This is a genomic window from Pseudomonas resinovorans NBRC 106553, from assembly GCF_000412695.1.
GTDB lineage: Bacteria > Pseudomonadota > Gammaproteobacteria > Pseudomonadales > Pseudomonadaceae > Metapseudomonas > Metapseudomonas resinovorans_A.
In genome coordinates this window covers 1,586,487-1,642,674 of record NC_021499.1, presented here as the reverse complement: position 1 = coordinate 1,642,674, position 56,188 = coordinate 1,586,487, and the positions used below count along the sequence as shown (strand labels likewise).

The 56,188-nt window shown below is 66.2% G+C and carries 52 protein-coding genes and 2 pseudogenes (1 of these 54 running past the window's edge); 28 read left to right on the top strand and 26 right to left on the bottom strand.

Translation table 11 applies throughout. The features are described from left to right. Window positions 1-195: pseudogene (locus tag PCA10_RS07590) on the bottom strand (DNA adenine methylase); it reaches 609 nt to the left of the window's first position. A gap of 181 nt (window positions 196-376) precedes the next feature. Between PCA10_RS07590 and PCA10_RS07585 the strand changes: the two are divergent. Together PCA10_RS07585 and PCA10_RS07580 are read left to right on the top strand one after the other, a co-directional pair. Continuing rightward, window positions 377-631: a hypothetical protein gene (locus PCA10_RS07585; RefSeq protein WP_016491466.1), complete on the top strand. Its 255-nt coding sequence runs from the start codon at window positions 377-379 to the stop codon at window positions 629-631. Window positions 632-655: 24 nt separating this feature from the next. Then, window positions 656-997 (top strand): SOS response-associated peptidase, encoded by a 342-nt coding sequence (locus PCA10_RS07580; protein ID WP_016491465.1) that lies wholly within the window; start codon window positions 656-658, stop codon window positions 995-997. Here the strand turns inward: PCA10_RS07580 and PCA10_RS07575 are convergent. Beyond that, the gene (locus PCA10_RS07575; protein ID WP_016491464.1) at window positions 985-1,323 is read right to left on the bottom strand and encodes a DUF2388 domain-containing protein; all 339 of its coding nucleotides are present in this window, start codon (window positions 1,321-1,323) and stop codon (window positions 985-987) included. The genes PCA10_RS07580 and PCA10_RS07575 overlap by 13 nt on opposite strands. Window positions 1,324-1,630: 307 nt before the next feature. Between PCA10_RS07575 and PCA10_RS07570 the strand changes: the two genes are divergently transcribed. From PCA10_RS07570 to PCA10_RS07550, 5 genes are all read left to right on the top strand, one after another. Continuing rightward, window positions 1,631-1,945, top strand: coding sequence for a hypothetical protein (locus PCA10_RS07570; RefSeq protein WP_016491463.1), 315 nt, complete (start codon window positions 1,631-1,633; stop codon window positions 1,943-1,945). Window positions 1,946-2,358: 413 nt separating this feature from the next. Next, window positions 2,359-3,291: a SphA family protein gene (locus PCA10_RS07565; protein WP_041770566.1), complete on the top strand. Its 933-nt coding sequence runs from the start codon at window positions 2,359-2,361 to the stop codon at window positions 3,289-3,291. After that, on the top strand, window positions 3,288-4,613 hold the full coding sequence (locus PCA10_RS07560; protein WP_144276952.1) for an MFS transporter: 1,326 nt from the start codon (window positions 3,288-3,290) through the stop codon (window positions 4,611-4,613). The genes PCA10_RS07565 and PCA10_RS07560 overlap by 4 nt, the downstream gene beginning before the upstream one ends. A gap of 62 nt (window positions 4,614-4,675) precedes the next feature. Next, entirely contained in the window at window positions 4,676-5,470 is a 795-nt protein-coding gene (locus PCA10_RS07555) for an alpha/beta fold hydrolase (protein WP_016491460.1), read from the top strand. A gap of 23 nt (window positions 5,471-5,493) precedes the next feature. Then, window positions 5,494-6,663 carry an FAD-dependent oxidoreductase gene (locus PCA10_RS07550; protein ID WP_016491459.1) on the top strand — a complete coding sequence of 390 codons (1,170 nt, stop codon included), beginning with the start codon at window positions 5,494-5,496 and terminating at the stop codon, window positions 6,661-6,663. A gap of 203 nt (window positions 6,664-6,866) precedes the next feature. On the opposite strand, the gene PCA10_RS07545 is transcribed toward PCA10_RS07550, so the two are convergent. The 3 genes from PCA10_RS07545 to PCA10_RS07535 all read right to left on the bottom strand — a co-directional run bounded on the left by PCA10_RS07545 (window position 6,867) and on the right by PCA10_RS07535 (window position 9,629). Then, the gene (locus PCA10_RS07545; protein WP_016491458.1) at window positions 6,867-7,880 is read right to left on the bottom strand and encodes an AraC family transcriptional regulator; all 1,014 of its coding nucleotides are present in this window, start codon (window positions 7,878-7,880) and stop codon (window positions 6,867-6,869) included. Window positions 7,881-8,307: 427 nt separating this feature from the next. Beyond that, window positions 8,308-9,045, bottom strand: coding sequence for a substrate-binding periplasmic protein (locus tag PCA10_RS07540; RefSeq protein WP_051148024.1), 738 nt, complete (start codon window positions 9,043-9,045; stop codon window positions 8,308-8,310). 98 nt (window positions 9,046-9,143) lie between these two features. Further along, complete coding sequence (locus tag PCA10_RS07535; RefSeq protein ID WP_016491456.1) at window positions 9,144-9,629, bottom strand: GyrI-like domain-containing protein; 486 nt, start codon at window positions 9,627-9,629, stop codon at window positions 9,144-9,146. Window positions 9,630-9,831: 202 nt separating this feature from the next. On the opposite strand from PCA10_RS07535, the gene PCA10_RS07530 reads away from it, so the two are divergent. Together PCA10_RS07530 and PCA10_RS07525 are read left to right on the top strand one after the other, a co-directional pair. Then, a complete protein-coding gene (locus PCA10_RS07530; RefSeq protein ID WP_016491455.1) occupies window positions 9,832-11,139 on the top strand; it encodes an MFS family transporter in 1,308 nt (435 codons plus the stop codon). A gap of 87 nt (window positions 11,140-11,226) precedes the next feature. After that, complete coding sequence (locus PCA10_RS07525) at window positions 11,227-11,865, top strand: eCIS core domain-containing protein (RefSeq protein ID WP_016491454.1); 639 nt, start codon at window positions 11,227-11,229, stop codon at window positions 11,863-11,865. A 398-nt stretch (window positions 11,866-12,263) separates the two neighbouring features. Here the strand turns inward: PCA10_RS07525 and PCA10_RS07520 are convergent, their stop codons facing one another. The 5 genes from PCA10_RS07520 to glnH all read right to left on the bottom strand — a co-directional run bounded on the left by PCA10_RS07520 (window position 12,264) and on the right by glnH (window position 16,455). Then, window positions 12,264-13,160, bottom strand: coding sequence for a MurR/RpiR family transcriptional regulator (locus tag PCA10_RS07520; RefSeq protein ID WP_016491453.1), 897 nt, complete (start codon window positions 13,158-13,160; stop codon window positions 12,264-12,266). A gap of 94 nt (window positions 13,161-13,254) precedes the next feature. Further along, entirely contained in the window at window positions 13,255-14,289 is a 1,035-nt protein-coding gene (locus PCA10_RS07515) for a C45 family autoproteolytic acyltransferase/hydolase (protein WP_016491452.1), read from the bottom strand. Between the two features lie 14 nt (window positions 14,290-14,303). Then, window positions 14,304-15,026, bottom strand: a complete 723-nt coding sequence (glnQ, locus tag PCA10_RS07510) for a glutamine ABC transporter ATP-binding protein GlnQ (protein WP_016491451.1) — start codon at window positions 15,024-15,026, stop codon at window positions 14,304-14,306. Further along, a complete protein-coding gene (gene glnP / locus PCA10_RS07505) occupies window positions 15,023-15,679 on the bottom strand; it encodes a glutamine ABC transporter permease GlnP (protein WP_016491450.1) in 657 nt (218 codons plus the stop codon). Before glnP ends, glnQ begins: the two co-directional genes overlap by 4 nt. A gap of 32 nt (window positions 15,680-15,711) precedes the next feature. Beyond that, complete coding sequence (gene glnH, locus PCA10_RS07500; protein WP_016491449.1) at window positions 15,712-16,455, bottom strand: glutamine ABC transporter substrate-binding protein GlnH; 744 nt, start codon at window positions 16,453-16,455, stop codon at window positions 15,712-15,714. 388 nt (window positions 16,456-16,843) lie between these two features. On the opposite strand from glnH, the gene PCA10_RS07495 reads away from it, so the two are divergent. Both PCA10_RS07495 and PCA10_RS07490 read left to right on the top strand, forming a co-directional pair. Then, entirely contained in the window at window positions 16,844-18,172 is a 1,329-nt protein-coding gene (locus PCA10_RS07495; protein WP_016491448.1) for an aspartate aminotransferase family protein, read from the top strand. Window positions 18,173-18,182: 10 nt separating this feature from the next. After that, complete coding sequence (locus PCA10_RS07490) at window positions 18,183-18,746, top strand: carboxymuconolactone decarboxylase family protein (RefSeq protein ID WP_016491447.1); 564 nt, start codon at window positions 18,183-18,185, stop codon at window positions 18,744-18,746. A gap of 463 nt (window positions 18,747-19,209) precedes the next feature. Here PCA10_RS07490 and PCA10_RS07485 read toward each other — a convergent pair whose 3' ends face one another. Beyond that, window positions 19,210-20,613 carry a M20 family metallopeptidase gene (locus PCA10_RS07485; protein WP_016491446.1) on the bottom strand — a complete coding sequence of 468 codons (1,404 nt, stop codon included), beginning with the start codon at window positions 20,611-20,613 and terminating at the stop codon, window positions 19,210-19,212. 167 nt (window positions 20,614-20,780) lie between these two features. Here PCA10_RS07485 and PCA10_RS07480 point away from each other — a divergent pair, with 167 nt between their 5' ends. Further along, on the top strand, window positions 20,781-21,695 hold the full coding sequence (locus PCA10_RS07480) for a LysR family transcriptional regulator (protein WP_016491445.1): 915 nt from the start codon (window positions 20,781-20,783) through the stop codon (window positions 21,693-21,695). A 234-nt stretch (window positions 21,696-21,929) separates the two neighbouring features. Then, window positions 21,930-23,225, top strand: a complete 1,296-nt coding sequence (locus tag PCA10_RS07475) for an MFS transporter (protein WP_016491444.1) — start codon at window positions 21,930-21,932, stop codon at window positions 23,223-23,225. A gap of 99 nt (window positions 23,226-23,324) precedes the next feature. Here PCA10_RS07475 and PCA10_RS07470 read toward each other — a convergent pair whose 3' ends face one another. After that, a complete protein-coding gene (locus PCA10_RS07470; protein WP_016491443.1) occupies window positions 23,325-23,984 on the bottom strand; it encodes a glutathione S-transferase family protein in 660 nt (219 codons plus the stop codon). Between the two features lie 123 nt (window positions 23,985-24,107). Between PCA10_RS07470 and PCA10_RS07465 the strand changes: the two are divergent. Then, window positions 24,108-24,299: pseudogene (locus PCA10_RS07465) on the top strand (tyrosine-protein phosphatase); the annotation flags it as partial. A gap of 260 nt (window positions 24,300-24,559) precedes the next feature. Here PCA10_RS07465 and PCA10_RS07460 read toward each other — a convergent pair. Continuing rightward, window positions 24,560-25,231: a DUF3313 domain-containing protein gene (locus tag PCA10_RS07460; RefSeq protein WP_016491441.1), complete on the bottom strand. Its 672-nt coding sequence runs from the start codon at window positions 25,229-25,231 to the stop codon at window positions 24,560-24,562. Between the two features lie 273 nt (window positions 25,232-25,504). Beyond that, entirely contained in the window at window positions 25,505-26,521 is a 1,017-nt protein-coding gene (locus tag PCA10_RS07455; protein ID WP_016491440.1) for an AraC family transcriptional regulator, read from the bottom strand. Between the two features lie 113 nt (window positions 26,522-26,634). On the opposite strand from PCA10_RS07455, the gene PCA10_RS07450 reads away from it, so the two are divergent. Next, entirely contained in the window at window positions 26,635-28,089 is a 1,455-nt protein-coding gene (locus tag PCA10_RS07450; protein WP_016491439.1) for a flavin-containing monooxygenase, read from the top strand. A gap of 537 nt (window positions 28,090-28,626) precedes the next feature. On the opposite strand, the gene PCA10_RS07445 is transcribed toward PCA10_RS07450, so the two are convergent. Both PCA10_RS07445 and PCA10_RS31100 read right to left on the bottom strand, forming a co-directional pair. Beyond that, complete coding sequence (locus tag PCA10_RS07445; protein WP_016491438.1) at window positions 28,627-29,826, bottom strand: multidrug effflux MFS transporter; 1,200 nt, start codon at window positions 29,824-29,826, stop codon at window positions 28,627-28,629. Next, on the bottom strand, window positions 29,823-29,957 hold the full coding sequence (locus PCA10_RS31100) for a hypothetical protein (RefSeq protein ID WP_016491437.1): 135 nt from the start codon (window positions 29,955-29,957) through the stop codon (window positions 29,823-29,825). Before PCA10_RS31100 ends, PCA10_RS07445 begins: the two co-directional genes overlap by 4 nt. 144 nt (window positions 29,958-30,101) lie before the next feature. Here PCA10_RS31100 and PCA10_RS07440 point away from each other — a divergent pair, with 144 nt between their 5' ends. Further along, entirely contained in the window at window positions 30,102-31,199 is a 1,098-nt protein-coding gene (locus PCA10_RS07440; protein ID WP_016491436.1) for an efflux RND transporter periplasmic adaptor subunit, read from the top strand. A 1-nt stretch (window position 31,200) separates the two neighbouring features. Further along, window positions 31,201-34,275 carry an efflux RND transporter permease subunit gene (locus PCA10_RS07435; protein ID WP_016491435.1) on the top strand — a complete coding sequence of 1,025 codons (3,075 nt, stop codon included), beginning with the start codon at window positions 31,201-31,203 and terminating at the stop codon, window positions 34,273-34,275. Between the two features lie 480 nt (window positions 34,276-34,755). Here the strand turns inward: PCA10_RS07435 and PCA10_RS07430 are convergent, their stop codons facing one another. Continuing rightward, a complete protein-coding gene (locus tag PCA10_RS07430) occupies window positions 34,756-35,493 on the bottom strand; it encodes a DUF899 domain-containing protein (protein WP_016491434.1) in 738 nt (245 codons plus the stop codon). Between the two features lie 108 nt (window positions 35,494-35,601). Then, a complete protein-coding gene (locus tag PCA10_RS07425; protein WP_041770564.1) occupies window positions 35,602-36,615 on the bottom strand; it encodes an AraC family transcriptional regulator in 1,014 nt (337 codons plus the stop codon). A 706-nt stretch (window positions 36,616-37,321) separates the two neighbouring features. On the opposite strand from PCA10_RS07425, the gene antA reads away from it, so the two are divergent. The 10 genes from antA (at window position 37,322) to PCA10_RS31095 (ending at window position 47,461) form a co-directional block, all read left to right on the top strand. Continuing rightward, the gene (gene antA, locus PCA10_RS07420) at window positions 37,322-38,716 is read left to right on the top strand and encodes an anthranilate 1,2-dioxygenase large subunit (protein WP_016491432.1); all 1,395 of its coding nucleotides are present in this window, start codon (window positions 37,322-37,324) and stop codon (window positions 38,714-38,716) included. After that, the gene (gene antB, locus PCA10_RS07415; RefSeq protein WP_016491431.1) at window positions 38,713-39,204 is read left to right on the top strand and encodes an anthranilate 1,2-dioxygenase small subunit; all 492 of its coding nucleotides are present in this window, start codon (window positions 38,713-38,715) and stop codon (window positions 39,202-39,204) included. Before antA ends, antB begins: the two co-directional genes overlap by 4 nt. Window positions 39,205-39,222: 18 nt before the next feature. Beyond that, window positions 39,223-40,248: an anthranilate 1,2-dioxygenase electron transfer component AntC gene (gene antC / locus PCA10_RS07410; RefSeq protein WP_016491430.1), complete on the top strand. Its 1,026-nt coding sequence runs from the start codon at window positions 39,223-39,225 to the stop codon at window positions 40,246-40,248. 200 nt (window positions 40,249-40,448) lie between these two features. Then, window positions 40,449-41,612 carry an ABC transporter substrate-binding protein gene (locus PCA10_RS07405; RefSeq protein ID WP_016491429.1) on the top strand — a complete coding sequence of 388 codons (1,164 nt, stop codon included), beginning with the start codon at window positions 40,449-40,451 and terminating at the stop codon, window positions 41,610-41,612. Window positions 41,613-41,677: 65 nt separating this feature from the next. Then, a complete protein-coding gene (locus PCA10_RS07400; protein WP_016491428.1) occupies window positions 41,678-42,589 on the top strand; it encodes a branched-chain amino acid ABC transporter permease in 912 nt (303 codons plus the stop codon). A gap of 10 nt (window positions 42,590-42,599) precedes the next feature. After that, a complete protein-coding gene (locus PCA10_RS07395; RefSeq protein WP_016491427.1) occupies window positions 42,600-43,619 on the top strand; it encodes a branched-chain amino acid ABC transporter permease in 1,020 nt (339 codons plus the stop codon). Then, window positions 43,616-44,365 carry an ABC transporter ATP-binding protein gene (locus PCA10_RS07390; protein ID WP_016491426.1) on the top strand — a complete coding sequence of 250 codons (750 nt, stop codon included), beginning with the start codon at window positions 43,616-43,618 and terminating at the stop codon, window positions 44,363-44,365. The genes PCA10_RS07395 and PCA10_RS07390 overlap by 4 nt, the downstream gene beginning before the upstream one ends. Continuing rightward, window positions 44,358-45,047, top strand: a complete 690-nt coding sequence (locus tag PCA10_RS07385) for an ABC transporter ATP-binding protein (RefSeq protein WP_016491425.1) — start codon at window positions 44,358-44,360, stop codon at window positions 45,045-45,047. Before PCA10_RS07390 ends, PCA10_RS07385 begins: the two co-directional genes overlap by 8 nt. Before the next feature lie 127 nt (window positions 45,048-45,174). Continuing rightward, window positions 45,175-46,428, top strand: coding sequence for an OprD family porin (locus tag PCA10_RS07380; RefSeq protein ID WP_016491424.1), 1,254 nt, complete (start codon window positions 45,175-45,177; stop codon window positions 46,426-46,428). A gap of 169 nt (window positions 46,429-46,597) precedes the next feature. After that, window positions 46,598-47,461, top strand: a complete 864-nt coding sequence (locus PCA10_RS31095; protein WP_016491423.1) for a methyl-accepting chemotaxis protein — start codon at window positions 46,598-46,600, stop codon at window positions 47,459-47,461. Between the two features lie 118 nt (window positions 47,462-47,579). Here the strand turns inward: PCA10_RS31095 and PCA10_RS07370 are convergent, their stop codons facing one another. From PCA10_RS07370 to PCA10_RS07355, 4 genes are all read right to left on the bottom strand, one after another. Then, the gene (locus PCA10_RS07370) at window positions 47,580-48,449 is read right to left on the bottom strand and encodes an alpha/beta hydrolase (protein WP_016491422.1); all 870 of its coding nucleotides are present in this window, start codon (window positions 48,447-48,449) and stop codon (window positions 47,580-47,582) included. A 301-nt stretch (window positions 48,450-48,750) separates the two neighbouring features. Continuing rightward, complete coding sequence (gene catA / locus PCA10_RS07365) at window positions 48,751-49,680, bottom strand: catechol 1,2-dioxygenase (protein WP_016491421.1); 930 nt, start codon at window positions 49,678-49,680, stop codon at window positions 48,751-48,753. A 39-nt stretch (window positions 49,681-49,719) separates the two neighbouring features. Continuing rightward, window positions 49,720-50,010 (bottom strand): muconolactone Delta-isomerase, encoded by a 291-nt coding sequence (gene catC / locus PCA10_RS07360; RefSeq protein WP_016491420.1) that lies wholly within the window; start codon window positions 50,008-50,010, stop codon window positions 49,720-49,722. A 16-nt stretch (window positions 50,011-50,026) separates the two neighbouring features. Further along, window positions 50,027-51,148 carry a muconate cycloisomerase family protein gene (locus PCA10_RS07355; RefSeq protein ID WP_041770562.1) on the bottom strand — a complete coding sequence of 374 codons (1,122 nt, stop codon included), beginning with the start codon at window positions 51,146-51,148 and terminating at the stop codon, window positions 50,027-50,029. A 136-nt stretch (window positions 51,149-51,284) separates the two neighbouring features. On the opposite strand from PCA10_RS07355, the gene PCA10_RS07350 reads away from it, so the two are divergent. Further along, a complete protein-coding gene (locus PCA10_RS07350; RefSeq protein WP_041770162.1) occupies window positions 51,285-52,166 on the top strand; it encodes a LysR family transcriptional regulator in 882 nt (293 codons plus the stop codon). Between the two features lie 199 nt (window positions 52,167-52,365). Here the strand turns inward: PCA10_RS07350 and PCA10_RS07345 are convergent, their stop codons facing one another. The 4 genes from PCA10_RS07345 to PCA10_RS07330 form a co-directional block, all read right to left on the bottom strand. Further along, window positions 52,366-52,989, bottom strand: coding sequence for an NIPSNAP family protein (locus PCA10_RS07345; protein ID WP_016491416.1), 624 nt, complete (start codon window positions 52,987-52,989; stop codon window positions 52,366-52,368). 62 nt (window positions 52,990-53,051) lie between these two features. Further along, the gene (locus tag PCA10_RS07340; RefSeq protein WP_016491415.1) at window positions 53,052-54,329 is read right to left on the bottom strand and encodes an OprD family porin; all 1,278 of its coding nucleotides are present in this window, start codon (window positions 54,327-54,329) and stop codon (window positions 53,052-53,054) included. A 357-nt stretch (window positions 54,330-54,686) separates the two neighbouring features. After that, entirely contained in the window at window positions 54,687-55,187 is a 501-nt protein-coding gene (locus PCA10_RS07335) for a flavin reductase (RefSeq protein WP_016491414.1), read from the bottom strand. 18 nt (window positions 55,188-55,205) lie between these two features. After that, window positions 55,206-56,165, bottom strand: a complete 960-nt coding sequence (locus tag PCA10_RS07330) for a PDR/VanB family oxidoreductase (RefSeq protein WP_016491413.1) — start codon at window positions 56,163-56,165, stop codon at window positions 55,206-55,208. Window positions 56,166-56,188: the final 23 nt, after the last annotated feature.

Here is a 56,188-nt window from a genome sequence, read left to right as displayed (position 1 = left end):
CACCCGGTAGAGACACACCAGGTCACCGTTGATGTCGTTCAGCACCTCTGTGGGTGCCGGCATCGGGCGAAGAAAGAAGAGCGCAGCGCCGCCGGCAAACACCTCGACATAGCACTCAAGGGGCGGGAACAGCGGGATAAGGCGGTCGGCCAGGCGGCGCTTACCGCCCATCCAGGGAACGATTGGATTGGTCATTTTGTGCAAGCCTTTGCTGTATGAATATCCAGTTGTTAGACTCGCCGCGCTTCGTGCACGAGGCGGGAGCCTTGGCTGGGCTTGCAGGTACGGTCTGCGGTTCAGCGGCTGGCCGGGGTGGTGGAACACCTTGGCCAGTCGCTCTCATTTGTGATTCATCTTGAAAGATCAGGAGAGCATCATGCGTCGATATGTAAGCCTCCAGTCCCTGATCCTGGTGAAGAGTCGAGAGCACGACTTTGTACTCACACCCACCACCGCCGAGGACCTGGCCAGCTTCGGCCTCAGGTTCCTAGTGGCCGAACTGGGCACCGAAGGTGCCCGGCTTTTCCTGCGCAAGAAATTCTCGGAGTACCGGCCTGACTATCGAGGCATCGGTAGAGACGACGGCCCTGCACGCAAGGACGAGGAACAACACCCTGCCCAGCGGTACTAACCTCACAGGAAAGGAGGGATAACCATGTGCGGACGCTACGTCACCCCATCTGACCGGGCGATCGAGGACTTCTGGCACATCGGCGCCCGGAACTCCGGCCGGTGGATCCAGAGCTTCAACGTCGCCCCCACAACCCAGGTGCCTATGATCCGCCAGGACGCCCAGGGCGAGCTGGAACTGGCGGCCGCGCGCTGGGGACTGATCCCCTTCTGGTGGAAGCAGGACAAGCCGCCCACCCTCTCCTTCAATGCCCGCAGCGAAGAGGCGGCGCAGAAGCCCATGTGGCGCCAGAGCCTGCGCACCCACCGCTGCATCATGCCCGCCCACGGCCAAGCCGCAGGCGTCGACGCCGATCACTTCGCCTGAGCGCTCAGAATTGCCCCGGCCAGTTCCAGATCACTGCTCTCGCTCAGGCCGGGATTCTCGCTGCGGATCCGCTGCAGCTCCGCTTCGAGGTAGGGGCCGCGAATGGCGCCGTCGCTGGCGATGAAGGTGCTGGCGTCGTCCGACACCGGGCCAACGAGTTTGTGGTCGCCGCCACTGGTGAGGTAGGTGGAGGCGCTGGTGGCGCCGGTGGAGAGGAGACCGCGCAGCAGGTCGCCGTCGTCGTCGTGGTGGTCGTGCTTGGCCATGGCGGAGGTGAAGGGGATAGCGATGAGCGCGAGGGTTGCAGCGGTAGTGCGGAAACGCATGGTGACTCCTTTGGGTTTGCGTTTCCCTCAGATTGCGGCCGCTGAAACGAGTTCCGGACCTCCTCGCTAAATCGCCCTGCCCGCCTGGCGCGACCGCCGCGACATTGCCGCTGATCCGGGACTGTCTCTGCGGCGACAGCGCTTTGCCCTCCCTGTGCGCCACCCTGTACTAGACTGCACCACCACTGTGCGGGCCAGCAGCGCCTGCCTCGAGTCCGCTCGCCCCACGCACAGGCTTTTCAACCGATGCATCCAGTATTTCGCTGGCCAGGAGGGCCGTCATCCAACGTGGAGAGCGAGTGTACTCATGCCGTACTCATTCCGTCTGATCGCCGCGGTCGCGATGCTTGCGAGCGGCGTCCTGCCTGTTACCCATGCCGCTGATTCCGCCATCCAGGCCCATTGCCATGAGAAGTGGAGCGGCGATGCCATGCGGGCCTACTGCCTCGAAGAACAGCACCAGGCCGCCGAGATGGTGACGCACTACAGCGGGCCCATTCGCAGCCGCTGCGAGTCGGAATGGCGCAACGATTTCCACATGGTGCTGTTCTGCATCCGGGAGCAGCAGCCGCTGCCCCAGGTGGCCTCACCGGAGCACCAGGCCAATAGCGCGACCAACTGAGCGCCAGGCGTCCCATCCAGTGACGCGTTTCTCCCCGCACCTTCGGTGGCCCCTGCCCGCCCACTGATTTCCCTCCACCGCTTGTTCGCCCTGCCAGGGTGGCCCACAGCCCGCCCTGGCAGAACGGCGCCTGCCCGCTGACCACTGCACCGCCCGTCCAGCCCACTCCTGCCCCGCCACCCAAGCCGGGACTCAGCGGATAACGACGCTCGAGAAGCGGGATAGAGCCGCCACCCCCGCCCGCCGCACCATTTCCCCACAACGCAGAAACACAGGGTGCCGCAAGCACCCACGCGCTTTTCCCTTCCACTGCCCGAGCCCAAACGGATCACCCGATCCGCACAACAACAGGAGTGTCGCAGGTGAAGAAAACCCATCCGCCCCGCAGCGGGTCCATCAACTTCGGCGCCGGCATGAGCACGGCGTTGATCGGCTGCCTGGCGCTGAGCTCGCCAGCCCAGGCCACGGACCTGCCGGCGGTCAACCTCGGTTCCACCACCTTCTACGATGGCGCGCCATTGCCCGGCGGTCCGGGTTGGTACGGCTCGCTGTTCCTCAACCACTACGACGGCCGCAAGCTCACCGACAATGATGGCGAGCGCATCGCCCTGCCCAGGTCGGAAGTGACGGTGGACACCGCCACGCTGCAACTGATCTACCAGGGCATCGGCGGACCACTGGACAGTGACTGGGGCTTCAGCGCCCTGCTGCCGATCGTCACGCGACTGGACGTGGACGACGGCATGAACAACGCCGCGCTCGACGGCCAGGCGGGCGTCGCCGACCTCAACTTCGGCTTCTACCTGCAGTTCCGCCCGATCATGGGGGACCAGGGACCGCGCTTCGCCCATCGCCTGGAACTGGACCTGGTGGCCCCGGTGGGCCGCTACGACCGCGACACGGCGATCAACCCGGGGTCCAACTTCTGGTCGGTGAACCCCTACTGGGCCGGCACCTTCTGGGCCACCCCGAAGACCACCCTGTCCTGGCGCCTGCACTACCTGTGGAACGCCAAGAACACCGATCCCTCCCCCGCCACCTACGGGCCCGATGTCAGCGATGTCCAGGCCGGGCAGGCGGTGCATGCCAACTTCAACCTGCTCTACGCCTTCACGCCGAGGTTCCAGGCCGGCGTCAACGGCTACTGGCTGAACCAGATCACCGACTCACGCATCGATGGCCACGAAGTCTCCGGCCGTCGCGAGAAGGTCTTCGCCATCGGCCCGGGGGCGCTGTTCGCCTTTTCCCGCCAAGACAGCCTGATGGCCAACCTCTACTTCGAAAGCGAAAGCCGCAACCGCCCCGAAGGCAATCGTTTCAACCTGCGCTGGGTACACAAACTATGACCTCCGCCATTTTCGATTCGCGGGAGCCCGCCTCCCTCAAGTGTTCGTCGTTGTCCGCCGCCGACAGCGCCCGCCTCGGCCGCTGGAAGACCATCAGCCTGGCGATGGGCATCGCCGCCCAGCTGTTCCTCGCCGGGGACTGGTACGGCTTCGCCGCCGTCAGCCAGTTCGTCGCCGCGGACCTTGCGCTGTCGCCCTTCCAGGTCGGCATGGTGCAGGGCTCGTTCTCCATCACCTACGCCCTCGGGATGATCTTCTGGGGTGCGCTGGGCCAGCGGCTGTCGACCCGCGTCCTGTACTGCGCCGGCCTGGTGGGCGTAGGCCTGTCGATGCTGGTGCAGACCCAGGCGCAGAGCTACGAGGCGCTGGTGGCCACCCGCCTGGCGGTGGGCTTCTTCGATGCCGCGGTGTGGATCGGCGCAGCCCGGCTGATCATCGTCTGGTTCCCGCCGGCACAGCGGGGCCGCGCCCTCAGCGCCCTGCTCGCGGCCTTCAGCCTGGCCATCACCCTGGACTTCGCCCTGGGCATCCCCCTGGCCGAGGCCATCGGCTGGCGAGGCTTCTTCATGGTCCTGGCAATCAGCACCCTGGTGGTGGCCCTGCTCGGCCTGCTGCTGGTGAAGAACGAGCGCACGGCGGTGGGCCTGCCGCGCTTCAGCTGGGACGACGAAGTGCTGGGCGGCGGCGCCATGCCGAGCCTCTGGACCATCTTCCAGTCGCGCTGGTTCTACATCGCCGCGCTGGCCATCTTCGGCGACATGTTCGCCGTCTCGGCCACCGCCACCTGGGTGGTGCCGGCGCTGATCCAGACCCAGGGCATCGAGGCCCATACCGCCGCCACCGTCGGCACGCTGATGGGGCTGTCCCAGGTAGTGCTGCTGCTCATCGGCGGACACATCAGCGACCTGCTGCGCCGCCGGGTGCTGATGCTGAAGATCGGTGCCGCGCTGTCCCTGCTCTCCGGCCTCTCCCTGCTGCTCACGGTGAAGTACGGCCTGCCCCACGGCGGCCTCCTGCTGGTGGCGGCGTTCAGCGGCGTGGTGGTGTTCAGCGGCGGCGCGATCTTCGCCCTGATCAGCGAGAAGTACGGCGAACGCCTCGGTGGCAGCGCCATCGGCTACGCGGAAATGGTCGGTATCTCCTCCACCTTCGTCGCCCCGGCGCTGCTGGGCGCGGTGATCCAGTCGACCGGTTCCTTCGTGGCCGCCTTCGGCACCTTCGTCGCCGTGCAGCTGGTGATCCTCCTGGCGCTGCTGCTGTGCAGCGACGAACGCGCCGGCAGCCTGCAACCCCGCTTCACGCCCGAGCGCTCCGGCGCCTGAGCCGAATCATCGCCGGGCCCCTGGCCCGGCCCCAACCCGCAACGATGCATAAGGAGTACCCCATGCAATCCGTCGACCTGAACGGTGTGCTGATGACCTACAGCGAATACGGTGACCCGCAGGCGCCAACGCTGCTGCTGCTCAGCGGCTGGTGCCAGGACCAGCGCCTGTTCAAGACCCTGGCCCCGGAGCTGGCCCGCGACTTCCATGTGATCTGCCCCGACTGGCGCGGCCACGATCCCCAGCAGACCCTGAACGGGGACTTCGGCTCGAATGACCTCGCCGACGACCTGCTGGCCTTCATCGACGCCAAGCAGCTCACGGACGTGCGCCTGGTCTCCACCTCCCATGGCTGCTGGGTGAACATCGAGGTCTGCGAGCGCCTGGGCACAGGGCACCTGCCCAGGACCGTGGTGATCGACTGGCTGATGCAGCCGCACCCCGGCTTCTGGCAACAGCTGTCCGAGGGGCAGCACCCCACCGGCTACGCGGCCGGGCGCCAGAGTTTCTTCGACGAGTGGGCGGCCACCACCGACAACGCCGACGTGCTCAACCACCTGCAACGGGAGATGCCCTGGTTCGACGGCGCGATGTGGCGCCGCGCCTGCCGCGAGATCGAAGCCAACTACCGCCGCTGGGGCAGCCCCCTGGAGCGCATGGCCGCCATCGCCGACAAGCCGCAGGTGCGCCATATCTATTCCCAGCCGCTGTCCGAGGACTATCGCCGAATGCAGCTGAATTTTGCCGCCGACCACGGCTGGTTCGACCCGCACCACATCCCCGGCAACACCCACTTCCCGAGTCTGGAAAACCCCGTGGCCGTGGCCCGCGCCATCCGCGAGTTCTTCCAGAGCTGACTGACCGATACCAGGAGCACTCCATGTCCAACGCTTTCAAGGCGATCATCGCCGGCGGCGGTTTCGGCGGCCTGACGGCGGCAACCGCGCTGGCCCAACGCGGCTGGTCGGTGACCGTGTACGAACGCCAGCACGAACTGCGGGCCTCCGGGTCCGGCATCTATATCTGGGAGAACGGCCTGCGCATCCTCGATGCCATCGGTGCGCAGGTGGTTTCCCGGGATTCCTTCCACGGCCGCGCCATGGAACAACGGGACCGCAACAACCAGGTCATCGACCCGGGCGACTTCCCGCCTTCGGTGCGCCTGGTGACGGTGGCGCGCAAGGACCTGCTCAACGGCCTGCGCGACGCGGCGTTGCGCGCCGGGGTGGAGATCCGCACCGGCGCCGAGGTGATAGGCGCCGGTGCCGCCGGCGACCTGCACTTCGCCGGTGCCCGCAGCGCGCAGGCGGACCTGGCCATTGGCGCCGACGGCGTGTGGTCGGCCGTGCGCCGCGCCCTCGGCCTCGAACTCTTCCACCAGCAGACCGATGAAGGCGCCCTGCGCGCCATTATTCCCGGCACCCAGGAAGACCTCGGCTTCGATGGCCAGGGCAAGTACATCGAGCTCTGGAGCGGGTCGCGCCGGCTGCTGATCACCCCCCTCAACCGCCACGAGATCTACCTGGCCTTCACCTGCCAGAAGGACGACCTGGCGGGCAAGGCCAGCCCCCTGGACAAGGCCGCCTGGATTGCCTCCTTCCCCCACTGGGCGCACCTGATCGAGCGCGTCGATACCCTGCTGCCCTGGGCGCCCTACAGCATCGTCAAGGTGAAAGCCTGGTCCGCCGGACGCACCGCGCTGATCGGCGACGCCGCCCACGCCCAACCGCCGAACCTCGGCCAGGGTGGTGGCATGGCGATGCAGAGCGGGCTGGCCCTGGCCACCTTCCTCGAAGACCTGGAGGACCGCCGCGACATCCCCGAACGCCTGCAGGCCTGGGAAGCCCATGAGCGGGAGCTGGCCGAGCACTGCCAGCGCTGGTCATGCCTGTACGGCGAAGTGTCGGTGCTGCCGGACGATGCGCGCAGCCGCATCATCCACCACGGCATGGCCGATCCCTGGGTACGCAGCCAGATACTCCGCGCCGCCCAGAGCCAGCCCACCGGCACGCAACGTCCGGGGCAACCGGTGCGCCTGGCGGCCAACTGAACCTGGGCCAGGGTGCGACGAGGTACGTGGCGGGCTTCACGGGTCTGTCCGGTACGCACCTCGCCACCCGTCATGGCCTGGATGACAACCGGAAGTCGTGACCTTCCGACCGCCATCCGGGCCATGACCCCAGGGTCTTGTTTCCCCCCGATCGAACGGCGCCCCTTGGCGTTACCAAGGGACGCCGGCGCTGCGCTACCCCCTCAGTGCGCCCTGCCCCGCCGCGCCAGCTGCCGTTGCAGCGTCATGCTCGGCGACTCGTCGAAGAGCTTGCGGTACTCGCAGGAGAAGCGCCCCAGGTGGGTAAAGCCCCAGCCCATGGCGATAGCGGAGATGTTGCGGGCACTGCCGTCCTCCAGTAACTGCTGGCGCACCGCAGCCAGGCGGTGTTTCTTCAGGTAGGCCATGGGTGGCAGGCCGAGGTAGCGACTGAAGCTATCGAACAGCTTGGAGCGGGACACCCCCGAAGCCTCCTCGATATCCGCCAGGCCGATATCCTCGCGGGCATGGCGATGGATGAACTCCCTCGCCCGCACCAGGAAGTGCGGCAGCTTGAGTTCCTGGCTGCCAAACAGCTCGGCGCTGTAGTTGTTCGGCTGGGCCAGGATCAGGCCCTTCACCAGGGCATGTTCCAGATCGCGGGTGAAACCGGCCTGGCCATAGAGCTCGTGGCTGCGGTGCAAGTCTTCGGCGAGGTGGCGGACCATGCGCCACCAGGAACCGGAGGCGCCGTTGACGGCATCGATCACCGGCTCGAACAGAAGGGGCGCATCCATACGCCTCTGGATCAGGTCCTCCAGGCCCTGTTCCACGGCCTGCCGGGGAATCGCCACATGCAACTGGCGGCAGTCGCCACCGATGTTCAGTTCCTGGGCACCGTAGGGCGACAGGATCACCCCCCGGTCGCGATCGGAACTCAGCGCCCGCCCACCGGCCAGCACCTCCTGCTCGCCGGACTGGGGCAGGCTCAGGCTGTAGCAATCCAGCCCGTCTTCCGCCCCGACACCTACCGTCACATCGGTGCCGTATTCGACGAACCCCAGGGTGGTCGCCGTCGAGCGCAACACACTGCCGTTGTGCTGGAAACGGACCCGCTGCGGGGCCGTGGCCTTCAGCCAATGGGGCCCACACACATCCGCCATCCAGGCCTGGGCACCGGCCAGGTCGAAATGCTTCACACGGATATCGCTCACATGCGCTTCAGGCTTGCTCATCATCACAGGGCACCCATCAATTTCGCTCTTGTCATGCGCGCTCTGATGGCGCGTGGTGACTCCTGGCAGCAAGTGCCATGCCAGCGCACGCGCCAGCAGACGGACCAGGAAAGCGGGGATAGCGATGGCGGAGTTTGTGGCCATTCAGGTGGGTCCGAGGGCCGCCCCGCCTGCGTTGCACCTCGTCCCGCAGGATTGGCAGGCCCATGGCCGGCCGCCGGTCGCACCAAGGCGAGACGGCCGGGAGCCGGACGTTGGACACCAGTGGGCAGCGGCAACTGCCACTGAAGGAAACAGCCCATCGTCAATCCGGGACCGGCTGGATAAACCCGGCGGACGCGAGGGATAGACAGAAAGAGGGATTTCCCCCAGGAACCCCCGAAAGCCCCGGCTGGCGTTACAACGCGGCTTGCCGGTGTTACCCGAGGGCTCAGAGTTCGTACTTCGCCTTCAACGCCTCCACCGCCTGCCGCTCACGCTGGAGGAAGGCGTCGAAGCGGCGTATCAGCTCCGGGTGGCGAATGCTGGAGAGGTGGTAATAGCTGTCGGTCAGCGGCAGCAGGGAGGGCTCCACCACCAGGCCGCCTTCCCGGCCCTGGTGCCTCAGGTGAAAGCGCGCCACCTGCCGCGCCATGTTGGCGGCGTCGATGTAGCCGGACAGGGCCATGTGGATCAGCCCTTCGGGATTGGGCGCTTCCTTGATCACCACCTGCCCGGCGGCGATTTCCTCCTGGAACTTCCAGGGTGTGAAGCCACGGACGAAACCGAGCCGCTGGAAGCGCTCGCGCGGCTCGCCCCGGCGCTGCGGCAGCACCAGCATGGCGTCCTGGAACTGCAGCACCGGCTGCGAGTAGGTGATGCCGCTCGGCTTGTGCGCCACGTCCCAGCGCGGGCTGTCCGGGAAGACCAGGTCGAGCTGGCCGGCCCAGTAGGCATGGAACAGCCGTCGCACCGGCAGCGCCACGTAGGTGAAGCGCAGTTTCTCGTGGGCGGCGAACAGGTCCAGCAGGTCGCGGGCGTAGCCACGGTACTGGTTGTCCGGCGGCACGGCGGAGAAGATCGGGTAGTAGTCCACCTGCTCCACGCCGACGCGGTACTCCAACTGTTCGGCGGTGCGGCCGATCTGCGGCCAGAAAACCATGAGCAACAGCGCGACCAGGTACGGCACTCGGCAAGCGTATTGGGCCAACGGGATCGGCATCGATGGGCGGGGACCTTGCGGAAAGGCCCAAGTGTAGGCTCGCCAGCCCCCGGCAGTCTTCCCCATCAGTCGTTCAACGGCACCCAGACCTCGACCCAACCGGTGCCGGCCACGGGGTCGAAATCAGCGCTGTAGTACTCGAACTCCGGTGCATCCGCCGCCTGCAGTCCGGATTGCGGCAACCAGCGCTGGAAGATCGCGGCGAAGGTTTCATGGATGCTGTTAACAGGGCCCTGGTGACGAAACACCAGATAGCGCCGAGCCGGCAGCCGTTGGTGGGTGAAACCGCTGGGCAGCTCATCGGTGCGGCTGACCCGCACGCCGGCGAGGTACTCGAATCCGCCCTCCCCGTCCGGGCTGTGGCACAGACCGAAGGTCTCATGGCCCTGCTGCCCCGGCACCCGACCGATGTAAGGCACGAAGCGCTGCCAGAGGTCGACTATGCCCTGGGTCTTGCCGGCGCTGAAACGCTCGCCGAGCCCGGCGATCAACAGCTCGTCGCCCTGCTCGAAGCGTGGTTCGGATAATGGGTAGGTGCTGGTTGGTTGCATGGTCATAGTCTCCTTCGGTTCGATGCTGTCCAGGTTGCCACGGTTACCTGCCGCCGCTCTTGTGGCAAGGGCCAGGGGCAATCCCGGTGCAACGCCCAACCCTCTCGGGGAACCTTCGCGACCTATAATGTTTCAAAATATTTCCACCCTGTGCCGTCGGCGCGGGCCCGGAAACCGGTCGCAGTCCTGCAAGGGAGACGCCATGAACGCACCCGCCTCGATACCGCAGTATTCAGCCGAAGAACGCCGTACGCGCATCCTCGCCATCGTCGGCGCGTCATCAGGCAACCTGGTGGAGTGGTTCGACTTCTACGTCTACGCCTTCACCGCCATCTACTTCGCCCACGCCTTCTTCCCGTCCGACAACCCTACGGTGCAATTGCTCAATACCGCCGGGGTGTTCGCCGCCGGCTTCCTGATGCGCCCCATCGGCGGCTGGATGTTCGGCCGTATCGCCGACAAGAAGGGTCGCAAGACGGCAATGATGATCTCGGTGCTGATGATGTGCGGCGGCTCGCTGGCCATCGCGCTGATGCCCACCTATGAGCGCATCGGCGTGCTGGCCCCAATGCTGTTGCTGGCGGCGCGCCTGTTCCAGGGGCTTTCGGTGGGCGGCGAGTACGGCACCAGCGCCACCTACATGAGCGAGGTGGCGCTCAAGGGCCAGCGCGGCTTCTTCGCCTCCTTCCAGTACGTGACCCTGATCGGAGGCCAACTGCTGGCGGTGCTGGTGGTGGTGATCCTGCAGCAGTTGCTGAGCAACGAGCAGCTGCGCGACTGGGGCTGGCGCATTCCCTTCGTGGTGGGCGCGGCGACCGCGGTGATCGCCTTCTACATGCGTCGCTCGCTGAACGAAACGGCCAAGGCGGAGAACCTCAACCGCAAGGAGTCCGGCACCCTGGGCGAGCTGTTCCGCCACCACAAGCGCGCCTTCTTCACCGTGCTGGGCTTCACCGCCGGCGGCTCGCTGATTTTCTACACCTTCACCACCTACATGCAGAAATACCTGGTGAACACCGCCGGCATGGACACCCGGACGGCCAGCGGCGTGATGACCTTCGCGCTGCTCGTCTACATGTGCCTGCAGCCGCTGTTCGGCGCGCTGTCCGACCGCATCGGGCGCAAGACCTCGATGCTCTGGTTCGGCGCCCTGGGCATGCTCTGCACCTGGCCGATCCTCTCGGCGCTGAAGACCGTCACCAGCCCCTACGCCGCCTTCGGCCTGATCATCCTCGCGCTGGCCATCGTCAGCCTCTACACCTCCATCAGCGGGCTGATCAAATCGGAGATGTTCCCGGCACAGATCCGCGCCCTCGGCGTCGGCCTGTCCTATGCGGTGGGCAACGCCATCTTCGGCGGCTCGGCGGAGTACGTGGCCCTCGGGCTGAAGAGCCTCGGCGTCGAGGAGTACTTCTATATCTATGTGTCGGTCATGTGCGGCGTGGCCCTGGTGGTCTGCCTGCTGCTGCCCGACCTGCGCCAGGTCAGCTACCTCAACGACGAGGACTGAGCCGACGGCCGGGCGGGGATGGCGCAACCAATCCCCGCCGCCGCTGTCCATAATGGCGCGCTCCGTCAGTGCCTCCGGGAGGCCCACTTGCTCGCTGTATCCCCGCGTTCGCTGCTTGCCCAGACCTTGCTCGCCCTGTCCTTCGTCTCCACCGCCGCCCTCGCCTGCCCCGCCGGGCAAACCCAGGTGTGCATGGTGACCTGCTTCTGCGCGCCGGGCGGCGAAGGTGACATGGCGCCGCTGCTGGAGAACGTCAACCGCGTAGCCGCCGGCAGCCTGCAGCAGTGGATAGTGCAGTCGCGCAACAACCTCGCCAGCGGGCAGATACAGCCCATTCCGCTGCACATCCGCGCGCAGCTGGAGCCTTACTACGACCTGCGGGTGCTGGACACCGTGCGCTACAAGGTGGGCATCGATGGCGAGCTCAACGCGGCCAACACGCTGATGCAGAACCCCGATGTGGAAGCGGTGACCCTGGTGGACGTGATCGTCTTCCGCAACCCGCAGGACGCCCAGGACAACGTCGCCCTCTGGGCCCACGAACTCAAGCACGTGCAGCAGTACCTGGACTGGGGCGTGCAGGACTTCGCCCTGCGCTACACCCGCGACTTCAACGCCGTGGAAGCGCCGGCCTACAAGATCCAGGTCGAAGTGGCGCGGGCCCTCAGGCCCACGGTGGTGAGCAGTGCCGGCCAGCAACCTGCTGCGGGAACTCATCGCGACTGAAGTCGCTCCTACAGGACGCACCGGGCAGTAGGGGCGAATTCATTTGAACTAGGGAAACCACGTCCTTGGGACGTGGTCATGAGTCATCGGCTCTGCCTGTGACGATTGAGCTGCAAGGCCATCAGGATGACATTCGTAGGATGTGACGGGCGGCGTTCCGCTTGAGCGGAGCGATACCCATCAGCTTCCACAGGCAGCATGGGTATCGCAGGCTCAACCCATCCTACGTGGCTGAAGGACGCACCGCACCGTAGGAGCGAATTCATTCGCGATGCAGCAGTGCGTCACAGGTCCGTAGCCCGGATGAAATCCGGGAAAAATCCGACCGCCGCTCCCGGATTTCATCCGGGCTACGAGTTTCCCCCTAAAGGGCGGTGTATTCGTGCAATGGACAGGCGTCAGAGCGAGGCGTTGAGCTCGGTGATCAGCGCTTCGCGGTGCTTGAGCGCCGCCACCGAGGCTTCGCCCAGGCGGCTGGCCACGGCGCTGAGGATGCCCTCGGCGAGCAGCATGAAGGCGCACATGCTGTTGCTGAAGAACAGGCTCTGGTTGGGCACATAGAAGCTGTAGCGAGCGATCCGCGCCAGGGGCGAGCTGCCGGAGTCGGTCAGGGCGATGACCTTGATGCCGTGCTTGGCCGCCACTTCCGCCGTGGCCAGCACGCTCGGCGTGTAGGGGAAGCAGCTCGCCACCACCAGCACATCGCCTTCGTCCAGTTGCGCCAGGGCATCGGCCACACCCTGGCGCGCAGCGTCCAGGGGCGCCACATCCGGACGCAACATGCCGAGGGCATAGGCCATGAACAGGGCCAGGGAGTTGAACTGGCGCATGCCATGGATACGCACGCGGCGGGCGCTGGTGAGCAACTCGACGGTGGCATCGAAGTCGGCGCAATCCACCTGTTCGATCATGCTCGCCATGTTGGCGCTTTCCTGGCGCCCGAGACGGGTCAGTTGGCCGATGCTGTCGCCACTGCCGTTGGCCGGCGCCAGCAGGCGTGACGCCTGGTCGCTGTAGAAGCTGCGACCCTCGGTGAGTTCACGGCGGAACACGTCCTGGAACTTGCTGAAACCGCCATAGCCGAGCTTCTGCGCCAGGCGCGAGAAGGTCGACGGATTGACCCCCAACTGTTCGGCCAGCTCACTGATGGACGATACCGCTGCACGCTGCGGCGCCTCGATCAGGGCGGTGAGCACGCGGCGCGAACTGCTGCCAAGGGAAATGTCGGCCTCCCGGCGCTCGATGGCTTCGAGCAGCAGTTTCAAGCCAGCCAGGGTATCTGGGGGGTTCGCCATGACAGCATCCATCTGAAGGTTTCCCGGGACGCGCCCCGGTGGCAGGTGCCCATACTACCGAGCCTTGAACCCGGCCGCGACGGCCGGGTTCGCATCAACCGCTCACCCGTCCGCTGAACGTGGCCATGCGGGTGTCCGCCTCGGTGTATACCGCCCAGTCCACCCCGTCGGCGCCGATCAGGAACAGCGCGGTGGCCAGGGTGTTCTCGTCGTCCGGGTCATCGGCCGCGCAACGGTAGACCGGCAGCTCTCCGCCCGATGTGTCGCGAAGGATGGCCAGTGCAGCGGCGCCGTCCAGCGTCTCGCCGAGGCCGGCAAGCTTTTGATCCACGCAGGCCTGGCGCGCACCCGAACTGCCCGTAATGCGCTGGGCGATGTCGCCGAGTGCCGGATGTACCAGGTGGTTGGAGTGGCCGAAGGGGCGCGCCACCTCCACCACCGAAGCCCCTTGCGAGGTGCCCTCGAAGCTCACCAGGCGAGTGCTGCCGGTCTGCCCCAAGGCATGGTGGAAGGCGCCGCCACGACCCGCACTGGAGAGGATATCCACAGCCTCGTCGATGCTCTCCGCATCCAGGCTGGCGCGACCCAGCACCTGCCGGGGCAACCCGGCGGGGATGGCGGAGGGGCGGATATTGTTCACCGTCACCACCAGGCCCTTCCGGTTCACAGCGAAGGTGTGGCCGGGAATGGAACCGGGATAGGCGAAGGAGGTGAAGTCCAGGCCCTGCTCCGGTGTGACGCTGACCAGGGCGCAGTGCCCGCGCAGTTGCGGCAGGCCATCTTCGTTGTGGGCGATCAGGGTGCCGTTCGCCGTGGGGCCGAGCACCGTGGTGCAGCCATCGACGCTCTGTGACTGGACGAAATCGCCGCGGCAGTTCCACAGGAAGACTTCGTCCAGGGGCAGTTCCAACCCGGCGGCCAGGCCTTCGAGCTCCTGCCAGTACCGTGGGAAGCGCTGCTCCACGGCCGACCGCATGCGGCGTGCCGCCTCGCTGCCGGCCAGGCTCGCCAGGCGCCGCCAGAGGGCCAGCGGCCGCAGGTGCTCATGCACCGCGTCGCGACCGAACTGGCCCAGGCCCCGGCCGATCTCGTAGGCGCTGCCGCCGAGTTGGAGGTGAGTGAATGCCATGACTCTCTTCCTGTTCAGGAAACGTGCTGGAGGAACTCGCGCAGGCGCGGGCTCGGCGGGTTGCTGATGAGCGCGGCGGGGTCGCCGTCCTCGGCGATGCGGCCCTTGTCGATGAAGATCAGGCGGCTGGCCACCTTGCGCGCGAAGTCCACCTCGTGGGTGACGATGACCATGGTCATGCCCTCCTCCGCCAGGTTCTTCATCACCCCGAGCACCTCGTGGCGCAACTCCGGGTCCAGCGCCGAGGTGGGCTCGTCGAACAGCATCAGCTTGGGTTTCACCGCCAGGGCGCGGGCAATCGCCACGCGTTGCTGCTGCCCGCCGGACAGCTCCGAGGGGTAATGCCCGGCGCGCTCGGCCAGGCCGACCTTGGCCAGCAGCTCGCGGGCCAGACCCTCGGCGTCGGCCTTCTTCGCACCGCGTACGCGGATGGGGCCGAAGGCGACGTTCTCCAGGGCGGTCATCTGCGGGAACAGGTGGAACTGCTGGAAGACCATGCCGGCCTCCTGGCGGATCAACCGTTCCTCCACCTTGGGGTCGTTGACCTCGAAGCCATCGACGAACAGCTGCCCGCCGCTGATGACCTCCAGTTTGTTGATACAGCGCAGCAGCGTGGACTTGCCCGAACCGGACGGGCCGATGATGACCACCACTTCGCCGCTGCCGATCTTCAGGTCGATGTCATGCAGCACCTGGGTACTGCCGAAGTGCTTGGAGACGCCCTTGAACTCGATCATAGAATTTTCAGTCTCCCCTCGATGCGGCGCAGGGTGTAGCTCAGGGCCAGGGTGATGATGAGATAGATGACCGCCACCGCCGTCCAGACTTCCATCGCGCGGAAGTTGCCGGCGATCACTTCCTGGCCCTGGCGGGTCAGCTCGGCCACGCCGATGACGATGAATAGCGAGGTGTCCTTGATGCTGACGATCCACTGGTTGCCCAGGGCCGGGATCATCCGCCGGAAGGCCAGCGGCGCGATCACGTAGCGCAGGGTGTCGCGCCCGGACAGGCCAAGGGCCAGGCCCGCCTCGCGGAAGCCACGGTTGATCGACAGCACCGCGCCACGGGTGATCTCGGCGATGTAGGCACCGGAGTTGATCATGATGGTAACCACCGCCGCGCCGAAGGGGTCGATGCGCACCGGCACCATCAGTGGCAGGGCGAAGTAGATGAACATCACCTGCACCATGATCGGCGTGCCGCGGATCAGCTCGATGAATACCAGGGCCAGCCGGTTGCTGAAGAAACCGCCATAGGCGCGGGCGAAGCCCGCGACCAGGCCGATCACCACCCCGCCCAACAGGCCGAGGATGGAGATCCAGAGGGTGAGCTTGGCACCCTCCAGCAACACGGGCAGGGCACCCCAGATGGCATCCCATTGGAAAGTCATTGCACTGCTCCTACTTCAATGACGGGCCGGGCTCACTGCGGATCGGTGCCGAACCACTTGCGGTAGATCTGCGCATAGGTGCCGTTCTCGCGCAGGGTCTTCAGCGCCTTGTTGACCGGCTCGCGCAGCTCGCTGCCCTTGGGGAAGCCGATGCCGTACTGCTGGGCGAGCATCTGCTGGCCCACGGCTTTCACCTGACCTTCGCCGGCGGTGTTGATGTAGTAGAGGACGTTGGGGGTGTCGTGCATGGCGGCGTCGACACGGCCGGTGCGCAGTTCGAGGTAGGCGTTGTCGATGTTGGGGAACTGGCGCAGGTCACTGGCCTTGAGGTTGGCCTTGGCGTAGTCGGCGGACGAGGTGCCGCTCTTCACCGCCAGGGTCTTGCCGGCCACGTCCGCCTCGCCCTTGATGCTGTCGTTGTCGCTGCGGACCATCAGCATGAAGCCGCTGTCGTAGTAGCCGTCGGAGAAGTCGATGGCCTGCTTGCGCTCTTCCTTGATGGTGATGCCGGCCAGGGCCAGGTCGACGTTGCGGGTCTGCAGCGCGGGGATGATGCCGTTGAAGTCCATGGGCTTGAGCTGGTACTTCCAGCCCAGCTCCTTGGCGATGGCCGCCCAGAGATCGATGTCGAAGCCCACGTACTCGTTGCCCTGCTTGAACTCGAAGGGAACGAAGGCGGTGTCGGTGGCCACCAGCAGTTCCTTGTCGGTGGCGTTGGCGTGGGTGGTTGCGGCAATGGCGAGTGCAGCCAGGGCTGCTTTGAGCAGGTGCTTCATGTGCGTGCTTCCTCTCGGTCGTGGACGATCTGGCCCTTGCCGGCGTGGCGTCGGGCGATTCTGGCAGTCAAGTTTCAGCAAGGGCCCGAGGCAGGCGCCCGACTGGTTTGTTGTTGTTAGCTGCTAGGCCACAGCGTCGCTTGCTCGCTGCACAGCCACCGTGCTTTCGAGCAAGATAAACATGCATTTTTTGTTAATGCAATAGTTATTTGCACAACCATTTTGCACCAGAAAGACCCTATTAATCCCTTTTAAACCGCGAAAATAAAGGATCAAAGCCCTTCATTCAAAGCTCTACGGCTGCGCACGGTTATTTGCGGAAAGGCAAATAATTATTGCATGTGCAATTTTTGCAGATATTCTTTGCCGAAATGCACCGGAGGGCATCATGAGCCACGTATTCCACCGCAGCCTCACCCAGAGCTACCCCACCGCCGTCCGCGGCGACGGCCCCTATCTGATCGACAGCCAGGGCAAGCGCTACCTGGACGCCAGCGGCGGCGCGGCGGTGTCCTGCCTCGGCCACAGCGACGCCGGCGTGATCGAGGCGATCCGCGAGCAGGTCGGCACGCTCGCCTACGCCCACACCTCGTTCTTCACCAGCGAACCGATGGAAGCGCTGGCGGACTTCCTCATCGAACGTGCGCCGCAAGGGCTGGAGTCGGTGTACTTCGTCTCCGGCGGTTCCGAGGCGGTGGAAGCCGCGCTCAAGCTGGCGCGCCAGTACTTCGTGGAAATCGGCCAGCCCCAGCGCCGCCATGTGATCGCCCGCCGCCAGAGCTACCACGGCAACACCCTCGGCGCCCTGGCGGCCGGCGGCAACGCCTGGCGCCGCCAGCAGTTCCAGCCGCTGCTGATCGATGTCAGCCATGTGAGCCCCTGCTACGCCTACCGCGAGCAGCGCGCCGACGAAACCCCGGAAGCCCTCGGCATGCGCCTGGCGGCGGAGCTGGAGGCGGAAATCCTCAACCTCGGCGCCGAGAACGTCATGGCCTTCATCGCCGAACCGGTGGTGGGCGCCACCCTCGGCGCGGTGCCGGCGGTGCCCGGTTACTTCAAGCGCGTGCGCGAGGTCTGCGACCGCCATGGCGTGCTGCTGATCCTCGACGAAGTGATGTGCGGCATGGGCCGCACCGGCAGCCTGTTCGCTGCCGAGCAGGAAGGCATCAGTGCCGACCTCATCACCGTTGCCAAGGGCCTGGGCGCCGGCTACCAACCCATAGGCGCGACCCTGGTCAGTGGCCGCATCGTCGACGCCATCCGCCAGGGCTCGGGCTTCTTCCAGCACGGTCATACCTATATCGGCCACGCCACCGCCTGCGCGGCGGCCCTGGCGGTGCAGAAGACCATCGAAGAACGCCAGCTCCTGGCCCGCGTGAGCGAACTGGGCGCAGGCCTGCGGGCCCGCCTGCAGGAACGCTTCGGCGACCACCCCCATGTGGGCGACCTTCGTGGCCGTGGCCTGTTCCAGGGTGTGGAACTGGTGCGCGAACGCGCCAGCAAGGAACCCTTCGACCCGGCGCTGAAACTCCACGCCAAGCTGAAGAAAGCCGCCATGGCCCGGGGACTGATGTGCTACCCCATGGGCGGCACCCTCGATGGCCGCCGTGGCGACCACATCCTCCTGGCGCCACCCTTCATCCTCGAAGAGACGCACCTGGACGAGCTTGTGGATAAGCTCGACGCCGCCCTGCGCAGTGCCCTGGCCGAGGTCTGAGGTAGCCCTGATGAAAATCGAATCGAGATTGACCGCCCTGGATGAAACCCGGATGAGCGAGGCCCAGCGCACCGTGCTGCAGGCCATCCTCAGCGGCCCGCGCGGGAACCTGGATGGCCCCTTCCTGGCCTGGATCCACAGCCCGGAACTGGCCGACCACGCCCAGCGCCTCGGCGCCTTCTGCCGCTACGGCACGGGCCTGGAACTGCGCCTGACGGAACTGGCGATCCTGTTCACGGCAAGCTGGTGGCAATCCCAGGCGGAATGGCAGATCCACGAACCCATCGCCCGCCAGGCCGGCCTCGGCGACGCGGTGATCGACGCCTTGCGCCAGGGCCGCGAGCCGGCCTTCGAGCGCGACGACGAACGCCTCATCTACCGACTGGGCCACTCGCTCTATGGCACCCGTCGCGTGGACGACGCCCTCTACGCCGAAGCCGTCGCCGCCTTCGGCGAGCCAGCGGTGGTGGAACTGGTGGGGGTGCTGGGCTACTACGCCCTGGTGGCGATGACGCTGAATGTGTTCCAGGTGCGGCGCGGTACGGATACGCCGCTGCCTTTCGCCGAGCCTTGACGCGCGCGCATTGCACAGGTGCTTCGCGGATTGTCCCGGAGAAGGTGAGGGTTCATGCCGGGTGTGAAGTGCTGTTGTCCAGCTCATTGCCGAGCGGGCTGCGGGTTTCTGTTTCGCCTTCCCGGGCGACTCCCTTTTACAGTCGCCTAAAAGGAAGCAAAACGCTTGCCCCGACATCCGGGTTTGGCTTCGCCAAACTCCCCTCCTGAAGGGGCGGTTTGCGCGGCGTCGTCTTCTCAGCTTCGTTTCAGGCTGGCACGGGCATCAGGACTGTCTAGTGCTCGCAGGCGCGAGTCACCCCTCTACCTCGGGGAGAGGGGCGGGGGAGAGGGTAGTATCGGGCGGCAGGGAGTCAGACAGGGCAATCACACAAATTTGCCTATCCAGTGTAAACCGCTCCCGATCAAGCCCCATGAAAAAACCGCCTTCAAGGCGGTTTTTTCATGGACGCGGCAGGCCGGTTTCAGCCGTGCTCAGGGCGCCCTTCCCGCTCCCCCAGATCCCAGAACAGCCCGGCCATGACCTGTAGCCCCTCGCGCACCACCGGCGCCAGCATGTGCTCGTTGGCGGCGTGCTGGGAACAGCCCGGATAGGAATGGGGAATCCACAGGGTGGGCAGCCCCAGCACCTCGGCGAATACCTCGTTGGGCAGCGAGCCGCCCAGGTTCGGCAGCAGGGTCGCCGGCCGTCCCAGGGTACGTTGCATCGAGTCCAGGGCCCAGCGCACCCAGGGATCGTCCGGGTCAAGCCGCGAGGCGTGCATCACCTCGCCACCCGCCTCCATCACTTCCACGTAATCCAGGCCGCGCTGGCGCAGGTGCTCGCGAATGGCCGGCAGGAAGGTGCGATGGTCGCAGCCGGGGACGAAGCGAATCTGGCAGTGGGCCACGGCCTGTCCGGGAATGGCTCCCACCGGTGCCTCGGGATTGCCGGTCTTGAAGGCCAGCACCTCCAGCGTGTTCCAGCCGAACACCCGCTCCACCGGCGTCAGCCCGGGCTCGCCCCAGTCCGCATCCACCTCCGGTTCACCCGCGATGGATTCGGGCAGTTCCAGCTGCGCCAGGGTACGCCGTACCGCATCGGGAATGCCCCGTGGCTTGAGCGCCTCCACCTGCAACCGCCCCTTGTCGTCCACCAGGCTGGCCAGTGCGTGGGCGAGCAGAATGCCGGGGTTGCGCAACAGGCCACCCCAGTTGCCGGAATGGTGGGCGCCCTCGCGCAGCTTCACCCGCAGTTCGAAGTTGCAGCCACCCCGGCAACCGAGGAAGAGCGTGGGCTGGGCGGCGGCGAAGCGCGGCCCGTCCGAGGCCACGAACAGGTCGGCCGCCAGGGCGTCGCGCTGCGCCTCGCAGAATTCCCGCAGGCCCGGGGAGCCGGCCTCCTCGCCCATTTCCAGCAGCAGCTTGAGGTTGAAGCCAAGGCGGCTGCCGCGCACCCGGATCACCTCGTCCAGGGCCAGCAGGTTGATCAGGTGCTGCCCCTTGTTGTCGGCGGTGCCGCGGCCATACCAGCGCTCGCCCTCGCAGACCAGTTGCCAGGGCGACAACCCTTCCCGCCATTGCTGGTCATAGCCCCGGACCACATCGCCATGGCCATACATCAGCAGGGTCGGCAGGTCGGCGGACTCGAAGCGCTCGGCCACCAGGAAGGGGCAGGACTCCGCCACCGGGTTGGGGTGGACGCGGCAGTCGAAGCCCATGGCCGCCAGGCGGGGGGCGATGAAGGCCTGCAGGTAGGCGAACTGCTCGGGCTCGCGCTGCGGGTCCTGGCTTTCGGTGCGATAGGCCACGGCGCTTGCCAGCAATGCCTGGTAGCAACCCTCATCGAACGCCCGCGTTACCTGTTCCATCGCCGTCGCACGAGTCATCGTCCACGTCCTTCCTGTTGTTCTGATGTGGGCCAGGCCGGGGCCGTGGGGGCCGGAAAACCGGCGCTGGCGTGGTGTCGGCGAGGACTCTAGACTGGCCCTCGCCAGTGCCACAATCACAATGATTAGAACGAAGCATTGCCTGATCAGCAACGAATGGAGACCCCATGTCCCACGCCAGCATGCAGTCCATCGCCCTGCGCTATTTCCTCGAAGTGGTGCGCAGCGGCTCGGTCAACGAGGCCTCGCTGCAACTCAATGTCGCGGCCTCGGCGGTCAGCCGGCAGATCGCCAAGCTGGAATACGAGCTCGGCACCGCGCTGTTCGAGCGGCGCGCCCGGGGCATGCTGCCCACCGCCGCCGGCGAACTGCTGGCCGGCTACGCACGCAAGGCGCAGATGGAAGTGGGCCAGCTTGTGGAGGAGCTCGGGCAACTGCGGGGCCTGCAGCGCGGCCATGTGCACCTGGCCAGCTCCCAGGGCTTCGCCATCGACTTCCTGCCGGACGCCATCGCCGCCTTCCGCGAGCAGCACCGGGGCATCACCTTCAGCCTCGACGTGACCTCCCCCGACGAGGTTTCGCGACGGGTTCGCGAAGGCCGCGCCGACCTGGGCCTGACCTACAGCCTGGCCCCGCAAGCGGACGTCGCCATCGAATGCGCGGTGCCCGGCCCGGTCATGGCCATAGTCCCGGCCGGACACCCCCTGGCCCGTCGCGATGCCATCGCCCTGGCGGAACTGCAGCCCTACCCCATCGCCCTGCCGATGCCGGAAACCACTGCCCGCCAGTTGTTCGACATCTGCCGTGGGGTACAGGGCCTGGAATTCGTCATCGCCCTGGAATGCAACTACCTGGCAACCCTGTTCCGCTATGTGACCCAGCAGGGCTGCGTGAGCCTGTCCAACGCCATCAGCAACCGCCAGTACCTGGACAGCCAGCAGATCGTCGCCCTGCCCTTCACCGACGAAACCCTACAGGCGCGCCGCATCGAGCTGCAAAGCATGGCCGGACGCATCCTGCCCCAGGCGGTCACGGCGTTTCGCGACCACCTGGCCGAACGCCTCGCCCGCCAGGTCGGCTAGGCACTGCCCAGGCCTGTTCCCGGCGCGCGCAAGGCGGGCTTAGCGTTCTCAAAATCAGCACAGAAGCTTGCCTTTTTAATGATTTCAAGAACGCAGGAGCCGTGCCTAGAATCCGCCTCGATAGCCATCCCCGGGGACACCCCAACCACACCGCAATCGCGAACGCGCTATCGGAACGAGGCGCCAGCGCCTCCATGCAGCTGCCTAGAACAAACCCAACAAGGCGGATTCACCATGCAGAGCTCAGTTGATACGGCGACTCCTCACAGCGGCGCCAGCGCCAGGCCACAGTCCATCTGGCGCGCCACCAGCGCTGCGCTGATCGGCAACACCCTGGAGTGGTACGACATGGCGTTGTACGCCTACTTCGCCTACACCATCTCCAGACTGTTCTTCCCCACCGACGACGCCAGCCTCTCGCTGCTCATCACCTTCGGCACCTTCGGCGTCTCCTTCCTGATACGCCCCCTCGGCGCCATCGTGCTCGGCGCCTACGCCGACCGCGCCGGGCGCAAGAAGTCCCTGACCCTGTCCATCAGCCTGATGATGGCCGGCACCTTCATCATCGCCTGCCTGCCCACCTTCGAAACCATCGGCATCCTCGCCCCTATCGGCATCCTCACCGCGCGCCTGCTCCAGGGCTTCTCCGCCGGTGGCGAGTTCGGCAGCTCCACCGCCTACCTCATCGAGCACGCCAGCGAACGCCAGCGCGGCTTCATCGCCAGCCTGCAGTTCGCCAGCCAGGGCCTGGGCACCGTGCTCGCCTCGCTGTTCGGCCTGGTGCTCACCAGCACCCTCAGCGACGAAGACCTGCTCGCCTGGGGCTGGCGCATCCCCTTCATCTTCGGCCTGCTCATCGGCCCGGTGGGCTTCTACATCCGCAAGCACTGCGACGAGTCGCCGGCCTTCCAGCAGGCCGAGCCCAGTCGCCGCCCGGTGCGCGACCTGTTCAGCGGGCAGAAGCTGCTGGTGCTGATCGCCATGGGCACGCTGATCGTCTCCACCGCGTCGAACTTCCTGATCCAGTACATGCCCTCCTACGCCGCCAACGACCTGGGGATGCCCCAGGCCTCCGGCTTCATGGCGACCCTTATCGGCGGGCTGATCCTGACCTTCGTCACGCCCTTCGTGGGGATGCTCTCGGACCGTGTCGGCCGGGTGCGCATCATGATCGCCGCGGCGCTGGTCTACCTGTGCGTCGCCTACCCCGCCTTCGTCTGGCTCAACGCCGCGCCGACCCAGACTTCGCTGATCCTCATCGTCTGCCTGATGGCGCTGATCAAGGCGATCTACTTCGCCCCGCTGCCGGCGCTGATGGCCGAGACCTTCCCGGTGCAGACCCGCGCCATCGGCATGTCCCTGAGCTACAACATCGGCGTGACCCTGTTCGGCGGCTTCGCCCCCTTCATCGCCGCCTCGCTGATCACCCTCAGCGGCGACAAGACCGCCCCCAGCTACTACCTGATGTTCGCCGCGCTGCTCAGTCTCTGCGCGCTGCTCGGGGCAAGGTTCAAGCTGAACCTGCGCTGACGCGCACGACTATCCCCTCCATGGAGCGCCTTCGGGTGCTCTTTTATGTTCGCGAAGCCCATGCGGGCATGTCTGATGGGTATCGCCCGCTTGTCCTGCTCAATCCCGATCCGGCGCCCCCAGAGGGAACAGCGGTCGGTATCGGCGAGCCTCGTCCACCGCGCGAGCGTAGGACGGCCGCGCCAGCAGGCGTGCGCGATAGGCCTTGAGTCTCGGATACGTTTGCGCGATCGGATGGGTCCAGTCGGCATAAAACAGTGCCGGAGCCGCCGCGCAATCCGCCAGCGTGAAGGCCTCACCCGTGGCCCAGGGCCCACCGCCCAGGTTCGCCTCCAGCCAGACGTAGGCGCGTTCCAGCTTCTCCACGGCGTCGGCCAGGGCCTCCCGGCGCTTGCCGTCATCCCCGCTCATCGCCCCGCCCACGGCATGCTGCACCGGGCTCATCACATGCAGGTCGAAGAAGCGGTCGCGAAAGCGCACCTCGAGCGCTTCCCCGGGGTCGCCGGGCAACAGGCCCACCGGCCCGCCGTAGGCCAGTTGCAGGTACTCGATGATGATGCTGCTCTCGGCAACGCTGCGCGTCCCGTCCAGCAAAACAGGGAACTTCCCGATGGGCCATAGCCGCAGCCACTCTTCCCCGAACCGAGGCGTGTCCGGGCCGAGGCAACGGAACTCGAAGGGCATGTCGTTCTCGTAGAGGGCGATCAGGGCCTTCTGGGTGTAGGAGGAAAAGGGATGACCGTAGAGTATCAGGGACATGACACGCGCCTCTCGCTGACCGCATGCGGAACAGTTTCAGCCTAGCCCCGTCTCCCCTCCGGCAATGGCCGGGCATGCCGACACGGACGAATCACGCACGCCACGGACAGTTCGCGCAGCGATTCAGCCGCGCAATTGCTGCTGTCGCTGCGGGACAGCGAACTGTCCGGCACCTTCAGCGCCTACAACCTGTTCCTGCAGTCGGCCATCGACGCCGGCACCCTCGCCGGGGCCGACTCCACCGTCGGTGGCCAGGTGCATGCCGACGCCACCAGCTACCTGCTGCGTCAGGGCGCCCTGATCGACCGCACCGCCACCGGCGCCCATGTCCTCGGACCTGATGACAAACGGCTTGCACGAAGTTGCTGAATCCACCTGCTGGTATCCCGGCTGTTCCATGGTGTCGCCCTGCACTCACCGGAGTGCAGGGCAGGCGGGCGTGGAAACTATCAGCCGCTGATGACAACTCGCTGATAAACACCCGGCGGGGCGAGTCATGACAGCTCCTGCCGCAGGCTGGCGGCAACGCTCATCGTTTCCCATCGTCCCGCCAGGCGCTCAACGACGCGGCGCCGCTACTTCGCCGCGAGTTGCTGGAACGAGGAGACCATGTCCCTGGCCCAGCCATCGAGCACGGCACGGGCGTCGCTGGGCTGCATGACCTGGGAGGAATTCTCCAACTCGGCACCAGCGCCCTTGCGGACCACCTCGGCCAGGGTCGTGTTGCTGCCGCCATCGAGGAAGACCGCTTCGGTGGCGATGCTGGTGTCCTGATCACGGATACCGGTCGCCACGCTCACCCCCGCCGCCACCAGCGCGATGGGGATCACCTCGTAAGGCCGCAGGCCCTGGGTGCTGGAACTCACGGCGGTGATCGCCGGGCGCACCACCAGCACGCCCGGGCCGGGCCCGCTGGCCAGCGGCAGCACCTTGGCGAATTGGGTTTGCAGGGCCTGGTCGTAATACTGGGTGATGCCTTGCAGGGTGCTGGCCGGGATCTTCTCGGTGGGCTGCGGCTGCGGATAGAGCTGGCTGGGTTCGATGTAGACACTGGTGAAGCGGCTTACATCGACGCCCGGCTGGATCCAGCGCATCACGGGAGCCCCGGACGGCGATTTTTCTTCCTTCAATGCGCTGTAGTCCTTGAGGAACCCGGAATACTGTTCGGGGGTAACGTACTTGCTGGCACAGCCGGACAACACCAGCGTCGCCAGGCACAACGATGCCGCCAATGACTTCATTTGCATGCTGAGGCTTCCTATGGTCGGTGTAGCGGGAGGGTTGGTACGGTTACGCCCGCCCCACCGATGTTCCCCTCGGCGGGTCAGGTCCAATTCATTTCACCGTGTCGACATCAGGCTTCCAGGCCTGCCCATGGATTGATCCGTTGGGCCTGTTCGCACTGCAGTCTAGTTGGGCTGCGGCAACCCGCTGGCCGAATCACGAATTCCGCGAGAAAGGCCTCATTCCGACGGTGAGCCGCTGACGAAGACGCGTTGGATCGACGGGTGAAGCGCGCCCTATCCGGGCAGCTGGCGGTTCTGCTTGCGCCAGTGCGAAGGCGCTACGCCGGTGTGGTTCTTGAAGGCCTTGGAGAACGCCGCGAGCTCGTTGTACCCCAGGGCATGGGAGAGCAGCGTGAGGTCGATGGCGGATGCTTCGAGGTGCCAGCAGGCCAGCTGCATCTTCACTTCCTGCAGTAATGGCTGAAAACCAAGCCCCTGTTCCCGGAGCCTGCGCTGCAGCGTGCGCGGGTGCATGTCCATCAGCGCCGCGACGCTCTCCAGGGAATGCTGGTTGAAGCCCAAAGCCTGGGCGATGAGGCTGCGCACCTGCAGCTCGAGGCTGCCCCGCAGGTTGGCCAGGCGGGCGCGCCTGTACTCATCGGCCTGGTCGACGGCCAACTCGGGTATCGGCCGTACCGGGTAGCGCATCACTTTCTCGTCGTACACGAGACAGTCGTGCTCCCGGTCGAACAGCACTTCACACCCAAAGTACTGCTGGTAGAGCTTTACTGAAGCAATGCGGCTGTGACTGATTTCAACGCGGATCGGGCGCGCGTCCGGCCCCCCGAGTTCCATCGCCAGACGTACATAGGTGGCAAGGGCCAGCTCGCGGTACTGCTGGGCCTGGGGCAGTCCGTAGAACTGCTCGATACGCTGGAGGTAGGCGCGCCCGCTGTGGACCTGCATGCGCCATTGCTCGGCGTTGTTGTGCAGGGCCAGGTAACGCTGCACCGCCTTGAACGCAGCGCCGAGGTCCGGCTCGGCAGCCACCAGCTTGCCCAGCAGGCCGAGAGCGAAGAAGCCCTGGTGCTGGGCGATACGCATGCCAAGGGCCGGGCAGGCCAGGCGCCCGGCGGCCAGAGCCAGCACCCGGATGACGGAGTCCAGCCCGATGAAGCAATCGTGATCCCCCAACTGATCGAGCGACAAGCCGGCCTCGCCCAGGAGCGACTCCAGGTCGCCTCCCAGCTTCTCCACTTCGGTGACCAGGCCGATCAGGCTGGCACTGCGGACTTCGTACCGAATCGCCATGTTCCAGCACCTCGATGCACAGGCGAAAACATGCCAATGCTGTCGTGAAATAACAAGTCGGAGCGCAGGACGAGATTTATCCTCACTCCAAATAACAACAAAAGAGGTATCCCATGCCCGACTACGATGTGCTGATCATTGGTGCCGGACTTTCCGGCGTGGGCCTGGCCTGCCATCTGGCCACGGATTCCCCGACCACCCGCGTGGGGATACTGGAGCGGCGACAAGCCGTCGGCGGCACCTGGGACCTGTTCCGCTACCCGGGCATTCGCTCGGATGCCGACATGTTCACCTTCGGCTACGACTTCAGGCCCTGGCACAGCCTCAAGACGCTGGCCGACGGCCCCTCCATCCAGAAGTACATCGACGACACCGCCCGCGAGCACGGCGTGCGGCAGAAGATCCGCTTCGGCATCCGCACCACCAGCGCCCGCTGGTCGAGCGAGCGCCAGCTCTGGACCGTCCTGGCGGTGGACGTGGACACGGGCGAGCCGCGCAGCTTCACCTGCAGGTTCCTGGTGTCCTGCACCGGCTACTACAGCCAGGACGAAGGCTATCTCCCCGAGTTTCCCGGGCGCGAGCGCTACCAGGGCATCTTCATCCATCCCCAGAAGTGGCCCGAGGGCCTGGACTACAAGGGCAAGCGAGTCCTGGTCATCGGCAGCGGCGCAACCGCCGTGACCCTGGTGCCGGCCATGGCCGAAGAGGCGGCTCACGTGACCATGCTGCAGCGCTCGCCCAGCTACGTGATCACCGTACCGGGCGAAGACAAACTGACGGGCCTGCTGCGCCGAATCCTGCCCGCGGAGTGGGCCTACGGATTCGCCCGGCATCGCAACATCTGGCTCCAGCGCGCGATCTTCAAGGCGTCGAAACGCTGGCCGGAACAGGTTCGCGGCCTGCTGCTCAAAGGGGTGCGCAAACAGCTGGGCGACAGCGTCGACATGCGCCACTTCACGCCCACCTACATGCCCTGGGACGAGCGCCTCTGCGCGGTGCCCGATGGCGACCTGTTCAAGGTGCTGCGCGAAGGCAAGGCCTCGGTGGTCACCGACCACATCGAGACCTTTACCGAAACGGGCATCCAGCTGGAATCGGGCGAGCATCTGGACGCCGACATCGTCATCGCCGCAACCGGGCTCAAGCTGCAAGTGTTCGGGGGAACCGACCTGTACCTGGACGAGCAGAAGGTGGCGATCAACGAACGCATGACCTACAAGGGCGTTATGTCCGAAGGCCTGCCCAACGTGGGCTTCATCTTCGGCTACACCAACGCGCCCTGGACGCTCAAGGCGGACCTGTCCTCGAAGTATCTCTGCCGCCTGATCAACCACATGCGCTCGCACAACCTCTCGGTCGTGGTCCCGCAATCGCCGGAAGGCGAACGGCAGACCGCGAGCATCATGGGCGACAGCATGCAATCGGGTTACGTGCAGCGGGGCAACGCGGTCCTGCCCCGCCAGGGGCGCAGCCTGCCATGGCGGGTGACCAACGACCTCAAGATCGACCGGGACATGCTGCTCAACCAACCCATCGAAGATACCGCCTTGAGCTTCCGTCCGGCCTAGGGCCAACGCCGCCACGCGCCCGCCCGATTGCCAGACCGCGGGCTGGCAATCAGGCTGGATTCTCCAGCCCCTCAACCAGCCCGTAGCCCGGAAGTAATCCGGAGACAGGGTGCCGGCGATTCCCGGATTGCATCCGGGCTACCTGCTACGAAGCCCCAGCCCCCCACCGAGCCCGGTGCTCCCGGTGGCACGGCCGGCTCGATGTAGGAGCGAATTCATTCGCGAAGGGCCGCGAGGCCCGTGGGCCCGGTTGGCGCAAGACCTCAACCCGCAGATCGTAGCCCGGATGTAATCCGGGAACAGGGTGCCGGCGATTCCCGGATTGCATCCGGGCTACCTGCTACGAAGCCCCAGCCCCCCACCGAGCTCGGTGCTCCCGGTGGCACGGCCGGCTCGATGTAGGAGCGAATTCATTCGCGAAGGGCCGCGAGGCCCGTGGGCCCGGTTGGCGCAAGACCTCAACCCGCAGATCGTAGCCCGGATGTAATCCGGGGACAGGTTGCCGGCGACTCCCGGATTGCATCCGGGCTACCGATCTCAACCAGCCGCCGAGACGGCAGCGCTGCGCGCCTTGCGGGTGAGCAGGACGAAGGCACTGATGGCGGCGAAGGCGAACAGACCCTGGACACCGATCATCGGCCAGGCAGTGCCGTCCTGCAGGGCGCCCAGCAACAGGCCGCTAAGGGTGGCGCCGAGCATCTGGGCAAAGCCCATCAGGCCGGCGGCCAGGCCCGCGCGGTGGGCGTTGGGCATCACCACGCCGGCCACCGAGGCCGGGATCAGCATGCCGCCGCCCAGGGTTACCAGCACCTGCGGCAGGGAGAGGCCGAGCACCGACAGGCCCAGGCCGGCGTGCACCAGCGCCGTCAGCGTAGCGCCGGTGACCACCAGGCTGACGCCGATACCGACGATGCGCTGCGGCCCCAGCTGCATGATCTTGCGCCGGGCGAACAGCGCCCCGCCGATCAACCCGGAGATGGTGGCGCCGAAGGCCAGGCCGTACTGCGCGGAGTTCAGCCCCAGCAGGCCGATGTAGACCGCCGAGGAGCCCGCGACCACCGCGAACATCCCGCCGTAGGTGCCCGCCAGGGTCAGGGCCAGGGCACGACTGGTGGGTTGCTTGAGCAGGTCGAAATAGTCCCGCGCCAGGGTGGCCGGATGGCCGGCCTTGGGGTCCAGGCTAGGGTTGGACTCACGATAGAAGGCCAGCACCGCCAGCAGCGCGATGGTGCCCACCGTCAGCGAGGCGAGGATCGGCGCATGCCAGCCGCCCCATTGGGTCAGGAGGCCGCCCACCATGGGCGCCAGGGCGATGGCGCTGAGCATGCCGATCACCGTCAGGGCCAGGGCCGGCGCGGCTTGCGCCCTCCACACGTCACGCACGATGGCCCGCGCCAGCACCAGGGCGGCGCAAGCACCCAGGCCCTGGAGCACACGACCGATGACGAAGCCGCCCATGTCGTCGGCCAGGAGCATCCAGGCAGTGGCTGCCAGGTACAGGCTGAGACCGCCGATCAGCACCGGGCGACGGCCCACCCGGTCGGACAACGGGCCCAGCAGCAACTGGCCGACCCCGAAGGCGGCGACGAAGGCCGACAGCGCGGCCAGGCTGGCGCCATGGGCGGCGCCCAGGCCCTGCTCGATGCTGCCGAGGGCGGGAATGATCAGTTGGGTGGATATCTCCCCCAGGGCGGTCAGCACCATCAGGATGACCAGCAGCAGGCGCGACGGGTTCATGCCGGCTCTCCTTCTTCAGTGGCGTCCAGCGCCAGGGCCAGCAACTGCCACTCCAGGGCCTGCCAGTCCTCGGCGCCCACACCCGAGGGTGCGGCACACACCCGTTCCACCTTCTGCTGTTGATCGTTCATTGCAGGCACCTCCGCTTATCGGTTCGCCCTTGGGGCGATTAATTAGATTACGAGCGACATATATACACCAAATAAGATTATGACTATCATATTTTCGACCTGCGGCATTCCCGCCCCGTCACCGCCCACGTCGAGGACCGCTCCATGAACCGCCCGCCCCTTGCCCTGCTCGCCCTGATCCCCGCCGCCCTGCTCGCCCTCAGCGGCTGCAACAGCCAGGCCGACGTCACCGTCACCACCCCTCAGCCCCGTGCGGTACTGGCGGCGGAGGTGCAGGCCGCCAGCCAGCAGGACGCCCTCTATACCGGCGTGGTGGCGGCGCGTACCGCCAGTGACCTGGGCTTTCGCGTCGGCGGCAAGGTGATCGCCCGCAAGGTCGACCCGGGCACCCGGGTCAAGCGTGGCGACGTGCTGCTGGTGCTGGACAACACCGACTTCGAACTGGCCCTGCGTACCGCGCGCAACCGCGTCACCGCCGCCGAGGCAGAATTGCGCCAGGCCCGCGACGACGAAGCCCGCTACCGCCGCCTGGCTGGCACCGGCGCCGTCTCGCGGCAGGTCTTCGACCAGGCTGCCACGCGCCTGCGGGTGGCCCAGGCGGAACAGGCCGCCGCCACCTCCGAAGCCGCCCAGGTGGAGAACCGCCGCGCCTACTCCACTCTCAAGGCCGACGCCGATGGCGTGATCACCGACGTACGGGTCGATCGTGGCCAGGTGGTCGCCGAAGGCCAGGTGGTCGCCAGCCTCGCCCACGACGGTGCCCGCGAAGCGGTGATCGATATCCCGGAAACCCAGCGTGCCCTGGCCAACCACCCGGCCCGCGCCTATCCCTATGGCGCCACCGGCGACGCGGTGCCGGCCAGCTTGCGCGAACTCTCCGCAGCGGCCGATGCCACCACCCGCACCTTCCGTGCCCGCTACACCCTGGGCGGCGACTCCACGGCCCTGGCCATAGGCTCCACCGTCACCCTGCGCCTCGACGGCTCGTCCCAGCGGCAGCTGCTGCGCGTGCCGCTGGGCGCCCTGCACGACAAGGGCCAGGGCACCGGCGTCTGGGTCATCGATGCCGACAACAAAGTCGAACTGCGGTCGGTACAGGTGGTGCGCCTGGAGCAGGAAGAAGCGGTGCTGGAAGGTGGCGTGCAGCCGGGCGAGCGAGTAGTCGCCCTCGGCGCCCACCTGCTCAACGCCGGCGACAGCGTGCGTGAACTGCCGGCGCCGTCGCTGGCCCTGGAGCAATGAGATGAGCCGCTTCAACCTTTCCGCCTTCGCGGTACGCAACCGGGCCGTCACCCTGTTCCTGATCATCGCCACCCTGGTGGCCGGGGCCATCGCCTTCGGCAAGCTGGGGCGCGCCGAAGACCCCTCCTTCACGGTCAAGACCATGACCGTCACCGCCGCCTGGCCCGGCGCCACCGCCCGGGAAATGCAGGAGCAGGTCGCCGACCGCCTGGAGAAGCGCCTGCAGGAACTCGACCTCTACGACCGGGTGGAAACCATCGCCCAACCCGGCTTCGTGTCGATGAAACTGCAATTCCTCGACTCCACCCGCCCGCAGGACATCCAGCAACTCTTCTACCAGACCCGCAAGAAGCTTTCGGACGAGGCCAAGCGCCTGCCCCAGGGCGTGGTCGGGCCCTTCTTCAACGACGAGTATTCCGACGTCTACTTCGCCCTCTACGCCCTGGAGGCCGAGCAACTGCCGCACCGCCAGCTGGTGCGCATGGCCGAGGACATGCGCCAGGGCCTGCTCAACCTGCCCGGCGTGAAGAAGGTCAACATCCTCGGCGAACAGGCCCAGCGCATCTTCGTCGAGTTCTCCTACGAGCGCCTGGCCACCCTGGGCCTGAAGCCCGAGCAGATCTTCGAAGCCCTGGCCAAGCAGAACGGCGTGGCCCCGGCCGGCTTCGTCGAAACAGCCGGCCCGCGTGCCTACATCCGCATCGACGGTGCCTTCGACAGCCTGAAGCTGATCGAAAACGTCCCCATCAACGCCAACGGGCGCCTGCTGCGCATCGCCGACGTCGCCACCGTGCGGCGCGGCTATGAAGACCCGCCGAGCTACCGCATCCGCCATCAGGGCGAACCGGCGCTGATGCTCGGCGTGATCATGGACCAGCACTTCAACGGCCTGGAGCTGGACAAGTCGCTCGCGGCCGAGGAAGACCGCATCCACGCCGGGCTGCCCCTGGGCGTGACCTTCGACAAGGTCTCCGACCAGGCCGAGAAGATCCGCCTGGCGGTGAACGAGTTCATGCTCAAGTTCTTCGTCGCCCTGGGCGTGGTCATGCTGATCAGCCTGCTCGCCCTGGGTTTTCGCGTAGGCCTGGTGGTGGCCGCCGCCGTGCCCCTGACCCTGTCCATCGTCTTCGTGGTGATGCTGATGACCGGGCGCGAGTTCGACCGCATCACCCTCGGCGCCTTGATCCTTTCCCTCGGCCTGCTGGTGGACGACGCCATCATCGCCATCGAGATGATGGTGGTGAAACTGGAGGAAGGCCTAGACCGCATCCAGGCCGCCACCTTCGCCTGGACCTCCACCGCCGCGCCCATGCTCGCCGGCACCCTGGTGACGGTGATCGGCTTCCTGCCGGTGGGCTTCGCCAAGTCCGGCGCCGGGGAATACGCCGGCAACATCTTCTGGATCGTCGGCTTCGCCCTGCTCGCCTCCTGGCTGGTGGCGGTGTTCTTCACCCCCTACCTGGGGGTCAAGCTGCTGCCCAGGATCACCCCGGTGCCCGGCGGCCATGAAGCCCTCTACGCCACCCGCAACTACCAGCGCCTGCGCGCCCTGGTGAGCTGGTGCGTGAAGCGCCGCCTGTGGGTCATCGCCCTGGTGCTGCTGGCCTTCCTCGGCAGCGTGCTGGGCATGGGCGTGGTGAAGAAGCAGTTCTTCCCCAACTCCGACCGCTCCGAGCTGCTGCTGGAGGTCTACATGCCGCCGGGTAGCGCCTTCAAGGCCACCGAGGCGGTGGTGGCGCAAGTGGAAAAAGCCCTGCTGGAAGAACCCCAGACCAAGCTGGTGGACTCCTACGTAGGCGGCGGCGCGCCGCGCTTCTTCCTGTCCCTGAACCCCGAACTGCCGGACCCGGCCTTCGCCAAGATCATCGTGCAGACCGCCGACTCCCACGCCCGCGACGCCCTCAAGGCGCGCATGCACGAACGCATCGACGCCGGCGAATTCCCCTCGGCGCGGGTGCGCGTCACCCAGCTGCTGTTCGGCCCGCCGGTGCCCTTCCCGGTGGTGTTCCGCGTCTCGGGGCCGAACCTCGAACAGCTGCGGCAGATCAGCGAAGAGGTCCGCGCCGTGGTGGCCGCCAACCCCATGACCCGCGACGCCTTCGTCGACTGGGGCGAGCGCACCAGCGCCTATCGCCTGGTGCTCGACCAGGACCGCCTGCGCCTGCTCGGCTTCACCCCCAACGAGGTGAAGAGCCAGCTCAACGCCCTGCTCAGCGGCAACCCGATCACCGAGGTGCGCGAAGGCACCCGCTCGGTGGCCGTGATGGTGCGCGCGCAGAACGCCCAGCGGGAGAACCTAGGCGGTATCGAGGGGCTGACCATCACCAACGCCGCCGGCGTCTCGGTGCCGCTGGAACAGGTGGGCCGCTTCCAGCCGGTGATGGAGGACCCCATCCTCAAGCGCCGTGACCGCGAGCTGACCTTCGAAGTGCGCGCCGACATCATCAAGGGCACCCAGCCGCCGGATGTGGAGATGGCCGTGTACGCCGACCTGCAACCGCTGATCGCCAAGCTGCCGCCCGGCTACAAGGTGACCATCGCGGGCCCGGTGGAAGAAAGCGCCAAGGCCAACAAGGCACTGGCCGTGCTGTTCCCGGTGATGATCCTGCTGACCCTGGTGGTGATCATGTTCCAGGTGCGCTCCTTCGGCCTGATGTTCATGGTCTTCGCCACCGCCCCGCTGGGCCTGATCGGCGCCGTGCCGGCGCTGCTGCTGTTCAACCAGCCCTTCGGCTTCAACGCCATCCTGGCGCTGATCGGCATCGGCGGCATCCTCATGCGCAACACCCTGATCTTCACCGACCAGATCGAACAGGAACGCGCCCACGGCCGCCCCCTGCAACAGGCCATCATCGAAGCCACGGTACGCCGCGCCCGCCCGGTGCTGCTCACCGCCCTGGCCGCCGCCCTGGCGTTCATCCCGCTGACCCTCTCGGTGTTCTGGTCGTCCCTGGCCTATGTGCTGATCGGCGGCGTGCTGGTGGGCACCCTCCTCACCCTGCTGTTCCTGCCGGCGCTGTGCGCGCTGGTGTTACGGGCCAAGCAGCCGGCGGTGGAGGCTGTACCGGCGTTGTAGGAGCGAATTCATTCGCGATAGCGGTTTCCCAGAGGGCAGCTGCGCTGCCCTTCGCGATTGAAATCGCTCCTACAGGGCACCCGTAGCCCTGGTGTTGCGGGCCAAGCAGCCGGCGATGGAGGCCGTGCCGGCGTTGTAGGAGCGAATTCATTCGCGATAGCGGTTTACCAGGGGGCAGCTGCGCTGCCCTTCGCGATTGACATCGCTTCTACAGGGCACTCACGAGCAAGCGGCAATGACGTAGGTTGGCGCCAAGCGCAGCGCGGCCCAACATCCGGGCCTCGCGGCACACCCATGCGTTGGGTTTCGCTGCGCTCTACCCAACCTACGATCTTCGCTTGCGCACCTGCTTTTCGTAGGGGCGAATTCATTCGCCATGCAGGCCGCTGGCCTGCCCTGGGAAACATCAGGGGCAACTGCGTTGCCCTTGGCGAATGAATTCGCCCCCACAAGGCACCTGTGCGCACCGGTTGGTCGGCATCACTCCGCACAGCAACTATGGACCTTGGCCGGCTCGTCCTCGTAACGATCGTGGTAGGTCATCCAGTCCATGATCTCCTGCTCGTCCCGGCCCTTGGGCAGCAGGTCGAGGAAGTTGTAGGCACCCACCAGCATGTCCAGGCCACGGGCATAGGTGGAATAGGTGTGGAAGATCTCCCCCGCCCCGTTGCGATGGAACACGCTGAGGCCGGGCATGTCCTCGCCCGGGTCCTTGCTGGTGCCGTAGTTGTAGCGCGCGGTGCCGGCGGCGATGTCCTCGGGCCTGGCCGCCACGCCGAAGTCCTGGTTGAAGCTGCCGCCCTGGGACGACACCCACTTGAACTTCCAGCCCATGCGCTTGCGAAACGCCTGGAACTCCGCCAGCGGTGCCCGCGACACGCAGAGCAGGGTCACGTCATGGTGCTTGAGGTGCTGGTTGGCGCCGTCGATATGGTCGGCGAGGAAGGAGCAGCCGGGGCAGCCCTCCTGCCAGCCGGGGCCGAACATGAAGTGGTAGACGACCAGCGTGCTGCGCCCATCGAAGAGGTCCGCCAGGGTTTCCCACCCCGCCGGCCCCTCGAAGGCGTAGACCTGATCGATGCGTACCCAGGGCAATGCCCGGCGCTCGGCGCTGAGGCGGTCGCGCTCGCGGGTGAAGGCCTTTTCCTTGCGCAGCAGTTCCTCGCGGGCCTGTAGCCATTGTTCGCGGGAGACCACGGGGTGTTTGTCGATACTCATGTCGCATCCTCCTGAACCGGACCTGGGAAAGTCACTCTCCCCCAATGGTCGACCCAGGCCGGACGCATTCGACAGGCGCCCGGAGGAATCTCGACAAGCGGTCCGGCCTCAGAGCATGCGCCCGCGCCGTGCTTCCAGCCGCTGGATGGTCATGCTCGGGGTTTCATCGAAGAGCTTGCGGTATTCGCTGGCGAAGCGCCCAAGGTGGGTGAAGCCCCAGCCCATGGCGATCACCGAGATATTCCGCGCACTGCGGTCTTCCAGGATCTCCTGGCGTACGGCAGTCAGGCGGAACTTCTTCAGGTAGGCCATCGGTGAGTGGCCGAAGTACTTCTTGAAGCCTTCGAACAGCTTGAAGCGCGAGACGCCCGCCGCCCGCTCGATATCTTCCAGGCACAGCTCCTCGCGGGCGTTGGCCTGGATGAAGTCGCGGGCGCGCACCAGGTAGTGGGGCAGCTTGACCTCCAGGCGCCCCCGGAGCTCGTCGGAGTAGTTGTTCGGCTGGGCGAGGATCAGCCCCTTGATCAGCGCGCTCTCCAGGTCACGGGTGAAGAACAGCTGGCCGTAGAGGTCGCGGCTGCGCTCCAGTTCGTCGATCAGGTGCCGTGCCATGCGCCACCAGGAAGCGGTGGCGCCCTCCACCGCATCCATCTCGGCGTGGAAGCACAGCGGCGTGCCCACCTGGCGCTGCAGCATCTCCTCCAGGATCTGCTGCATCGCGGCCCGAGGGATGGCCACCTGCAGCTTGTGGCAGTCGCCGCCAATGGTCAGTTCCTGCTCCTCAAAGGGCGAGACGATCACCCCACGGTCGCGGTCCGAGCGCAGCAGGCTGCCGGACTTGGCCAGCTCCTGCTCGCCGGCGAGCGGCAGGCTCAGGCTGTAGCAGTTGAGGTTCATCTCGTCGCCGACACCGATGGTGACGTCGGTGCCGTACTCGACATAGCCCAGGGTGGTGGACATGGACGGCAGCACGTTGCCGCTGTGGTGGAACTGGATCCGTTCGGGCCTGGACGCCTTGAGGTGGTGCGGGCCGCAGATGTTGGACATCCAGGATCGAGCCCCGGCCAGATCGTAGCGATCGGCGGAAAGGTCACGGAAATGCGGATTGTTCTTCGTACTCATCACGCGGCACCCAGCACGGCAAAAGGACATGCGCGCTCTTGCGGCGCGTCAGGCTGAAAGAGGCAAGGTCCATGCCACGCCCAGGCGCTCCATCGCGATTCGAAACAGGAGGATAGCATTGCCCAACTTTTCGGATAGGAGCCCCGCCGGACGGACGGCGCAGGCCAGCAGTGGCGCGGCTTGCGCTCCATTCCGGGGCCCGGTCGCCACAACCTGGCGCATGGCCGGGGAAGGCTGTCGCAAACGGCCCGGCGCATGCCCGCGCAGCAGGCTGATCGCCAGCGGGCCCCAAGGTTGTTACCCGCCCGGGGCGTCTACCGCACCGAAGCCGGCCCCAGCCAAACAAGCGGATAGCCTTGGCCAATTTTTCGGATAGCGCCCGCCCACCTCCCGTGATAGCGACCCAAGGAAGCGTTACCGCCGCTCGCCGGGCGCGCGCAAAGCGTTACCCCGGGCTCCCGGCCCGGTGGGAGCAGCGATTCAACCCCGCTCGCAATGCAGCGCGCCAGCCGCTTTTTCAGCGACCTCTATCCACTTTTTCCGCGCCTTGAAAAACCGCCGGAACCCTCGCCATCCGTAGCTTCCAGCCCGCCGTTCACTGGCCAAAATTTACGGCGCTGCTTTGCCAACTATGCGGATAGACCGGACATCTCCCCGCTCTTTCTAATGGATTCCACGAATCGCCCGATGTGGAAGGTGCCACCCCATGAATACTTCGAATAAGAACATCGCCCAGTGGAGGGAGTACGTCAGCGGTTGCCTGGACTTCCGTCCGGAAGAAGGCGTCTATCGCATTGCCCGCGACATGTTCACCGAGCCGGAACTGTTCGACCTGGAGATGGAACTGATCTTCGAGAAGAACTGGATCTACGCCTGTCATGAAAGCGAGATCGCCAACGCCAACGACTTCATGACCATGCGCGCCGGCCGCCAGCCGATGATCATCACCCGCGACGGCAATAACCAGCTGCACGCCCTGATCAACGCCTGCCAGCACCGTGGCGCCACCCTCACCCGCGTCGGCAAGGGCAACCAGTCCACCTTCACCTGCCCCTTCCACGCCTGGTGCTACAAGAGCGACGGCCGCCTGGTGAAGGTCAAGGCGCCGGGCGAATACCCCGAAGGCTTCGACAAGGCCACCCGTGGCCTGAAGAAGGCCCGCATCGAGAGCTACAAGGGCTTCGTCTTCATCAGCCTGGACCCCAACGGCACCGACTCCCTGGAAGACTTCCTCGGCGACGCCAAGGTGTTCTTCGACATGATGGTCGCCCAGTCGCCCACCGGTGAACTGGAAGTGCTGCCCGGCAAGTCCACCTACACCTTCGACGGCAACTGGAAGCTGCAGAACGAGAACGGCCTGGACGGCTATCACGTCAGCACCGTGCACTACAACTACGTGGCCACCGTGCAGCACCGCCAGCAGGTCAACGCCGAGAAGGGCGCCGCCAGCGGCACCCTCGACTACAGCAAGCTGGGCGCCGGCGATGCCGAGACCGACGACGGCTGGTTCTCCTTCAACAACGGCCACAGCGTGCTGTTCAGCGACATGCCCAACCCCACCGTGCGCCCCGGCTACGCCACCGTGATGCCGCGCCTGGTGGAAGAGTTCGGCCAGGGCAAGGCGGAGTGGATGATGCACCGCCTGCGCAACCTGAACATCTACCCCAGCCTGTTCTTCATGGACCAGATCAGCTCCCAGCTGCGCATCGTGCGCCCGGTGGCCTGGAACAAGACCGAGATCATCAGCCAGTGCATCGGCGTGAAGGGCGAGTCCGACGCCGACCGCGAAAGCCGCATCCGCCAGTTCGAGGACTTCTTCAACGTTTCCGGCATGGGCACCCCCGACGACCTGGTGGAATTCCGCGAGCAGCAGCGCGGCTTCCAGGGCCGCCTGGAGCGCTGGAGCGACATCTCCCGCGGCTACGGCAAGTGGGTCACCGGCGCCACGTCCAACAGCCAGACCCTGGGCATCGCCCCGGTGATGACCGGCGCCGAATTCACCCACGAAGGCCTGTACGTGAACCAGCACGGCAACTGGCAGCGGTTCCTCCTCGAGGGCCTGGACAAGAAAGCCCTGAAACTGCAGGAGGTGCAGGCATGAACCCGCAGCTGCAATACCAGATCGAGCAGTTCCTCTACCGCAAGTCCGCCCTGTGCGACGCCCAGGACTGGGACGCCTACCTCGACCTGTTCGACGAGCAGTGCGAATACCACCTGCCGCAGTGGGAGTCGGAGCACCAGTACACCACCGACCCCAAGCGCGGCATGTCGCTGATCTACTACAGCAACCGCTCGGGCCTGGAAGACCGGGTGTTCCGTATCCGCACCGGTAAGGCCGCCTCGACCATCCCGATGCCGCGCACCCTGCACCAGATCAGCAACGTACGCATCGAGGAGCGCGACGACGGCCAGCTGGAGGTGAAGGCCGGCTGGCAGACCCTGTACTACCGCCTGGGCCAGGCCGAGCACTTCTTCGGCCACGCCACCTACCGCCTCAAGCCCGACGGCGAGAGCTGGAAGATCACCCGCAAGCACATGGTGCTGCTCAACGACACCATCAACTCGGTGCTCGATTTCTACCACCTCTGATCTGCGGATGTACGCGCCATGAACCACAAGGTCGCCTTCAGTTTTGCCGATGGCAAAACCCTGTTCTTCCCCGTGCAGGGCAACGAGATCCTTCTCGACGCCGCCCTGCGCAACGGCATCAATATCCCGCTGGACTGCCGCGAGGGCGTCTGCGGTACCTGCATGGGCCGCTGCGAGTCCGGCCGTTACGCAATGGACTACGTGGACGAGGAGGCCTTGTCGGCCAAGGACCTGGAACAGCGCAAGATGCTCACCTGCCAGACCCGCGTGCAGTCCGACGCCTCCTTCTACTTCGACTTCGACTCCGCCCTCTGCGGCGGGTCGAAGACGGTGCAGGAGCGCGGCATCGTCACCCGCGTCGAGCAGGTCTCGCCGACCACCGCCATCCTCCACCTGGATGCCGGCGTCGATGGCCAGAAGCTGGACTTCCTGCCGGGCCAGTACGCCCGCCTGCAGGTGCCGGGCACCGACTCCCGGCGCTCCTACTCCTTCGCCAACCGGCCGAATGCCGAGAACCAGCTGCAGTTCCTCATCCGCCTGTTGCCCGACGGGGTGATGAGCAACTACATCCGCGAGCGCTGCAAGGTGGGTGACGAGATCCGCTTCGAAGCCCCGCTGGGCGCCTTCTACATGCGCCACATCGAGAAGCCCCTGCTGCTGGTGGCCGGTGGCACCGGCCTGTCGGCCTTCCTCGGCATGCTCGACGAGATCGCCGAGGGCGGCGGCTGCGGCCAGCCGGTGCACCTGTACTACGGCGTGCGCCAGGTGGCCGACCTCTGCGAGCTGGAACGCATCCAGGACTACGCCGAACGCATCCCGGGCTTCAGCTTCACCCCGGTGATCAGCGACGAAGGCCAGGACTGGGGCGGCAAGCGCGGCTACGTGCCCGAGCACTTCGACGCCGCCGCCCTGCGCGAAACGCCCTTCGACATGTACCTCTGCGGCCCGCCGCCGATGGTCGAGTCGGTGAAGACCTGGCTCACGGAAAACGCCCTCGACAACGGCCACCTGTATTTCGAGAAGTTCACCGAGAGCAACACCTGAAGGCCCACTCGACCCTCTTCGTAGGATGGGTCGGGCGGCGTTCCGCGAGCGAAGCGATACCCATCACCCCCCATCGATGGGTATCGCTGCGCTCAACCCATCCTACAAACCACACATAACTAGAAACCCAGCTGCACCAACTGCCCAAACAACAATCAGCAGGCCGAGTCACGCGGCACTGCGCAACCAAGGCGGTAACCATGAAACAGACCCTTAACCTTGCGATGCTCGGGGCCGCACTGGCCTCTTCCCTCCCCGCCCTGGCACAGGACCCTGTGCGCATCGGCTTCATCACTACCCTCTCCACTCCCGCCGGCTACCTGGGCGAAGACGCCCGCGATGCCTTCCGCCTGGCCATGGACCAGGAAGGCGGCAAGCTCGGCGGCGTGCCGGTGGAGCTGGTGGTGGAGGACGACGGCCTGCAGCCGGCCAAGGGCAAGCAGATCATCGACCGCATGAGCCTGGACGGCATCTCGCTGTACACCGGCGTGATGTTCTCCAACGTGCTGGCCGCCGTGGTCAACGGCGCCACCCAGGGCGACAGCTTCTACATCAGCACCAACGCCGCGCCGTCCAACCTGGCCGGCGAGCAGTGCAAGCAGAACTACTTCGCCGCCTCCTACCAGAACGATGTCCCCCACGAGATGGCCGGCGTCGCCGCCAACGACCTGGGCTACAAGAAGATGGTCATCCTGGCGCCCAACTACCAGGCCGGCCGCGACGCCCTGGCGGGCTTCAAGCGCACCTTCAAGGGTGAGGTCACCGAGATCTACACCAAGCTCAACCAGCTGGACTTCTCCGTGGAGCTGGCGCGCATCCGCTCGCTGAACCCCGACGCGGTGTTCCAGTTCCACCCAGGCGGGGCCGGCATCAACTTCGCCAAGCAGTACGGCGGCGCGGGCCTGTCCAAGACGATCCCGATGGTGGTCCCGGTGTTCTCCATGGACGAACGCATGCTCGCCGCCACCGGCAATGTGGCTGAGGGTGTGAACGTGGTCAGCGGCTGGAACCCGCAGTCCGACAACCCGGCCAACCAGGCCTTCGTCAAGGCCTTCACCGAGAAGTACAACCGCGCCCCGACCATGTACGCCGCCCAGGGCTACGACACCGCGCGGCTGATCGGCTCGGCGCTCAAGGCCACCAACGGCGACCTGAAGAACCCCGACGCCCTGCGCAACGCCCTGCGTGAAGCGCGCTTCGACTCGGTGCGCGGCGACTTCCGCTTCGGCAGCAACCAGCACGCGGTCATCGACTGGCACCTGCTCAAGGTCCAGCCCGGCGCCGACGGCAAGCTCACCGAAGTGCCGGTGAAGACCATCGCCAAGGCCCAGGTGGACAGCTACGCCGCCAAGTGCCCGCTTTGACCCGTCGCTGACGTCCCCCCGCCTGCCGCCGGCCCCGGCGGCAGGCTTCGCGTAGGACCCTTGCCATGCTGTTGCTCGAACAACTTCTCAACGGCCTGCAGTACAGCGCCCTGCTGTTCCTGCTCGCCTCCGGCCTGACGCTGATCTTCGGCATCATGGGTGTCATCAACCTCGCCCACGGCGCCTTCTACATGGTCGGCGCCTTCAGCGCCGCCTACACCGCCGTCGCCACCGGTTCCTTCTGGCTGGGTGGCCTGGCCGCCCTGGCCGGCTCCGCGTTCTACGGCCTGGTGATCGAAACCGGGATCATCCGCCGCCTCTACAACCGCGACCACCTGGACCAGGTGCTGGCGACCCTGGCGGTGGTGTTCTTCACCAACGAACTCATCACCCTGCTGTTCGGCCGCAGCCCGCCGGCCATGCCGACGCCCGACTGGTACAACGCCTTCGTCGAGGTCCTGCCCGGCCTGATGTACCCGGTCAGCCGCCTGCTGTTCATCGCCGTCGGCCTGCTGGTGGCCCTGGGGATGTGGCTGCTGATCAACCACACCCGCCTGGGGATGCTGATCCGCGCCGGCGCCGACGACCACGAAATGGTCGGTGCGTTGGGGGTCAACATCTCGCGCCTCTACACCCTGGTGTTCGTCTTCGGCTGCGTGCTCTGCGGCCTGGCCGGCTTCATGGCCGCGCCGCTGCTCTCGGTGGAGATCGGCATGGGCGAGAAGGTGCTGATCACCACCTTCGTGGTCATCGTGGTCGGCGGCGTCGGCTCGGTGCGCGGCGCCCTGGTCGGCGCCCTGCTGATCGGCATGGTCGACAGCCTGGGCCGCGCCTATGTCCCGCCGCTGCTGGACCAACTGCTGCCGGCCGAAGTCAGCGGCACCCTGAGCGCCGGGCTGTTGTCGGCCAGCGCCTACATCGTCATGGCCCTGGTGCTGCTGGTGCGTCCGCGCGGCCTGTTGCCGGCGCGTGCCTGAGGAGAATCCCATGTCCCGTCGAATCATCATCGACCTGGCCTGCCTGGCCACCTTCGCGCTGATGCCGCTACTGGCCGCGCTGCTCGACGAACCCTTCCTGGTCAGCCTGTTCACCCGCCTGGCGATCTACGGCATGGCCGCCGCCAGCCTCGACCTGCTGATCGGCTATGGCGCCCTGGTCAGCTTCGGCCACGCCGCGTTCTTCGGCCTGGGCGGCTACGTGGTCGGCATCATCGCCTTCCACAGCTCGCAGATGCTGCCGCTGTGGGGCTGGGAGGGCAGCAACAGCGCGCTGGTGGTCTGGCCGCTGGCCCTGCTCTGCTGCGCCCTGCTGGGCCTGGTGATGGGCTACCTGTCGCTGCGCACCAGCGGCGTGCAGTTCATCATGATCACCCTGGCCTTCAGCCAGATGCTCTATTTCATCCTCGGCTCGCTGTCCCTCTACGGCGGCGACGACGGCATCCTGATGAACGAGCGCAACAGCCTGCCCGGCCTCGACCTGAACAACGCCAACCAGTTCTATTACCTCTGCGTCGCCCTGCTGGTGGCCTGGCTGCTGTTCTGCCGGCGCCTGGTGGGCTCGCGCTTCGGCTTCGTCCTGCGCGGCCTCAAGCAGAGCGAGCGACGCACCATCAGCCTCGGCCTCAAGCCGCTGCGCTACCGCCTCACCACCTTCGTCATCGCCGGCCTCGGCGCGGGCCTGGCCGGAGTGCTCTGGGCCAACTACGCGCTGTTCGTCAGCCCCGACATGGGCGCCTGGCAGAAATCCGGCGAGCTGATGGCCATGGTCATCCTCGGCGGTGTCGGCACCCTGCTCGGCCCGGTACTGGGCGCCGCCGTCTACCTCGGCCTGGAGCAACTGCTGAGCCTGTGGACCGAACACTGGCTGCTGATCTTCGGCCCCTTGCTGTTGCTGGTGGTGCTGTTCGGCCGCCAGGGCGTGTACGGCTTGCTCATGGCCCGCCGCAAACCCCGCAAGCCGGCGAGCAAACCGGCCCCGGTCGCCACCGCCCAGGAGGTGCACCCATGAGCGCGCAACTGTCCATCCGCAACCTGGAGAAAGCCTTCGGCGCGGTGAAGGCCACCAACGGCGCCAACCTGGAACTGGCGGCCGGCGAGCTGCACGCCATCATCGGCCCCAACGGGGCGGGCAAGTCGACGCTGATCTCGCAGATCGCCGGGGAGATCCGCCCGGACAAGGGGCAGATTCTCTTCGCCGGCCAGGACATCACCGCGGTGCCGGCCCATGAGCGGCCGCGCCTGGGCCTGGCCCGCTCGTTCCAGGTCAGCCAGCTCTACCCCGACTTCAGCCTGCTGGAGAACGTCGCCGTCGCCATCGCCGCCCGCGAAGGCCGCACCTTCGGCATGTGGAGTCCGCTCGGCCGGGACCGCCGCCTGCTCGACCCGGCCCGCCAGTACCTCGACCAGGTCGGCCTCGGCCCGCGCGCCGAGCACCTGGTGAGCGAGCTGTCCCACGGCGAACGCCGGCAACTGGAGCTGGCCCTGGCGCTGGCCCAGGAAGCCTCGGTGCTGCTGCTGGACGAGCCCATGGCCGGCATGGGCGCGGAGGAGTCCGCGCGCATGACCGAGCTGCTGATGTCGCTCAAGGGCCGCTACGCCATCCTGCTGGTGGAGCACGACATGGACGCCGTGTTCGCCCTGGCCGACCGCATCACCGTCCTGGTCTACGGCCAGACCATCCTCACCGGCAGCGTCGACGAAGTCCGCAGCAACGCACAGGTCCGCGCGGCCTACCTGGGGGAAGAACATGCTTGAAGTCAGTGGATTGCAGGCCGGCTACGGCCTGAGCCAGGTGCTGTTCGACATGCACCTGAAGATCGAACAGGGCGAGGTGGTCTCGCTGATCGGCCGCAACGGCATGGGCAAGACCACCACAGTGAAATCCATCATGGGCCTGCTCAAGCCCAGCGCGGGCAGCATCCGCATCCACGGCAAGGAGATGCGCGGCGCCCTGCCCTTCCGCATCGCCCAGGCCGGCCTCGGCCTGGTGCCGGAAGGTCGTCGCGCCTTCGGCAGCCTGAGCGTGAAGGAAAACCTCCTGGCCACCGCGACCCGTGGCGGCAAGTGGGACCTGGCGCGCATCTACAAGCTCTTCCCGCGCCTGGAAGAGCGCCAGGAGCAACTGTCCAGGACCCTCTCCGGCGGCGAGCAGCAGATGCTGGTGGTGGCCCGCGCGCTGATGACCAACCCGCAGCTGCTGATCCTCGACGAAGCCACCGAGGGCCTGGCCCCGGTGATCCGCGAGACCATCTGGAACTGCCTGGCCACCCTCAAGGCCGAGGGCGAGACCATCCTGGTGATCGACAAGAACCTCAAGGAGATGGCGCGGGTGGTCGATCGCCACCACATCATCGAGAAGGGCCGACAGGTCTGGCAGGGCACGCCGGAACAGTTGGCGGCGACACCGGAGCTGTCGCACCGCTACCTCGGCGTCTGACCGGCGCCTGAATCCCCGGCTCGGGTCACGACGAGCCGGACACCCCGACGCAGCTATCACCCTCGGCCCCTCGCGGGCCGGCGGCGAATGGCTGCGCCTTGAAAACCAGAAGAAGAAGAGCCTTGCGATGATCTACAAGTCCCGTGCGTTACCCCTCCTACTGAGCGCCCTCCCCCTTTGCGTCCAGGCCGCCGAGTCCGGCTTCATCGAGGATTCCACCGCCACCCTGCAACTGCGCAACTACTACTTCAGCCGCGACTTCTCCGACATAGTCGGGCCCAACCAGCAGTCCAAGGCCGAGGAATGGGCCCAGGGCTTCATCCTCAACTTCAAGTCCGGCTACACCCAGGGCCCGCTGGGCTTCGGTATCGACGCCATCGGCACCCTCGGCATCAAGCTCGACAGCAGCCCCGACCGCAGCAACACCGGCCTGCTGCCGGTGCAGGAGGACGGCCGCGCCGCCGACGACTACAGCCGCCTGGGGGTGGCCGGGAAGATGCGCTACTCCAAGACCGAACTGAAGGTCGGCGAACTGCAACCCAACGTGCCGGTGCTGGTGTTCAGCGACAACCGCCTGCTGCCGCCCAGCTACCAGGGCGTCAGCGTCACCTCCGGCGAGATCGCCGGCCTGACCCTGCAGGGCGGCCACCTGAACACCACCAGCCTGCGCAACGAGTCCGGCCGCAGCGATATCCAGGCCATCGTCGGCTACCAGCCCCAGCGCCAGGCCTCCGGCGACGCCTTCAACTACGCCGGCGGCGACTACGCCTTCAACGCCAACCGCACCACCCTGAGCGCCTGGTACGGCCAGCTGGAAGACATCTACGACCAGCGCCACCTCGGCCTCAAGCACGCCGAGCCGGTAGGCGACTGGGTGCTGGGCGCCAACCTCGGCTTCTACGATTCCAACGAGGACGGCAAGGCGCTGATCGGCTCGATCGACAACCAGGCCTTCTACTCGCTGCTGTCGGCCAAGCGCGGCGGCAACACCTTCTTCGTCGGTTACCAGGCCATGTTCGGCGACCAGGGCTTCCCCCGCGTGTTCGCCAACATCAGCCCACTGGGCAACGAGGTGCCCACCTACGAGTTCGCCTCGGCCGACCAGCGCTCCTGGCAGGTACGCCACGACTACGACTTCGCCGCCCTCGGCATCCCCGGCCTGACCACCACCGTGCGCTACATCACCGGTGACAACGTCGACACCGGCAAGGGTTTCGAAGGCAAGGACTGGGAACGCGACCTGGACATCGGCTACGTGATCCAGAGCGGCTCGCTCAAGGGCCTGGGCATCCGCGTGCGCAACGTCACCGCGCGCTCCAACTACCGCACCGACATCGACGAGAACCGCCTGATCCTCAACTACACCCTGGCGCTGTTCTAAGGCCGAGGGCCATTGCCCATCCTGGGCACGGCCTGCTCTACCTGTAGGGGCGAATTCATTCGCCAAGCAGGCCGCAGGTCTGCCCTTCGAAACCCCGGGGCAGCTTCGCTGCCCTTGGCGATTGAAATCGCCCCCACAAACGTCCTGGCCACCAACAAGGAGTCGTTCCATGTCCCGCAAAACCCTGGCCGCCCTGCTGCTTGGCAGTGGCGGCCTTGTTTGTCTGATCGCCTTCGTACTGGCCAGCCCCTGGCTGCTTGGCCTGGGGCTGGCCTGCAACCTGGGCGCGGGTTGGCTTTTCCACTGCGCGCCGCCACGGACGATAGAAGTAGTGGTCGAAGTGCCGGCTCTGGCACCGCCAGCGGTTATCCAGGCCGCTGTGGAAAAGACCGTGGCGCCCGCTCCGGCCGTCCCCTTCGAGCAGCTGTTCCAGCACCTGGAACTGCTCAGCCGCTCCATCGCCGAGAGCGAGGCCGAGATGCAGCAGGCCAACAACCTGGCGCGCCGCGCCGGGGAATGCCTGCAGCTGTCGACCCACAGCATCCAGGACTCGCGCGCCACCATCAGCGAACTGGCCAGCTACATGGGCCATATCACCGAGGTGTTCAACGACCTCAGCGAACAGTCGCAACGCATCGGTTCGATAGTCGGGAGCATCCAGGAGATCGCCAAGCAGACCAACCTGCTGGCCTTGAACGCCGCCATCGAAGCGGCTCGCGCCGGTGAGCAGGGGCGCGGTTTCGCGGTGGTCGCGGACGAGGTGCGCAACCTCGCCCGCCGCGCCAACGAAGCCAGCGAGCAGATCCGCCAGATAGTCGGCGGCCTGCAACAGGCCTCCAGCGACGCCCGCAGCGGCCTCGGCCAGGTGGACGGCTCCACCCGCACCGGCCTGGAAAAATCCGACGTCGCCCTCGAGGCCCTGGCCCAGATGAAATTCGTGGCCACCGCCCGCTACGAGATCGTCCAGCGGATCATGCAGCGCCTCGACGAGAAGCAGCGGCTGGCGGGAAGCCTGCGTCAACTGCTGGGGTGAAGTGCGGCCCTGGGGGCGGGTTTTCCCGTAGGGGCGAATTCATTCGCCAAGCAGACCGCAGGTCTGCCCGAGGAGTCCGCAGGGGCAGCTCCGCTGCCCTTGGCGAATGAATTCGCCCCTACAGGTTCAACCCCATCAACTCGATCATCGCCTGGTACAGCGGCGTCCCCGGCTGCCCCAGCTCCAGCACCACGTCGAAGTGGTTCCTGCCCGGCGCCGCGACGAAGCGACCTGGCAGCCCACGGGCGGTCCAGGCCTCGAGGAACTCGTGGGACTGGCGGGCGAACTCCGCCGTCTCCAGCGCGCCATAGCTGATCACCAGTTCCGCGCCCCGGGTCGGCAGCTGGAAGCTCGGGCTGTTGCGCCGGGCCGCCGCGTCGTCCATGCCCATCCAGCCGTTGATATGGGTCTCCAGCAGCGGGCGCAGGTCGAACAGGCCGCTGATGGGCAATGCCCCGCGCAGCACGTTGTCGGGCACCCCGTAGTCGGCGTGCCAGCCGCCGGCCAGCAGCATGCCGGTCAGGTGGCCGCCCGCCGAGCTGCCGCTGGCGTAGAGGCGCTGCGGATCGCCGCCGAACTCGGCGATGTGCCGATGCAGCCAGGCCAGCGCGCGGCGGGTCTGGTCGACGATATGGTCGAGGGTCACCGCCGGGGCCAGGTCGTAGTCCAGCACAACCACGCAGGCACCGGCAGCGGTCAGCGCCGGCGCCATGAAGGCCGAGTCGGCCTTGGACAGCGCCCGCCAGTAGCCGCCATGGATGAACAGCAGCACCGGCGCGTCGGGTCGCTCGGCGGGGAAGATATCCAGGCGCTCGCCCGCGCCCGGCCCGTAGGCCACGTCCTTGATGCAGCGCAGCCGGGCATGGGCGTCATCGCTCAGCGCGCGGTACTGCCGCGGGTACTGGTCGAAGTCCTCGACGCTCTCGCGGGCGTTGTACTGGACGTCGTAGTAGGCGGCCAGTTCGGCCGGTTCGTTGGGACGGGTCATGGGCACCTCCGGTTGGTCGTCCGTGGATTAGGCGGCAAAGGGTGGCGCGGGGAAATCCGGATAGTCGGGGATGGCTATCCGGGGAGTTGGGGCAACGCTGGCAGGCTACTTGTGGGGGCGAATTCATTCGCCAAGCAGGCCGAAGGTCTGCCCGGGGAAACCTCAGGGGCAACTGCGTTGCCCTTGGCGAATGAATTCGCCCCTACAGGAGTGTCCTCCCCCATACCCCGCCCATAAAAAAGCCGGCCAAACGGCCGGCTCAAATGGCGGGAGAACCAGCCTCCCCCGCCACAATCACAACTCAGGCTTCTGCGCGTACGCGGTCGCGAATGGCTTCCTGCTCGGCGGTCGGGGCCTTCTGCAGCTGGAAACCGAACTCGATCTCGGCGAAGCGGCTGCCGTCCACACCACGGGCCTTGGCGGCGGCGGCGTCTTCGGTGAAGCGCACTTCACCGACCAGGCCATCGCGGGTGGCGTAGGCGAAGTCGTCCCACAGGTACTCGTCGCCCGACAGGTTGATCTGGGTGGTCAGGTGACGGTAGCCCGGCGCGGAGATGAAGAAGTGGATGTGGGCCGGACGGTTGCCGTGGCGACCGAGCAGATTCAGCACTTCCTGGGTGGTGCCATCCGGCGGGCAGCCGTAGCCGGACGGCACGATGCTGCGGGCGCGGTAGCGGCCGTTGGCATCGGTGAGGATGCGGCGGCGCAGGTTGTAGTCCGACTGGGTGGTGTCGAAGTAGGAGTAGGTGCCCTTGGTGTTGGCGTGCCACAGGTCGACGGTAGCGCCGGCGATCGGCTTGCCGTCTGCATCGACCACCTGGCCTTCAAGGAACATCACGGTGCCGGCGTCAGTGCCGTCGTCCATGCGGGTCTCGCCTTCGGACAGCGGGGCGCCGGCCACGTACAGCGGGCCTTCGATGGTGCGTGGGGTGCCGCCGGACAGGCCGACCGCCTCGTCCTGGGCATCCAGCAGCAGGTCGAGGTAGTGCTCCAGGCCCAGGCCCGCTACCAGCAGGCCGGCTTCGCCACGGGCACCCATGCGGTTGAGGTAATCGACCGCCTTCCAGAATTCTTCGGTGGTGACTTCCAGGTCTTCGATGATCTTCACGGTGTCGAGCAGGATGCGGTTGACCAGCTTCTTCATGCGCTGGCTGCCCTGGTCGTTGTTGAAGCCGCTGGCTTCCTGGAAGAACTTTTGAACGCTTTCGGTGCTGGACAGTTTGATAGTCATGGCTATTTCCTCATCTTGTTTTTATCGGTTGCGAAACGATCAACGATCGTCTTCGTGAATCGACGACGGGTGGCGGCACAGACCGTCCACCTCGATCTCCATGTAGGGGAACAGCGGCAGCTGCATCAGGGTGTCGTGCAGTGCCTCGACGCTTTCGAGGTCGAACACGCTGTAGTTGGCGTAGTGACCGGCGATGCGCCACAGGTGGCGCCACTTGCCCTCGCGCTGCAGGCGCTGGGCCAGTTCCTTCTCGTCGGCCTTGAGCTTGGCGGCTTTGGCCGGGTCCATGTCGACCGGAAGTCTTACGGTCATCTTCACGTGGAACAGCATGGGATCGATCTCCTGTTTACTTGCGGCGGAAGAACGCCAGGCGCTCTTCGTCCAGGGCCAGGCCAAGGCCCGGGGTACGCGGCACGTGCAGCTGGAAGTCGCGGTAGACCGGCGCTTCGGTGACGATTTCCTCGGTCAGCAGCAGCGGGCCGAACAGCTCGGTGTGCCAGGTCAGTTGCTTGAGGGTCACGAAGGCGTGGGCCGAGGCCAGGGTGCCGATGGAACCTTCCAGCATGGTACCGCCGTAAAGGGCGATACCGGCCGCCTCGGCGATCTGCGCGGTGCGCAGCACGGCACGCGGGCCGCCGTTCTTGGCGATTTTCAGGGCGAAGATGCTGGCGGCGCCGTCGGCGGCCAGGCTGAAGGCATCTTCGACGCTTTCGATGGATTCGTCGGCCATGATCGGCGCCGGGCTGCGCTGGTTCAGGCGTACCTGGCCGGAACGGTTGATGCGCGAGATGGGCTGCTCGATCAGGTCGATGCCGTTGTCGCCGAGGATGCGGCAGGCGCGCAGGGCAACGGATTCGTCCCAGGCCTGGTTGACGTCCACGCGCACGCTGGCGGTGTCGCCCAGGGCCTGCTTGATGGCGATCACGTGCTTGAGGTCGCGGTCCACTTCACCGGCGCCGATCTTCAGCTTGAAGATGCGGTGGCGGCGGATTTCCAGCATGTGCTGGGCTTCGGCGATGTCCTTGGCGGTGTCGCCGCTGGCCAGGGTCCAGGCCACTTCCAGGCCGTCACGGACGCGGCCGCCGAGCAGCTCGCTGACCGGCAGGCCAAGGCGCTTGCCCTGGGCGTCGAGCAGGGCGCTTTCCAGGCCGGACTTGGCGAAGGTGTTGCCCTTGGCGGCCTTGTCCAGGCGCAGCATGGCGGCGTTGATATTGGCGGCGTCCTGGCCGATCAGCAGCGGAGCCAGGTGGCTGTCGATGTTCTGCTTGATGCTTTCCGGGCTCTCGTTGCCGTAGGCCAGGCCACCGATGGTGGTGGACTCGCCGAGACCTTCGATGCCATCGGAGCAGCGCAGGCGGATCACCACCAGCGTCTGGTGCTGCATGGTGTGCATGGCCAGCTTGTGCGGGCGGATGGTCGGCAGGTCGACGATGATCGTCTCGACGCTTTCGATCAGGACTTGGCTCACTTCAATACCCATCAGGTTTGCTTGTTCTGGTATCGGATAGTGGCCGCGACAAACCGTGGGGTCCAATATAGAGTTTGTCTAGCACGATACCCGCAAGGTATCGATGAACCCCGAACACCACCACCCCGGAGTCACCATGGAGCTTCGCCACCTGCGCTACTTCCAGGCGCTCGCCGAGACCCTCAATTTCACCCGCGCCGCGGAACGCCTGCACATCGCGCAGCCCCCGTTGAGCCGGCAGATCCAGCAGCTCGAGGACGAACTCGGGGTGGCCCTGCTGGAACGTGGCCGACCGCTGCGGCTTACCGAAGCCGGACGCTTTTTCCACGAACATTCCAGCACCCTCCTCGAGCAGCTGACCAAGGTTTGTGACAATACCCGGCGTATTGGTTCGGGGGAAAAAGCCTGGCTCGGCATCGGCTTCGCCCCCTCCACCCTCTACGGCGTACTGCCCGATCTGATACGCCGCCTGCGCAGCGACGCCGGCCTGGAGCTGGGCCTGTCGGAAATGACCACCCTGCAACAGGTGGAGTCCCTCAAGGCCGGACGCATCGACGTCGGCTTCGGCCGCATCCACATCAACGACCCGGCGATCCAGCAGCAGGTGCTGACCCTCGACCCGCTGGTGGCCGCCCTGCCCGCCGGGCATCCCCTGCTGCCGGGCCCGGTGAGCCTCACCGACCTTGCCCAGGAGAGCTTCGTGCTCTACCCGGGCAACCCCCGGCCGAGCTATGCCGACCACGTGCTGGCGCTGTTCGCCGCCTATGGCCTGCAGATCGAGGTGGCGCAGTGGACCAACGAACTGCAGACCGCCATCGGCCTGGTGGCCGCCGGCATCGGCATCACCCTGGTGCCGGCCTCGGTGCAGGTGCTGCACCGCGCCGACATCGGCTACGCCAAGCTGCAGGAGGCCCAGGCCACCTCGCCCATCATCATCAGCCGCCGCACCGGTGACGCTTCCCCGGCGCTGACCCATTGCCTGGCGCTGATCGAGGAGTTGTCGCGGGGGCGGCTGTAGCAATCTGCTCTTGTAGGATGGGTTGAGCTTGCGATACCCATCAACCGTGGCCCGCATGGGTATCGCTTCGCTCAACCCATCCTACGAACGGCTTGGCGAATGAATTCGCCCCTACGGTGAAATGCCGCCGCGATGTCGCAATAAAAAAGGCCCGCAAAGGAGTGGCACGGGCCGAGGAAAAGACCAAAGGGTTACCGGCCTAGCGCAGCGGCGAGAACTTCGCCGGCAGGTAGGCGGTGGAATGCATTTCACGCAGCTGCGGGCCGGAGTTTTCCGGGGGCCAGACGCCGTCCTCGACGGCTCGCGTGCGCACGTCCAGGCGTTGTTCCAGGCTCCGGTAGGGCCAGATGTGCAGGTAGCGCGGGGTACGCCCGTCGGTGGCGTAGAAGGCGGCGTAGACCTGTGAATAACCTTCCCCGGTGCGCGGGCCCACGGCCTTCTTCCAGCCTTCCAGGGTGGGGGTCAGGCCCGAAGGGATCAGGTTGTACTCGCGCAGTTCGTAGAAAGGCCCGTGTGCGCCCGGCGCCAGGGGTTCCAAGAAGGGGAAGAGCGTGTAGTTCTCCACCTTCATGTCGAGCATGAATTCTTCGATGCCGAAGGCGTCCCGCGCCAGCAGGAAGCGCTCGCGCTCGGTCTGTCGCGCCTGCTCGTCGCTGAAGCCGCGCAGCACCGCGATCTGGTTCAGCGGGCCGATCTCCGACGCCCAGCAGCCAACCAGGGTGCAGCCCGGCGCCGCTTCGGCCAGGGTGCCCTCAAGGCGCGCCAGGGCGGCGGCCGGGGTGCGTACCCGCAGGGTGAAGGTGATGAGTTCGTAGAGTCGCATCGCTATCTCGTGGTCAGGGTCGAGGACAGGGCCGGCGTGGCCGGCCCTGGGTGGCTCGTGGATCAGAACTTGAAGGTGTAGGTGGTGATCAGGCGGTTCTCCTGGTAGTCCGGCCCCGAGGCGCCGCCGTTGCCGTAGCGGGTTTTGACGTCGATGTTGCGCCACTCGAAGCCGACACCCTTGAACGCGCCGCTCTGCACCACGTAGCTGAGGTAGAGGTTGCGCTCGCTCTCGACGTTGTCGTCCAGGGCGTTGTTGCCACGGTCGATGCCGGTGCCGCGCAGGTAGCGGGTCATCAGCTTGAGGCCGGGCACGCCGTAGGCGGCGAAGTCCAGGTCGTAGCGCAGTTGCCAGGAGCTCTCGTTGGGCTTGACGAAGCCGACGGTGGACCAGTTCACCAGGTAGGGCTGCGGCGCATAGCCGTTGAGCGTCGGGAAGGCGCTTTCGCCGAGCATGCGCTGGTAGCCGACGCCGATGGCGTGGGGGCCCTTGCGCAGGGTGGTCATGGCGCCGTAGGAGCGGTTGTCGATCTCGCCATAGAGCGCCTTGCCGTCTTCGCTGTTGTCGAAGTAGCGCAGGTCGGTCTTCAGGCCGAAGCCGTTGCCGAGGTCGGCGATGTGGGTCGCCCCCAGGTAGTGCTGCTGGTAGATGTCTTCCAGCTGGCCATAGAAGTAGCTGGCGGTGAAGGCCGGGCTGAACGCGTAGGTGGCGCCGCCGAAGTTCAGGCCATCGCTGCGGCGTTTGATGTCCGGTCCGTTGAACAGGTACATCTTCTCGCGGTTGGACGATTCGCGACTGCTGATCTCGGTGAAGCGGCCGCCGGTGAGGGTCAGCTTGTCCACCTCGCGGGACTCCAGCATGAAGCCGTGGAAGGTGGTGACCAGTTGCCGGGAATCGTCATAGAAGGCCACCGGTAGCATCGGGCGGTGCTCGCCCACCTTCAGCTCGGTCTTGGAGTAGCGCATCTTGCCGGTCAGCGCGGCACGACCGTAATCGCGGACCTGCTCACCCCTGCTGTCGTCGTAGGGAATGATGGTGTCCGGGCCACGGCCGCCACCGCCATCGAGGCGATAGGCATATTGTCCGGATACATCCAGACCGAACTGGACAGTACCCTCGGTATATCCGGAAATAGCGCGAAAATCGAAACCCTGGGTCCAACTACCGATACGCGACTTTGGCGCATCGTTCTGTTTGAAGTCACGGTCGATATAGAAGTTTCGCAGGCCAAGGCTGATTTGCCGATCCTTCACGAAGTCCGCCTGGGCGGAGAACGGCACGAGCATCCCCATCAGGCCTGCGGCAGCGACGCCGCTGGCCAGCCAGCTTTTCTGAAACATGGAATTATCCTTAATACATGTGCAAGCACGGCACATCGAGTGGAAGCAGATTAATTAGCAAGAAGTCCAACTTCGGCAGTTAATCCACACTGTTATTTTTATGACCACTTACTGCAAAAAGGCGTAGCAAGGCCCGTTACCCGGAAGTTACGGGCACCCTCGATTTCTAGTTATGGGTACAGCTTTTGAATTGGCCGATAAGCAACTTCAGCCAATGTTCCGGATTGGTTCCGGAATTCTTGATCAACACCGCTCGTTGGGTTTCGCTTCGCTCTACCCAACCTACGGGTTAGGGTCGGTACGGTAGGTTGGGCTGAGCGTAGCGAAGCCCAACGCAAGCCACCCCAGGACACCGGCTCAGCAGGCCGAGCGGGAGGCGTCGCCGAGGCGGTGGTAGGCGCGGTTGAAGTACACCAGGCCTTCCTGGCTCTTGCCGTGGAGGATGCCCAGCACTTCGCAGTAGAAGATGGTGTGGGAACCCACTTCATGGGCCTGGGCGATGCGGCAGTCGAAGTTCACCAGGGCGCCTTCAAGCAACGGCGAACCGCTCTCCAGGGTGCTCCAGCTGGCGCGGGCGAAGCGCTCGTCGGAACTCAGCTCGCGGTTGGCGAAAACGGCGGAGATGTCCTTCAGCTCGGCGGTCAGCACGTTCACGCTGAGCACGCCGTTCTGCTTGAAGTGGCCGTTGGCGAAGGAGGAGCGGTTCATGCACACCAGCAGCGTCGGCGGCTGGTCGGTGACGCTGCACACCGCCGAGGCGGTGAAACCGAAGCGCCCGGCGGCGCCATCGGTGGTGATGACCGAAACGGCGCCGCCCAGCAGCGCCATGGCATTACGGAATCCAGTGGTATCGACCATGGTCTTGCCCCTCAGCTGTCAGATGTCCAGCACCAGTTTTTTCGACTTGGCCCGCGAGCAGCAGACCAGGATCTGGTCGTTGGCGGCCTTCTCTTCATCGGTCAGGTAGACGTCGCGGTGATCCGGCTCGCCTTCCAGCACGTCGCACAGGCAGGTACCGCAGACGCCCTGCTCGCAGGAAATCTCGATCTTGATGCCCACCCCGGCCAGGGCGTCGACGATGCTCTGGCCCTCGGCCACCTGCACGGTCTTGCCGCTGCGCTCGGCCACCACTTCGAAGCTCTCGCCGCTGGCGTCCACTTCCACCTGGAAGTACTCGCGGTGGATGCGCTCCTCGGCATAGCCGGCCTTGCGCGCTTCGCTGATCACCCAGTCCATGAAGCCGGCCGGGCCGCAGACGTAGACGTGCACGCCGTCTTCCGGCTGCCCCAGTACGGCGGGCAGGTCGAGCTTCTGCGCGGCGTCTTCGTCGTCGAAGTGGGTGCGCACGCAGCTGGCGAACGGGGCGTTCGCCAGTTCGTCGAGGAAGGCCGTGCGGCTGCGGGAACGGCCGCAGTAGTGCAGCTCGAAGGCGCTGTCCTGGGCCGTCAGCTGGTGGGCCATGGCGATCATCGGGGTGATGCCGATGCCGCCGCCGATGAGGATCGAGCGGCTCGCGTCCGCGGCCAGGGGGAAGAGGTTGCGCGGTGCGCCGATGGCCACCTCGCTGCCTTCCTGGAGCAGTTCGTGGACAGCCACCGAGCCGCCACGGGATTCCGGGTCGCGCAGCACGCCGAGGCGGTAGACGGCGGCGTTGGCCGGGTCACCACAGAGGGAGTACTGGCGCACCAGGCCGGTTTTCAGGTGGATGTCCACATGGGCACCGGCTTCGAAGGCCGGCAGGTTCTTGCCCGAAGGGTCGGCGAGGTCGAGGATCACCACGCCCTCGCCCTGCTCCACCCGCTTGCGGACCACCAGATTCAATACTTGCTCACTCATACCGGCCTTCCCGCACCCTCATG

Coding starts and splice junctions, on each gene's coding strand:
- PCA10_RS07405 (WP_016491429.1), top strand. CDS start 40,449: ATGAAACAGACCCTTAACCTTGCGATGCTCGGGGCCGCACTGGCCTCT.
- PCA10_RS07480 (WP_016491445.1), top strand. CDS start 20,781: ATGTCCCACGCCAGCATGCAGTCCATCGCCCTGCGCTATTTCCTCGAA.
- PCA10_RS07350 (WP_041770162.1), top strand. CDS start 51,285: ATGGAGCTTCGCCACCTGCGCTACTTCCAGGCGCTCGCCGAGACCCTC.
- antC (WP_016491430.1), top strand. CDS start 39,223: ATGAACCACAAGGTCGCCTTCAGTTTTGCCGATGGCAAAACCCTGTTC.
- PCA10_RS07340 (WP_016491415.1), bottom strand. CDS start 54,329: ATGTTTCAGAAAAGCTGGCTGGCCAGCGGCGTCGCTGCCGCAGGCCTG.
- PCA10_RS31095 (WP_016491423.1), top strand. CDS start 46,598: ATGTCCCGCAAAACCCTGGCCGCCCTGCTGCTTGGCAGTGGCGGCCTT.
- PCA10_RS07485 (WP_016491446.1), bottom strand. CDS start 20,613: ATGACTCGTGCGACGGCGATGGAACAGGTAACGCGGGCGTTCGATGAG.
- PCA10_RS07580 (WP_016491465.1), top strand. CDS start 656: ATGTGCGGACGCTACGTCACCCCATCTGACCGGGCGATCGAGGACTTC.
- PCA10_RS07430 (WP_016491434.1), bottom strand. CDS start 35,493: ATGAGTATCGACAAACACCCCGTGGTCTCCCGCGAACAATGGCTACAG.
- glnH (WP_016491449.1), bottom strand. CDS start 16,455: ATGAAGCACCTGCTCAAAGCAGCCCTGGCTGCACTCGCCATTGCCGCA.
- PCA10_RS07575 (WP_016491464.1), bottom strand. CDS start 1,323: ATGCGTTTCCGCACTACCGCTGCAACCCTCGCGCTCATCGCTATCCCC.
- PCA10_RS07450 (WP_016491439.1), top strand. CDS start 26,635: ATGCCCGACTACGATGTGCTGATCATTGGTGCCGGACTTTCCGGCGTG.
- PCA10_RS07460 (WP_016491441.1), bottom strand. CDS start 25,231: ATGCAAATGAAGTCATTGGCGGCATCGTTGTGCCTGGCGACGCTGGTG.
- PCA10_RS07490 (WP_016491447.1), top strand. CDS start 18,183: ATGAAAATCGAATCGAGATTGACCGCCCTGGATGAAACCCGGATGAGC.
- PCA10_RS07445 (WP_016491438.1), bottom strand. CDS start 29,826: ATGAACCCGTCGCGCCTGCTGCTGGTCATCCTGATGGTGCTGACCGCC.
- catC (WP_016491420.1), bottom strand. CDS start 50,010: ATGCTGTTCCACGTGAAGATGACCGTAAGACTTCCGGTCGACATGGAC.
- PCA10_RS07335 (WP_016491414.1), bottom strand. CDS start 55,187: ATGGTCGATACCACTGGATTCCGTAATGCCATGGCGCTGCTGGGCGGC.
- PCA10_RS07585 (WP_016491466.1), top strand. CDS start 377: ATGCGTCGATATGTAAGCCTCCAGTCCCTGATCCTGGTGAAGAGTCGA.
- glnP (WP_016491450.1), bottom strand. CDS start 15,679: ATGACTTTCCAATGGGATGCCATCTGGGGTGCCCTGCCCGTGTTGCTG.
- PCA10_RS07370 (WP_016491422.1), bottom strand. CDS start 48,449: ATGACCCGTCCCAACGAACCGGCCGAACTGGCCGCCTACTACGACGTC.
- PCA10_RS07520 (WP_016491453.1), bottom strand. CDS start 13,160: ATGGCGAACCCCCCAGATACCCTGGCTGGCTTGAAACTGCTGCTCGAA.
- PCA10_RS07380 (WP_016491424.1), top strand. CDS start 45,175: ATGATCTACAAGTCCCGTGCGTTACCCCTCCTACTGAGCGCCCTCCCC.
- antB (WP_016491431.1), top strand. CDS start 38,713: ATGAACCCGCAGCTGCAATACCAGATCGAGCAGTTCCTCTACCGCAAG.
- antA (WP_016491432.1), top strand. CDS start 37,322: ATGAATACTTCGAATAAGAACATCGCCCAGTGGAGGGAGTACGTCAGC.
- PCA10_RS07560 (WP_144276952.1), top strand. CDS start 3,288: ATGACCTCCGCCATTTTCGATTCGCGGGAGCCCGCCTCCCTCAAGTGT.
- PCA10_RS07545 (WP_016491458.1), bottom strand. CDS start 7,880: ATGATGAGCAAGCCTGAAGCGCATGTGAGCGATATCCGTGTGAAGCAT.
- PCA10_RS07345 (WP_016491416.1), bottom strand. CDS start 52,989: ATGCGACTCTACGAACTCATCACCTTCACCCTGCGGGTACGCACCCCG.
- catA (WP_016491421.1), bottom strand. CDS start 49,680: ATGACTATCAAACTGTCCAGCACCGAAAGCGTTCAAAAGTTCTTCCAG.
- PCA10_RS07535 (WP_016491456.1), bottom strand. CDS start 9,629: ATGCAACCAACCAGCACCTACCCATTATCCGAACCACGCTTCGAGCAG.
- PCA10_RS07475 (WP_016491444.1), top strand. CDS start 21,930: ATGCAGAGCTCAGTTGATACGGCGACTCCTCACAGCGGCGCCAGCGCC.
- PCA10_RS07385 (WP_016491425.1), top strand. CDS start 44,358: ATGCTTGAAGTCAGTGGATTGCAGGCCGGCTACGGCCTGAGCCAGGTG.
- PCA10_RS07435 (WP_016491435.1), top strand. CDS start 31,201: ATGAGCCGCTTCAACCTTTCCGCCTTCGCGGTACGCAACCGGGCCGTC.
- PCA10_RS07555 (WP_016491460.1), top strand. CDS start 4,676: ATGCAATCCGTCGACCTGAACGGTGTGCTGATGACCTACAGCGAATAC.
- PCA10_RS07515 (WP_016491452.1), bottom strand. CDS start 14,289: ATGGCATTCACTCACCTCCAACTCGGCGGCAGCGCCTACGAGATCGGC.
- PCA10_RS07455 (WP_016491440.1), bottom strand. CDS start 26,521: ATGGCGATTCGGTACGAAGTCCGCAGTGCCAGCCTGATCGGCCTGGTC.
- PCA10_RS07550 (WP_016491459.1), top strand. CDS start 5,494: ATGTCCAACGCTTTCAAGGCGATCATCGCCGGCGGCGGTTTCGGCGGC.
- PCA10_RS31100 (WP_016491437.1), bottom strand. CDS start 29,957: ATGAACGATCAACAGCAGAAGGTGGAACGGGTGTGTGCCGCACCCTCG.
- PCA10_RS07400 (WP_016491428.1), top strand. CDS start 41,678: ATGCTGTTGCTCGAACAACTTCTCAACGGCCTGCAGTACAGCGCCCTG.
- PCA10_RS07330 (WP_016491413.1), bottom strand. CDS start 56,165: ATGAGTGAGCAAGTATTGAATCTGGTGGTCCGCAAGCGGGTGGAGCAG.
- PCA10_RS07495 (WP_016491448.1), top strand. CDS start 16,844: ATGAGCCACGTATTCCACCGCAGCCTCACCCAGAGCTACCCCACCGCC.
- PCA10_RS07470 (WP_016491443.1), bottom strand. CDS start 23,984: ATGTCCCTGATACTCTACGGTCATCCCTTTTCCTCCTACACCCAGAAG.
- PCA10_RS07530 (WP_016491455.1), top strand. CDS start 9,832: ATGAACGCACCCGCCTCGATACCGCAGTATTCAGCCGAAGAACGCCGT.
- PCA10_RS07440 (WP_016491436.1), top strand. CDS start 30,102: ATGAACCGCCCGCCCCTTGCCCTGCTCGCCCTGATCCCCGCCGCCCTG.
- glnQ (WP_016491451.1), bottom strand. CDS start 15,026: ATGATCGAGTTCAAGGGCGTCTCCAAGCACTTCGGCAGTACCCAGGTG.
- PCA10_RS07570 (WP_016491463.1), top strand. CDS start 1,631: ATGCCGTACTCATTCCGTCTGATCGCCGCGGTCGCGATGCTTGCGAGC.
- PCA10_RS07395 (WP_016491427.1), top strand. CDS start 42,600: ATGTCCCGTCGAATCATCATCGACCTGGCCTGCCTGGCCACCTTCGCG.
- PCA10_RS07565 (WP_041770566.1), top strand. CDS start 2,359: ATGAGCACGGCGTTGATCGGCTGCCTGGCGCTGAGCTCGCCAGCCCAG.
- PCA10_RS07425 (WP_041770564.1), bottom strand. CDS start 36,615: ATGAGTACGAAGAACAATCCGCATTTCCGTGACCTTTCCGCCGATCGC.
- PCA10_RS07390 (WP_016491426.1), top strand. CDS start 43,616: ATGAGCGCGCAACTGTCCATCCGCAACCTGGAGAAAGCCTTCGGCGCG.